The organism is Nocardia sp. CA-120079 (assembly GCF_050955745.1).
GTDB lineage: Bacteria > Actinomycetota > Actinomycetes > Mycobacteriales > Mycobacteriaceae > Nocardia.
Window position 1 is genome coordinate 4,113,733 of the sequence record NZ_CP192088.1, and the last position, 57,671, is coordinate 4,171,403.

The following is a 57,671-nucleotide window of genomic DNA, read 5'->3' on the forward strand; positions in this document are numbered from 1 at the left end:
GATGCCATATCACCCCTTGGATTCGCTGGATGCGTGGGTTCGTCGGCAGGGCCCGGTGCCGGTGGAGACCGTGTTGTGGGTGGGGGTGAAGATCGCGGGTGCGCTCGAGACCGCGCATCGGCTCGGGATCGTGCATCGGGACGTGAAGCCGGGCAATATTCTGCTGACCGATTACGGTGAGCCGGCGTTGACCGATTTCGGTATCGCGCGCATGTCGGGCGGATTCCGAACAGCGACGGGCATCCTGACCGGGTCTCCGGCGTTCACTGCCCCGGAGGTGCTCGGTGGTGAGGCCGCGACTCCGGCCGCGGATGTCTATGGGCTGGGTGCGACCTTGTTCTGTGCGCTGACCGGGCACGCCGCGTTCGAGCGTCGTAGCGGTGAGCAGGTGGTGGCGCAGTTTTTGCGGATCACCAGCCAGCCGGTGCCGGACCTGCGCGCGGGTGGCATTCCCGATGACGTTGCGGCGGTGGTGGAATCGGCGATGAACCGGGATCCACAGCAGCGGCCGTCGGCCACCGGAGTGGGCGAGGCCATCCGGCAGGTACAGCGGCGCCACGGATATCAGGTGGGCGAGATGGCGCTGCGGACACCGGAGGGCGGGCCGCGCGAGCACACGCCGCCGTCGCAGGCATGGGCTGCGCCGCAGCCAGCCGGGGGTCGCGCCAACACCGGCGAGCTGCCGCTGGAGTTGACCAGCTTCGTCGGCCGCCGCACCGAGGTGGCCGAGATCAAGAACCTGCTGTCGGCGTCGCGGCTGGTGACGTTGGCCGGAATCGGTGGTGTCGGCAAGACTCGCCTGGCGTTGCGGGCGGCTTCGAACGCGCGGCGCGATTTCCCCGATGGGGTGTGGGTGATCGAGCTGGGTGATGTGCGCGACCCGTCACTGCTGATCGGCGTCGTGGCGTCCACGCTGGGCCTGCGCGACGATTCGGGCCGACCGATGCAGCACGTCCTGGTCGAGTTCCTGTGCTCCCGGGAAACGTTGCTCGTTTTGGACAATGGCGAGCAGATTGTGGAGGCCCTGGCGGAGCTGGTCGAAACATTGTTGCTGGCGTGTCCGAGTCTGCGGATACTGGTCACCAGCCGCGAGCCGCTCGACATCGCCGGGGAAGCGGTCTTGCGCGTGCTGCCGCTGACCGTTCCGGGTACCAACGGTGAGCCGACGCTGCGGGGACTGCCGCAATACGACGCGTTGACGTTGTTCGCCGAACGCGCGGCGGCGGTCGTGCCAGGCTTCGAACTCACCGACGACAACAAGGCCGCCGTGGCCGGCATCTGTTCCCGGCTGGACGGGTTGCCGCTGGCGATCGAACTCGCCGCGGCGCGGATGCGCACCATGTCGCCCGAGCAGATCCTGGCGCGGCTCACCGACCGGTACGCGCTGCTGACCCGCGGCAGCCGCACCGCGCCGAAGCGGCAACAGACGCTGCGCTGGTGCATCGACTGGAGCTACCAATTGTGCACACCGGACGAGCAGCGGCTGTGGGCCCGATTGTCCCTATTCACCGGCGGCTTCGAACTCGACGCCGCCGAACAGGTGTGCGGTGTGGACCTGGAGCGGGAGAGTTTGCTGGATGCGTTGTCCTCCCTGGTGGACAAATCGATCGTGAACCGGGAGACGCTCGGTGACGTCGTGCGTTTCCGGATGCTCGAGACGATGCGCGACTACGGCCGGGAGGCGCTACAAGAGTCCGGTGAATATCGGGATCTGCGTCGACGACACCGCGACTGGTACCAGCGGTTGGCGCTGGATGCCGAGGCGGGCTGGATCAGCGACCGGCAGCCCTACTGGTTGACCCGGCTCGAACGCGAGCAACCCAACCTGGTGGATACGCTCGAGTTCTGCGTGTCCGAGGACAGTGCAGACTCGGCCGAGGCTGGGCTACGCACCGCCGCCGCGTTGGCCACTGTCTTCTGGAGCTCTCGGGGCCTGTGCGGGGAGGCCGGACGCTGGCTCGGGCGCGCCCTTGCCAACCCCGCCGCACGGTCGATACCCGACCGGGTCAGGGCGTTGCATGACAGTGTCAACGCAGCCGCGATGCAGCGGGACCTCGAGTCAGCAGCTGTCCTACTGGACGAAGGGCGCGCAGTCGCCGAACAGGATCCCACTCCCTTCAACCAGGCGCTGATCGCTGAGGCCGAGGGCACCGTGGCGCTGTATCGAAATGAACCGGCTCGCGCGATCTCCTGTTTCGAGCGTGCCGTCGAAGTGTTCAGCTCGAACCCGAGGGGATGTCTCCATATTGCCGGGCTGGTGCTGCTCGGTTGGGCACACGCTCTGCTGGGGGATAAACGGCGGGCGCTCGAGTATTACGACCAAATTCTTTCCATCACCGAAGGGTGCGGCGAATTATATTTTCGCTCGACCGCCCTGGGGGCGAAGGGAATTGTCGTATGGCAGCAGGGCGAGCGGTCCCACGCACACCAGTTGCTGCAGGAATCGCTGCGATTCACCCGGTCCGCGCGCAGCCCTCTCGTCATGGCTCTCGATCTCGAGGGGCTGGCCTGGATCGTCGCCGATGGTGATGGTGAGCGCGCGGCCGTACTGATGGGCGCTGTGGAAAATCTGTTGCGGTCCGCCTCTGGCTTTTCGATCTTTTTCCCGGAGCTGGCCAGATCTCACGACGAATGTGAGCGAACGGTGCGTCGTGCGCTCGGTGACCGAGGATTCGATGCGGCGTTCCGGCGCGGCCAGGTCATGGGAATGCACGCGGCGGTGGCCTACGCGCTGGGGGAGACGCCAACCGCCCCGCCCGCCGCTTCCGGTCCGCAATTGACCAAGCGTGAACATCAGGTCGCCGACCTTGTCGCCCAAGGCCTCACCAATAGGCAGATCGCCGCGAAACTGGTGATCTCGCAACGCACCGCGGATGGGCATGTCGAACATATCCTGAGCAAACTCGGATTCACCTCCCGCGCACAGATCGCTGCCTGGATCGTGGACCAAGGCAGGCAAGAGACTTCTTGACCGCACAGTCCAGCTGAATCCGCGCTGCGGTCGCGCCCCGACGACTCCTGCGGCTTGCTACCTCGTGGCGATTTCGGCGGCCTTACGCCGGGCATCGTCGGCGGCGTGCATTTCGTTCGCGTACAGCAGGCCGAAGGTGAAGCCGTTCTCGCCCGCTGCTGTGCCTGCGGTTGTCGCGGTGCGCCACAGGAATCGTGACGATACGATGCCGTCGTTGTAGTCGCCGAGCACTCTTTGAATCTTCTTGTAGTACTTGATGTTCGACTTCGTTTGCTTGCGCTTTCCCACGGGCTCGACTAGTTCGGCGGCGTAGCGGGCTCGTTTGGCGGCCTTGCGGGCGCGGTGCAATGACGCGTGTCGTTGGTCGCGCAGGGCGGTCGCGAGCCGGCGATCGGCTTTGCGTGCGGCCTTGCGAGCTCGTTTCACAGGTTCACGTCTGCGAAGTCGCCTGTCGAACGGCGGGTGCGATTGCCAGGCATGCAGGGTCGCCAGCAATTCGAGGTAGCGAGTCGAGTCCATGGCCTCGGTGAGTGCGTTGCGACTGGGCACCTGCCGAGACAGAATCGTCGCGTCGATGCGCGCGGCGACCGGGCCGAGGACGAGTTCGGGCGGCAGTTTGTGCACCTGGTCGGCCATACGGCGATGTTGCACGTGGCAGTCGCGCACATCGCCGAGTAGCCCTGCATACCACTTCAATTCGTCCTCGACACCACCGATGGCGGAGCGGTCGAAAAGCTTTTTGAACACGCGCAGGGTGCTGCGCAGGCGTCGCGTCGCGACACGGGTGTCGTGGATCGGTTCCTGGCCGCGGCGCAAAGCGACGTCACCGGCGAAGATCATGTCGATCTGCGCGGTCATGTATTCATAGATGGCGCGCTCCGCCGCAGTGTCGGTGATCGGCCTGGCCTGCGCGGGCAGCACGTGGGACAGCTTGGAGGGAAACTCCGACCTGCGTGCGCCCGCCTCGGCGAGACTGTCCACCAGCGCCTCGGGTACCGCGTCGATCCGCGGGCCGAGTTCGACCTCGATCTCGTGCCAGGCGACGGAACTTCCGTCAGGCGGTGTCGTATCGACGATGTCGTCGTCGACTTCGACTATCAATTCGCCGTCGGGCCCGAGGACACGGTGGCGATTGCGCAGCGTGTGAATCGTGGTGATCGCGTGCAGTGGTTTGCCCAGCGCCGCGCCGGTGACCAGCTCGACGAACTCGGGCGGCAGTTCCTCCGAGAGCGGAGCATGCAATTCGGTGCGACCGCTCGGATGGGGAACTTTCAACTGCCAACCGGATTCGTCGGCACCTTCCCGGCGGCGCAGGGTGAGATTGTGAGCGAGCAGATCTCGCTCGGAGGTATCGAAATAGGTGCTGGTCAATTCGACCGACGTCTTCTCGATACGACTGTCGGAGACGAGGTTGTCCAATGCCGGAAGAGAAAAGACCCCGTCGACCTCCCATTTGCTTTCACGTTCCAGTACTTCCTCCATAAATTGGGCGTTCCCGGCCTACCGCACCTGAAACAGTCGGCGTCGCCTTCATCGAGCTGGATCTCGTCGCGTATTCGGCCGGGCTCACCAGCGCTTACCCGCAGCGTCGGACCGTGGCTGAAGATCTCGCGGCGCATGTCGGGTTCGGCCGGCATCGCCTTCTGCTCGGGCTGCTCGTAGACCGTTACCGGTTCGCCATCGCCTGCGGTCACGAAGCCGAATACGGCCTGGGCCGGCGCCGCCCTTGTACCGACTGCCACTCTCCGTCGACACCCCTGCCCGTCGGAGACCGCGCCACTGTCCTCGACCGGAACCCGTCTTTCGGACAGACTTTCATGTGGCGACCGCCATCGCGCGGCGCCGTGTCCGGGCCTGCGTCGAACACCGATCGCCGATGACGGTCGGGGTCATATCGCGATCGGTGGAGCTGGGCGGCATCGCGGACGATTCGGCTTGCCGACCCACGAAATCAGTTGCGGCAGTTGATCTTCAGCGTGAAAATCCGGAAAAACATCGGTCGCGAAATCGGTGAGTCGGCGGAGTGCGGGTGCGATCCTGGCTCGGGGGCGAGAGTGCGCCCCGCGGTGCCGGACTTCATCGGAGGAGCAGTCATGACCCATTCATTACCGGAGCCGACGGGCCACGCGGCGACGACTTCCGCCCAGCCGCCGAAACCCGCTGCGGGGCAGCTGATTCGGCACCAGCAACCGAAGTCGAAGTTCAAGATTGTCGTCCGTGCCAAGAACACCGAGAAGGAGGCGCAGGCCGAGGCTCCGGCACAATCGCCGACAGCGGTAGTACAACAACCCGCCGCGGCATCCGCTTTCTCGCCTGCCGCCGAACGGCATCTGAAGTGGTTGCACGACAGCGGCCGAGCGGTACTTGCGGGTGGGCTCACGGATCTGTGGCGCTCCCATAAGGATTGGATGGATTACACGGGCACGCATGGTTGGCGGCATTACACCGAATTCGATGACCCTGACCACCAGTACATCTGGCGCTTCAGTGCGACGCCGTACGAGGAGAAGATATCGATCGGTGCCGATACGGCCATCTCGGAAATCATCAAGATCATCGGTGCGCACAGCGGCGGGAACGAGAAGAAGAGCCCGCACGTGCGAACTTCTTCGTTCTGCCGCAACATCGGCGCACTCATCGGTACCGCCGCATCTGCGGGCGGCGACAAGAATGTCCTGAACATCGTCAACAAGGCGCCGTATCTGCTCTGCATAGATATCGCGACCCTGCGCGACAAAGGCGTTTCCGCCATACCCGCACTCGACCGCGGCATCAGCCTTTACGAGACGGAGTATGTGCTCGTCGCGACACCGGGCGAAGAACACTTCCTGGCCTGTCACCCGGTGGATCTCGATCCGGTGCTGTTCCGCAATCCGTTCAAGGGATGCATCGACTCGACCGGAAAGTTCGTGGGCTGCACGGTTTTGGATGGAAGGCTCATCGGCGCGGATGTTCCGCTGACAATCAGGGCGACCGAATCGTTCGTCAAGACGGTCGTCGAGTCGCCGCTCGTCTTCGAGGACATCGTCACCGACTTCGCTGAAATCCCGCCCGCGGACCTCGAGAACATCCTGTGGTTTGCCGCTGCCGCTGCGGACGCGGCCAGCGAACAATTCGGCTCGGTCCAGATCAAGGACCCGCTCGGCGGACTTGCCAAGGCCGCGAAAATGATGACGACCTACAACGAAGATATCTACAAGCTGTACAAGAAGTCCTGATCGAACATCCGAATAGGTTGCGGGCCAGGCCATCAGAGCCACGAGCCCGCAACCTGCGGTACGCATCGCGATCCGGTGCGGTGGCCGGCGAATGTCGGTATTCCGCGTGTCGGTGTGCTGCCGAGGGCATACTGTGCGAGACAAAGCTGCACCGAGGAGAGACAAGACCCGAAGGGGCCCGTCGTGACCAGTGCGATCGTCGCACGTGTTACCGAAACCGCCGAACCGCACGCTGAACTACGCCAGACCGGCGCGGCGGTAGACGCATTGAAAATGCAACGCGCGCAGCTATCGGCCCGGCACAGGTAAGCAGACGCGTCCGCCGCGAGCAGGCCACGTCCGGCCGGGCACGCGACTGGCTCGACGGCATCACACCCAGAGCCGGGCAGAAACGCGCGACGCTCGGGGAAGCTGCGCCAGCTGTTCGCGAGCCTGGATTGCCCACTGCGCCAGCTGATATCGCTCGATTCATCACGGCGACCGCGGCGGCAACGAGTCCCGTCGGTCGCAGCCGTTTTCGCCGGCTGTTGCTTTTTGATGTCGGCGGCGACGAATTCCAGCCATTCTCAAGTCTTCTCAACTCGGAGGAACGGATGAACCCATGGACTGAGCGGCTCTCGGTCAACAGAGTCGCTGTGGTGTCCGCCTCGGTCCTGATTGCGGTGGCGGCGGTCGCATCCTTCGCGTTCGCACATCATCTGGCACGGTTGGCCGGAACGCCGTCGACCATCGCGTGGCTGTGGCCGATCGTGGTGGGCCTCACGGTCTTTCAGATCGCCTACTGCTTTGTGATGGTCGGAACGTTGCCGTATCGGACCGGAATCATCCGACTGTACTTCGGGGTTCTGCTGCTGAGTGGTGTCGCCGTCGGCGTCCTCGGAAACGCGTTCAACGCAACCGATCCCGGCGAGCTGTCGCTGTCCGCCAAAGCGGTCATGGGCGCGGTTCCGCCGCTGTGCCTGCTGCTGATGGTCCTCAACACCTCGGTCTTCTTGAGCACAACCAAACCCTGGTTGCACGGTGCGGACAACTTCCCCCGATGTGCCGCAGCTGAAACGCCCGTCGTCGACGCGGCCGGACGTCTCCTGTCGTAGCTCGTCCGCTCCTCGACTAGTTGCCTTGGGCAACTAATCTGATATGGTAGCCCCGAGCGACTATCGACGGGGTCCGCGGTGACGTCCACTCAGCGGGCAATCCGGTGCCGCGTGCACTAGCGCCACGAGAGAGTGAGGCCTGCCTTGTCGCAGAATCTGCAGGACGCCGACCAGCAGCACGCCGCGCCGGACCTGGACAAGCATGCCGAGCCCGGCGCCGCGATGACACACCGTCAAATCATGGAAACGCTGACCGGACTGCTGACCGGCATGTTCGTCGCGATCTTGTCCTCGACCATCGTGGCGAACGCGCTGCCGACGATCATCTCCGATCTGCATGCGGGCCAGACCGCCTACAGTTGGGTGATCACCGCGACCCTGCTCGCGATGACGGTGACCACGCCCATCTGGGGGAAGCTGTCGGATCTGGTCGACAAGAAACTTCTCGTGCAGATAAGCCTGGTCATCTTCGTCGTGGGCTCGATCATCGCGGGTCTGGCCGCCAATGTGGGAGAGCTGATCGCGGCGCGGACGATTCAGGGTGTCGGCGCAGGTGGTATGACGGCGCTGACCCAGACCATCATGGCGGTCATGATCTCGCCCCGCGAACGCGGTCGCTACGGCGGTTACATGAGCGGTCTGTTCGCGGTCGGCACCGTTGTGGGACCGCTGGTGGGTGGTGCCATCGTGGATACTTCCTGGCTGGGCTGGCGGTGGTGCTTCTTCATCGGCATCCCGGTCGCGGCGGTCGCATTGGTCGTACTCCAGAAGACGATGCACCTGCCGATGGTCAAACGGCAGACCTCGGTGGACTGGCTCGGAGCGCTGCTCATAGCCGCCGCCACCTCACTGCTGCTGATCTGGATCTCGTTCGCCGGCGACAAGTACGCCTGGCTGTCCTGGCAGACCGGCGTGATGATCAGCGGCGCAGTGGTTTTGGTCGCGCTGTTGCTGCTGACCGAGTCGAAGACGAGCGAGCCGATCATCCCGCTGTATCTGTTCGGCAATCGCACCATCGTGCTGGCCGTCGTGGGCTCCTTGGTGGCGGGTGTGGTCATGTACGCCGGCACCACCTTCCTCAGCCAGTACTTTCAACTCGCCCGGGATGCGTCACCGACCGAGGCGGGCCTGCTCACCCTGCCGATGATCTTCGGCCTCGCCATCGTGTCGATCGTGTCCGGGCGGCTGATCTCCCGGACCGGTCGGTGGAAGATCGTCCTGGTCATCGGCAGCGTGCTCATGGTGGTCGGTGTCACCTCGTTGGGCACCGCCCGCGCCGACACCCCTTACGGACTGCTGGCTGTCTACATGTTCTTCGTCGGTGCGGGAGTCGGCATGACCATGCAGAATTTGGTACTCGCCGTACAGAATCAAGTGCGCGTCCACGAGATCGGCGCGGCGAGTGCGACCGTCGCTTTCATGCGATCCCTCGGCGGCGCGATCGGTGTCGCCGCACTGGGTGCGGTCATGGCGAACAGCATCACCCACTACACCGAAACGGGTTTGGCCCGGCTCGGAATCCCCGGCAGCGGTGTTCATTCGGGTAGCAGCCTGCCGAGCTTGTCCGCGCTGTCGGCCCCGGTCCGCTCGGTAGTGGAAGACGCCTATGGACACGGCGTCGCCGACGCGTTCCTCTGCACCGCGCCGCTGGCCCTGCTCGCGCTGGTCGCTGTCCTGTTCATCCGAGAGGTCCCGCTCCGCAGCACAAATGCCCCGGACCCCATAGTCGAAGCGGCCGGACCGCGGACCGGGGTAAAGTCGGCCACTCCTGAGTAACCCGTATGCTTCACGCGGCGCTGTGGAGGTGGGTAAGACGGTGAACGACACGATCGACGAGATCGAGGAACAGCTCATTGTGGCGCTGCGACGCAGCCGCAGAACCTCGTTCGAGTCCGCGGAACGCGTCCATCCCGGTCTCGAACCCGCCGCGTACGCCTTCCTGATGCGGCTCGACGCCATCGGCCCCAGCCGTCCCAGCGACCTGGCCAGCTACTTCCGCATCGGAAAAGCCACTACCGGACGCCAACTTTCGGCACTCGAGGAACTCGGACTGATCGACCGGCAACCAGATCCGGACGACGGTCGCGCCCAACTGCTCGCACTGACCACGCTCGGCAAACAGCGGCTGGACGCGACCCGCGCCGCCCGCCGCCGAGTGCTGCACGAACGCCTGTCGAGCTGGCCCGAATCGGACCTGGCCACACTCGCCGAACTCCTGCACCGCCTCAATGCCGAATTCGGCGACTGAGACCGTCACTCTCTTCGGTGCGCACCACGGCGTGTCGCCGGGTGATGAGCCAACCGACAGCGCCCGCGACCGGGAGCATGATTCCGCCGTAGACCCCTGCGGGCACACTCAATTCGGTGCTGTCGAGCACGCTGACGGCGATGGTGATGGCGATGACGCTGTTGTGGATGCCGATCTCCATCGAGCAGGCTATCGCCTGGCGGATGCCGACGCCGAGCCATCTGGGGACGAAGTAGCCCACAGTCAAGCTGAGCAGGCAGAAGACAAAAGTGACCGCGCCGACGTCGAGGAGATATCCCGGCAGGTCGGCGGCACCGCTGATCACGCTTGCGGCTATGACGAGTACCAGGGTCAGCGCCGAGCCGATGCGCACCGGCCGGTTCATCCGGTCGGCGAAGTCGGTGGATACCCGTCGCACCAGCATGCCGACGATGACCGGGATCAGGATCATCGCGAACACTTGGATCACCTTGCCGAACTGCAGGCCCAGTCCGCTCGCACCGGCTTCGGGTTCGAAATAGTCGATCGCGAAGTTCGTGATCAGGGGTGCGGTGACCACCGCGATGATCGAATTGACGGCCGTGAGAGACACATTGAGTGCGACATCGCCGCCGAACAGGTGACTGAGCAGGTTGGCCGTGGTACCGCCCGGCGATGACGCGAGCAGCAGCATGCCGACGGCGAGGGTGGGCGGCAGATCGAAGAGCAGGACCAGACCGAACGCGATTGCCGGCAGCACGAGCAGCTGACACACCAGCGCGATAGCGACCGTCCTTGGTTGGCGCGCGACGCGGGTGAAATCGTCGACGCTGAGCGAAAGCCCCAGCCCGAACATGATCACGGCCAAAGCCAGTGGCAGAGCCAGTGATACAAGCGGTGAGTTCACCGGTGTTCCTTCGTCGCGTTTGGAGTGGACGCGGAAACGGTATCCGGCTGGGGCGGTGCGGTGCTCCGGTCCTTCCGTTCAGCGAGAAGGACCGGTCAGGTGATGATGCGCAAGGGGTGTTCCAGGAGTTCGGTCAACTGTTGGAGGAACCGCGCCGCGGTTGCGCCGTCGATCGCGCGGTGGTCGGCGGAGAGGGTGACGCGCAGGATGCTGCGGGTGACGACCTGGGAGTCGTCGAGGCGTAGTTCGTCTTTGGCCGCGCCCACGGCGAGGATGGCGGATTCCGGCGGGTTGATGACCGCGGTGAATTGTTCGATGCCGAACATGCCGAGGTTGGAGATGGTGAAGGTGCCGCCGCTCATTTCGTCGGCGCGGAGTTTGCGGTCGCGGGCGCGTTCGGCTTTGTCGCGGGTTTCGGTGGCGATTTCCGAGACGCTCTTGCGGTCGGCGTCGCGGACGACGGGAACGAGTAGCCCGGCCGGGGTGGCGACGGCGATGCCGAGGTGGATTCCGCGGTGCCGCAGGAGTTTGTCGTCGGCGATCGAGACGTTGACGGCAGGATCGGTGCGCAGTGCGGTGGCGACCGCTTTGACGAGTAGGTCGTTGACGCTGACCTTGGTCTTGCCTGCTTGCTCGAGGGTGCGATTGATCTCGACGCGGAAGGCCAGCAGGTCAGTGACGTCGATTGCGCTGGTCAAGTAGATGTGCGGGGCTTGCTGTTTGCTTTCGGTGAGGCGTTTGGCCGAAACCTGCTGGATGGTGCTGAGCGGGATCTCGTCGTAGTCGCCCGAGGCGGTCACCGATGCTACCGGCGGTGCGGCAGGAGTGGATTCGATAGTGCGGTAAGCGGATTCGACATCATTGCGAGTGACCCGTCCACCGGGGCCGGTGCCGGCCACGGTGGCGAGGTCGATGTCGAGTTCGCGGGCGATCTTGCGGGCCAGTGGTGAGGACTTCTTGTGAGTTCGGGTCTGTTTTGCCCCGGAAACAGTTCCAGCGGCGTCGATCGGATTATCTTGCGCACCTACGCTTCGCTGCGGGGCTACATGTTCCTTCGCCGTATTACTCGATGCCACACCGCTTTCGGCAGCAGAGTTCGATCCGGCAGAGCCGCCCGGCGTGGACCCGGTTCCGTCGCCGATCAGCGCGATCGTGTTGCCGATCGGGACCCGCGAGCCCGGCTCGAACAGAATCCGTTCGAGAATGCCGTCCTCGTAGGCCTCGAGTTCCATCAGCGCTTTGTCGGTTTCGATTTCGGCGAGGATATCGCCGCGGCTGACCTTGTCGCCGACCTGCTTGAGCCAGGCGACGACGACGCCTTCCTCCATGGTGTCGGACAGGCGGGGCATGATGATGTCGGGCATGTGAAATCCTCTCAGCGGCGTCGGCCCACGGCCGCGAGTGTTTCCGCGGCCGCGGTGTAAAGGGATTCGGCGGACGGCAGCGCGATCTGTTCGAGAGTTTTGGCGTAGGGCAGCGGCACTTCCGCGGCGGCGACTCGCCGGACCGGTGCATCGAGGTAGTCGAAGGCGCCATCGGAGATGGAGGCGGCGATCTCCGCGCCGATGCCGTAGGTGAGCCAGTCGTCTTCGGCGACCACCGCGCAGCCGGTCTTGCGTACCGAGCTGACAATGGTGTCGCGGTCCAGGGGGCGCAGGCTGCGCAGGTCGATGACCTCGGCCGAGATCCCTTCGGCGGCCAGGCGTTCGGCGACCTGGGTGGCGATCGTCGCCATGCGCGAGTAGCCGATCAGGGTGATATCGGTCCCTGGACGCGTAATCGCTGCCTTGCCGATCGCGACGGGCGGAAGATCCTCGGGCACTTCGCCTTTGGTGTTGTACAAAGCGAGGTTTTCCAGGAACAGCACCGGGTCGTCGTCCTCGATCGCGGCGCGCAGCAGTGCCCGAGCGTCGGCCGGGGTGCTGGGGGCGACGACCTTCAGGCCGGGCACGAACGCGTAGTACAGCTCGATGTTCTGCGAGTGGGTGGCGCCCAGTTGCTGGCCGCCGCCACCGGGAGTGCGGATGACCATCGGCACGCTGGTCTGTCCGCCGAACATGCCGTAGATCTTGGCGGCGTGGTTGACGATCTGGTCCAGTGCCAGCAGCGAGAAGTTGATCGTCATGAGTTCCACGACCGGGCGCAGGCCGAGCATCGCGGCGCCGATGGCCGCGCCGACGAATCCCTCTTCGGCAATCGGGGTATCGCGCACCCGTTTCTCGCCGAATTCGGCGAGCAATCCGGCGGTGATCTTGTAGGAGCCTTCGAAGATGCCGATCTCTTCCCCGATGAGCAGGACGTCGTCATCGCGACGCATCTCCTCGCGCAGGGTTTCGCGCAGCGCTTCGCGATAGGTCATGACAGGCACGGTGGTGTCCTCAGCGGTTGCGGGAAAGGTTTTCAGAACAGCGGATCGGCTGGCAGCCGTCGGGATTCACCGGCCACCGGGGTGGCATAGGTGTAGTCGAACAGGCTCGTCGGCTCCGGCTGTGGACTGGCGTCGGCGAAGGCCACGGCGGCGTCGACGCCCTCGCGCACCTCGGCTTCGATGGCGGCGACGGTGTCCTCGTCGAGGAAACCGGCGGCGATCAGCTCGCGCTGTAGCCGGGCGACCGGATCGGATTCGCGCGCGGTCGAAACCGCCTCGGCGCTACGGTATTTCGCCGGGTCGACCACCGAATGCCCCTTGAGCCGGTGGCTGACGGCTTCCAGCAAGGCTGGTTTGCCCTCCCGGCGAGCGGCTTCGACCAGTTCGGTGGCGATATCCCGCACCGCGAGTACATCGGTCCCATCGACTCGTTCGCCCCGCATCCGGTATGCGCCGGCCCGCTTGTAGAGGTCGGGTTCGGCAGAGGACTGTTCGACGGTGGTGCCCATGCCGGTCTGGTTGTTGATCACCAGGAACACCACGGGCAGATGCCACAGTGCCGCGATATTCAGCGATTCGTGGAATGCCCCGATATTGGTTGTGCCATCACCCATTTGGCAGACCACCACATCGTCGCCGCCCCGGTAGTCGATCGCCAGTGCGGCGCCGACGGCCAATGGCAATTGGCCGCCCACGATGCCGTATCCGCCGAGCAGTCGGGTCGCGGTGTCGAACATATGCATCGAGCCGCCCCACCCCTTGGAGGTGCCGGTGGATCGGCCGTACAGCTCGGCCATCACCCGGCCGGGTTCGATGCCTTTGGCGATCGCGTAGCCGTGTTCGCGGTAGTTGGTGAACAGGTAGTCGGTCGGGCGCATCGCCGCGGCGAGTCCGACGACGGTGGCTTCCTCGCCGAGGTTCAGATGGCAGTAGCCGCCGATCTTGGCCTGGGTATAGCCCTGCGCGGTGCGCTCCTCGAAGCGGCGCACGAACAGCATGTCGCGGAAGTAGCCACGCAGGGTGTCGGGATCGGTACCGGCGAACGCCTTGCGCGCCGCGGCCTTCGACGTGGTCTTACGGGGTGCGGTGGTCGTGGTCACGGTGGCTCCTCATCGTTTGCGTGGCGCGATGTGCACGGGCAGTCCGAGTCCGGCCAGCGCCGCCTCCATGCCGATCTCGCCGAGGGTCGGGTGGGCGTGGATGGTGCCTGCCAGCTCGTCGAGCGTCGCCTCGAGCGAAATCGCCAGCGCGCCTTCGGTGATCAGGTCGCTGGCCGAAGGCCCGATGATGTGCACCCCGAGGACTTCCTGATGCTGTTGCCCGGCAACAATTTTCACGAATCCTTCGGTCTCGCCGAAGGTTTTGGCTCGACCGAGGGCCGCGAACGGGAAGCGCGCGGTGATCACCTCGTGCCCGGCGGCGCGGGCGGCGGCCTCGGTGAGTCCGACGCTGGCGATCTCCGGATGAGTGAAGGTGGCCGCGGGGATCACCGTGTAATCGATATGCGCCTGATGTCCGGCGATCACGTCGGCGGCGGTGAGGCCTTGATGGGAAGCGACGTGGGCGAGCAGCGCCCGGCCGGTGACGTCGCCGATGGCGTAGACGTGGGCGGTACCGGTACGCAACTGCTCGTCGACGGTGATGAATCCGCGGTCGTCGGTGGCGATTGCGGCAATGTCCAAGCCGAGGTCGGCGGTGTTGGGACGCCGACCGACACCGACCAGCACCACATCGGCATCGAGCTCGCGCGCCCGCGGGCCGTCGACAGTCACACGCAGTGCCTGATTCGACTCTTGTGCAATGGATTTCACCGTCGACCCGGTGAGCACCGAAATGCCGCGCTTGCTGAAGGAGCGCCCCAGCGCGGTCCCGATATCGGTGTCCTCCGCGGGAACGAGGCGGTCCTGCATTTCGACGATCGTGACCTCGGCGCCGAAGGTGGCGAACAGGCTGGCCCATTCGGCGCCGACCGCGCTGCCGCCGATGATCACCAGCCGCTTCGGCACCTCGGTCAACCCGAATGCGCCGTCGGAGGTGATCACGCCGGGCAGGTCCGCGCCGGGAATCGGCAGCCGAGCGGGCATCGAGCCGGTCGCGATGATCACATCGCGCGCACTGACCTGCCGGATCGGCGCGGTCGGGGCGGCGGCGTAGCGCGGGCCCTGCGGACCGACGGGGGAGGGACCCACCTCGTGCACCTCGACGGTGGTGGGATCGATGAACCGGGCATGGCCCTCGATGACCGTCACTCCGTTTGCCGCCAGCAAACCCGCCACACCGTCGGTGAGTTCGGTGACGATGCCGTCCTTGCGCCGGCGCACAGCGGCGAAGTCGAAACGCACATTGTCGGCGTGCACACCGAAATCCGCTGCGGCGCTGACGGTCTGGAAAACCTCCGCGGATCGCAGCATGGCCTTGGTGGGAATGCAGCCCCAGTTCAGGCAGACCCCGCCTGGCCGTTCCTTCTCCACCAGGGCGACCGTCAAGCCGTGCTGGGCCGCGCGGATGGCGGCCACATAGCCGCCGGGGCCGCCACCGACCACCAAAAGATCGAAGTCCGGCACTCGTGGTGCTCCTCGTCTCGAACGATTTCGACTCGGCACGGGTATGGCGCGAGTCATCATCGACGAGTCTGGTCACCACCCAGCGCACAGACAATCACTCCGAAGCCCAGGAAATCGGTCTCGAAAATGGGCGCTGAGCCCAATTCCACGGGTTCCTACCGGTGCTCTGATTCGCCGAGTCGGAGCCCCGCGAGCGCGAGCGAGAGCTCCAGATAGGAGCGTTGTCCGTCGAGCGGACGACCGAGCAGGGTCGAGATGCGCTGCAACCGGTTGATCACGGTATTGCGGTGGCAATGCAGACGCGGCGCGGCATTGGCGGCCGAGCAGTTCTCCGCCAGCCACACCGCAAGGGTGTGCAGCAGCGAGTCACGCTCTTTGACCGGGAGGGCCAGCACCGGACCGAGGGTTCGGGTGACCAGCAGTTCGGTCAGATCGGGTGAGCGGACCAGCAGCGCTTCCGGATAGCGCTCGTCCAAGGCGACCAATCCCGTTGCGTCCCAGGGCATTGTCTGCATCGCGATGAGAGCGAGCGCGTGCGCGGTATCGACATCCGCGAGTCCCGCGACAGCAGGGGAGGCGCCGGCCAGTCCACGTATCTGGGGGCGAAGATGAGCCAGCACGCTGGCGCTGTCCTGACGGGCCAGCGATACCAGCCCGATCGTGGCATCCACGCGGTCATGCCATACCGACCGAATCCCCAACGCGCCCAATGCGGTTTCGGCGCCCGCTCGCAGCGGCCGTCCCTCGCCGCCACGGACCGCGACCACCAGATAGGCCCCCTGGGCGGGCAAGTTCAGCTCGCGCGCCACCCGTGCGGCGAAGGTCGCGTCGTGCGCGCGCCCGGCGAGCAGATCCTCGATCAGCGCATGCCTGCGGCGTTCGTCGTGGCGCACCTGTTCGAGTTCGGCATTGCGATACGACGTGACCAACGCCGAGGACAACCCGTCGATCACCGTCCACATCGCGGTCCCCGCCTCGCGGACCTCCCGCGCGTCGATCGCCTCGGCCTTGTCCAGCAACGCCTCCCACACGATCCCGCCGCCGAGACGGAACGTGCGCAACATCGCCTCCAACGGCACCGCTTGCGCAGCGCGATGCCGGCCGATCGCCGCGGCCACATTATCGTGTTCTGGATCGGTCGCCGCCCCGCCCAGCAGATCCAAGATCCGGGTCAGATATTGCCGGCACCCTTCCCGCAACTCCTTGCGCGGCACCGAGGTGTAATCCGTCCACTCCGGGTTATCGGTGAAAATCGCCGACAGCAACCGCCGGGTCAGCAGTGGAATCTCCGCCCGGCAGGCCGCGGCCAACTTCCGTGTACCCGCGGTGGCGACCGGATGCTGGGGTGTAGCCATAGCAGTCGACGCTACTCAGTGCCGTTGCGGCGTCGATATGCGACTTTCGCGGGCCGCACCCATAGACCTATCCGGTAACCAGGAATACGCTGAAGTTGGCCAAATGTTCTGCGTCCCGATCTATCCCACTCTGGGGCGTCGTATCTCGGACGTCCGGGCTTCGCTGATGCGTTTGGGTGTCGAGGCGAGCAAGGAGTGAGCTGTGAAAGGTGGAGCAAGAATTGCCATAGGGGTGGGCATTGGGTATGTGTTGGGGCGCACGCGAAAGATGCGATTCGCGCTGGCGCTGGCGGGTGCGGCCATGTCGAGACGGTCGTCGGGAATGCCTGCGGAACTGCTCGAGCGGGGGACGTCGTTGCTCAAATCGTCGCCGGAGCTGACCCAGATCACCGATACCGTCAAGGGTGAGTTGGTGGGCGCTGTGCGCTCCGCCGCGGTCACCGCGGCCAGCAGCCGCATCGACGCGCTCAACGCCCGGTTGCAGCAGCGTGCCATACCCGACGCGGAGCAGGACCGAGCCGAGTCGCAGGAGCCGGTTTCGGACGAGGACGAGGACGAACGGCCCGAAGGCGAGTTGGCCGAGGAAGAATCCGCTGAGGAAGAACCGGCCGAGGACGAAGGCGACGAGGACGAGTACGACGAGGACGACTCCGACCGAACCCGAGACGAGTACGACGAGGACTCCGCGCGGACCAGTGCGCGGCCGCGGGCACGCCGGACGCGTACAGCCACGCGTAGGACGGGCTCCCGGACCGCCGACCGTGCACCCGGGTCCGCCGAGCGTAAGGCACCCTCGGCCCGCCGACGCCGTAGTCGCGTCGATACCGACGAAGCCGACGAAGCGCCTGTGCGACGCACGAGGAGATGAGGCCCGATGGCGGCCAAGACACTGCGTGATGCGACGACCGGAGTCGGCAAGAAAGCCGCCGCCTCCGCGGGCCGGGCCACAAAAGCCGCGACCGGAGCCGGATCGACCATCCAGAGGAAGACCCGGAAAGCGGTCCCGACCAGCCCGCTGCAGCAATCGGTGCAGAATCTCACCTCGACCCTGGCCGAACGAGCGGCTTCCGGGCTCTCGGGAAAGGTATCGAAGGCCGCCGACCGGCTGAATCAATACGCTGAGGACGGTGGGGGAAATCTACTTTCGGCGATAACGGGAGTGGAAAAACTCAGCCAAGGCGCCTCACCGCTGCGAGCGACGATGAGTGCCGGCATGGAGAAGCTGAAGCACTCCGTCCGCGACAACTTCGAAACGGTCAAGGAGTCCGTGACCGGGGGCAAGGGCAAGGGTGGCGGCAAGAAGCGCAAACCGACCAATATCGTCGAGCAGCTCGACCTCGGCGTTCCGATCGACCTGGCCTACGACCAGTGGACCCAGTTCGCGGACTTTCCGAAGTTCACCAAGAAGATCGAGCAGGTCGAGCAGGAGTCCGACGAGAAACTCACCTGGACGGGCAAGGTGTTCTGGTCCAGGCGGACTTGGAAATCCACGATCCTCGAACAGGTGCCCTTCGAGCGAATAGTTTGGCGCTCCTCAGGCGCCAAGGGCTACATCGACGGCGCGGTGAGCTTCCACGAGATCACACCGGATCTCACCCGCATCCTCGTGGTGCTCGAGTACCAACCCAACGGCGTCTTCGAGAAGACAGCCAATCTGTGGCGCGCGGCCGGTCGCCGATGCCGCTTGGAACTGAAGCAATTCGAGCGGCACGTCATGACCGAAGCTGTGCTGCACCCCGACGACGTCGTGGGCTGGCACGGCGAGATCCACGACAGCAAGGTCGTCAAGGACGACGAGACCGCACGGCGCGAGGAACAGGAGAACGCCGAGGCCGAAACCGCGGACGACGAAGATCGAGACGCCGAGGCCGAAACTGCGGAAGACGAAGATCGAGACGAAGAGGAACGCAAAGACGAGTCCGACGAGTACGACGAGGCCGAGCAAGACGAGAACGCGCAGGACGAGGACGAGCAGACCGCGCCCGCGTCACCCCGCCGTCGATCGGGTTCGCAGCGCCGCACCACGGCGGCCCGCCGGTCGAGCGAGAGGAGAGCACGAACATGACCATCGAACCCGCAGGCGGTGGCGGTGGCGGAACCGGCACGATGGCGCGCCCGAATTCCTCCAGCCTTGCCGACGTTGTTGACACAATTCTGGACAAAGGACTGGTTATCGATGCGTTCGCGCGCGTGTCGTTGGTCGGCATCGAGCTGGTGACCGTCGACGCCCGAGTCGTGGTGGCCAGTGTCGACACTTATCTGCGCTTCGCCGAGGCCGTCAACCGGCTCGAAATTTCCACCAGTGAACCCAAGGGTTTGACCGATATCGTCGGCGACGTCACCGAAGGCGCGAGCAAACACAAGACGAAGGGTGCGCTCGAGGCGGCGGGCGAGAAAGTCCAAAGCTTCCTCGACGATGTCGGGGACAAGCGCCAAACAGCACCCCGGTCTTCGCGGCGCAGGGAGGAATGATGGCTACCGCCCACGCCGTATACGTCTACGGCATCGTGCCCGCCGATGTGGAGCCGCAACCGCATGCCAGTGGTATCGGCGACCCCCCGAGCGACGTCGCGGTTGTGCGGCACGGCGAGATTGCCGCGCTGGTCAGTGACATCGCCACCGATCACCCGCTCGGCGACCCCGATGACCTCGCCGCGCACGCCAAGCTGCTGGACGAGTCGGCGGCCGTGGTTCCGGTGCTGCCGCTGCGCTTCGGAGCGGTGATGACCGATGAGGAAGCGGTGGAGAACGAGTTGCTCGGCGAACACGAGGACGAGTTCCGCGCCGCGCTGGAGGAATTGGAGGGCCGTGCGCAGTTCGTGATCAAGGGACGCTACGTCGAGAATGCCGTGCTGCGTGAACTCGTCGACGAGAACGCCGAAGTCGCCCGACTACGCGAGGAGATCCACGACAAACCCGAAGACGCCACCCGCGATGCCCGGATCGCACTGGGCGAAATGATCAATCAGGCGATCGAAGCCAAACGCGCCGAGGACACCCGCAGGGTGATTTCCGAACTCGAGGATTTCGATCCGCTCGTCAACCAGCGGCAGCCCACCCATGAGGAGGACGCGGTCCACGTCGCGGTTCTGCTCGACAGCAGTCGGCAAGGCGATCTGGAGGATGTGTTGCGCCGGCTCGCCGCGGACTGGGACGACCGCGTCGAACTGACTCTGCTCGGACCGATGGCGGCCTATGACTTCGTGATGAAACAGGCACCCGAGAGCTGACCATGGGTCTGCTGTCATCGATCTTGTCGTTGCCCCTCGCTCCGGTGCGCGGCGTGATCTGGCTGGGCGAACTGATCCAGGACCAGGTTGAGCAGCAGCTACAGGATCCCGCGACAGTGCGACGCGAACTCGAGGAGATCGATGCGGCCGCGACAGCCGGTCGCCTGTCCGAAGAAGAGCGGAAACAAGCGCAGCGGGCCGTCCTCGATCGCAGGCTCCGGCCGCCAGGCGGCACGGCGGCGCCCAACCGGAAGGAGTGACTCGCGTGGCACGCATGACCACTCCCGAAAACCCCGAGGATGTCGACTCGGCGTCGAACGAACCGCCTCCCATCACCGCGGCGCAGGCCTCGGCCGCGGCAATCGAGATCCTCGTGGAACTGACCTCGAAGCACGTGGAGGGAGTCACCTCCATGGAGCCGATCGAGGACGGATGGCTGGTCGAGATGGAGGTGCTCGAGGATCGCCGTATCCCGTCATCGGGTGACATGCTCGCGCTCTATGAGCTCGAGCTCGATTTGGACGGAAATCTGCTGGCCTACCGCAGAACCAGGCGCTACTACCGCGGCAGTACCGATGTCGGTGGAAGAAATCGACGATGACGGTGGTCGGAGGCGAGTCGTCGGCACCGCAGCCCTACGGCGGCGGACATCAGTCGACGAATCTCGCCGACATCCTCGAACGGGTACTCGACAAGGGTTTGGTGATCGCGGGCGACATCCAGGTGAATCTGCTCGACATCGAACTGCTCACGATCAAGCTGCGGCTGGTCATCGCGTCCTTGGAGACGGCCAAGGCGGTGGGCATCGACTGGTGGGAGACCGACCCCTGGCTCAGCAGCAAGGCCCACACGCTCGAGCGGCAGGATCACGACCTCGAACTGGAGAACCGGGAACTTCGCGACCGGATCGCCGAACTGGAAGCCGCACGACAGGTCCCGCAATCTCTCGAAGGCCGCCGCGAGGCCAAGGAATCGAGGCGGCGTGACTGACGAGGTCGGCGTCTGGCTGTACGCGGTGACTCGCGCCACCGACGTTGCGGCGGGGCTTGGCTCGATCACCGGCGTCGCGGGCGAGCCGGTACGCGCGGTGGTCTCGGATGCGCTGGCGGCGTTCGTGGGATCGGTGCCGCTCGCGGTATTCGGGGAGCAGGCACTACGGCGGAACTTGGAGGATCTGGACTGGCTCGCGGCGACAGCCCGGGCGCACGACGCCGTGGTGTCAGCGGCGGTGCGACGCGGCCCGACCGTCCCGCTACGCCTGGCCACGGTCTTTCTCGACGACGAGCGGGTGCGCGACCTGCTCGATGCGCGGCGTGCGGACTTCACCGCAGCGCTGACCCTGGTGACCGGCCGCACCGAGTGGGGCGTGAAAGCCTATACCGACCGTGCCGCCCTCACCGCCGCGGTCGCCGATGCCAGGGCCGCGAGCACGGGGAGCGAAAAGGGCACGGGCACTGCCTATCTGGCCCGTCGCCGTGCGGAACTGTCCGCACAGGAGACTGTGGAACGCGACGCGGCAGAGCGGGCCGAGGCGGTACATGCGCGCCTGGTTCGCCAGTCCGCCGCGGGACGTCGTCAACCGGCGACGGACCCGGCGTTGAGCGGCCGCCGCGACTGGATGGTGCTCAATGGCACCTATCTGGTCGATGACGATCACGCCGGTGACTTCGCCGCGGCCGTGGACGAACTCGGTAAGCAATTGCCCGGTATCCGGCTCGAAATCACCGGTCCGTGGCCGCCGTATTCGTTCGCCGGCGTGGACCAGGAGCCGATATGAGACCCGCGGACCAGAGCGTCGACGGCGAGCGCCGGGTCGCGCTCGTCGATCTGTTGGACCGAGTGCTGGCCGACGGGGTCATCATCACCGGCGATATCAGGCTGGCCATCGCGGATGTAGACCTGGTCGCGATCTCGTTGCGAGCCCTCGTCTCATCCGTCAGTACGCTGTCTGCCTTCTCGGTCGAACCCGCGGCGGCGCACCCTGAACTGGAACCGCCCCGCGATGACTGAAGTCGGTGGCATCGCCCCGCGTATCGATACCAACCCCGAATCCGTCGAGCGCGGGCTCGTCACGCTCGTGCTCACACTGGTGGAATTGCTGCGGCAGCTGATGGAACGGCAGGCCCTGCGGCGCGTGGACGATGGCGAGCTGACCGAAACCCAGATCGAACGCATCGGCACCACCTTGATGCTGCTCGAACAACGCATGGAGGAACTGCGCGACCATTTCGGCCTCACCCCAGAAGATCTCAACATCGACCTGGGTCCCTTGGGAAAGCTTCTTCCCGACTAGCAGCGTGATGCAATAATCCTCGGCGACATCATCACCGCTCTGTTGGGGGAGCATGGGGACGAGAAGAGCTTTGCTGCAGGCGGGTTGGGTGCTGCCGCTGGCCGCGTGTGCGCCGCAGCTGTTGTGGGGCGATTCGGGGTCGATCCGAATCGGAGTGTCGTGGAGTGGCGCGGAGCTGGCTGCCTTCCGGAAAGTGTTGGAGCCGATGCCTTTCGCGCGATCGTTGGATGTGATTCCGATGGGCGACGAGGTCGGTACCGCGTTCAGCGCGGGCGGGAAGTCAGCGCCGGATATCGTGCTGCTGCCGCAGGCCGGTCAGGTTCGCGCACTCGTCGACGACGGTAAGCTTCGGCCGGTCCCCGATGTGCTGTGGACCGACGACCAAGGGGCACGGTATCCCGAGTTATGGCGACAGCTGTTGTACCACAACGGAAAACCGTACGGGGTGCCGTTCAAGGCCGCCGACAAGTCACTGGTCTGGTACGACCGGCAGACCGTCGACAACTACCACCTCGGCGACCCCGCCGATTGGACGATCGCGGATTGGGTCGACCGGATCGAGGTGCTGGCGGGCACGCCGATCCGGTTGCTGGCCCTCGCCGCGGCGGACGGCTGGGTACTGACCGATGTTTTCGAGAATGTGCTGCGCGCCGAATCTCCGCGCACCTACGACGATTTGACGACCGCCACGCAGGAGCGTGTCTGGGACCGGCCTGCCGTGCGCGCAACGTTCGGAAATCTCGCGCGACTGTGGGGCCGACGCCATGCCATCGCGGGCGGCGTCGCGGTGGCGTTGACCCGTCAGTTCCCGGATGCGATTCGAGAGGTGTTCGAGCACCGCCGCGCCGCTATGGTGATCGCGCCGGATTTCGCCGAACCCGTTGTCCGCGAGTGTCTTCGAGCATCGGGTCGACGGCCGGAGGAGGTGGTCGGTATCGCACCGTTCCCGGTCACCGGCCTCGGTGGTGACCGGCCACGGATTGTGGGCGGCGATGTCATGGTGGTGACCAGATACGCCGGCTCGCGCGCGGATGAGGTGGTGGCGGCGCTGGCCGCGCCGGAGGCGCCGCTGCCGTGGATTCAGGGCGACGGCGGCTTCATCGCCCCGAATACCCGGACCACCGTGCGCTATTCGACACTGCTGGAACCGATTGCACGTTCGCAGAGTCCCTGGAGCGCGTTCGATCTGTCCGATCAGCTGGGAGCGGTCGGCGGCCGTAATGGGTTGTGGCGCATACTGACCGAGTTTCTCATCGCGATCGGTGACGGTGCCGCCGAGCGGCCGGATGCCGCGATCGATCGCGCGATCGCCGCACTGGACGAATTCGAGCGGAGTCGCCGATGACGGGTGTTGCCGACTTCCGTGCCAACGGATTGCGCATCGAACTCGCGACTCGCCGGATGCGCGGCCCGCTGATACCGGGCGGGCGGCCGCATCGCTGGCTCGGTTGGGCGGGCCTGCTTGCGGTCGGGTTGATTGCGGCGTTGCTGGTGGCGCCCGCGGTGTGGACGGTGGCGATCGCGGTGCCCGCGCGTCCGCGAATCGTGTTCTCCTGCACGCTTGTCGCCTGTGGTGCCGTCGCCTGCACCCTGATCCGCAGGCGTGGATCGGCGAGTCGGGCGCGCCGGTCGGTGCTGGCGGTTTGTGCCGTGCTCATCGCGCTGGGGCTCTGGTTGCTGTCCGACGCCCTGGCCGGCGACGGACGATGGGCGTACCTGCTGACCATGCTGTGGGTCGTCTTCGGTTTGGTCCTGCTGCTCGTCGCCGTCGGCATCGCCTGGCTCTCACGCGATTCGCGCAGGTTGTGGGCACCGTTGATCGTGCCGTTCGGTATCTCGGCATTCGTCTCGGGTGTCGCATTCCGGATAATCTTCCAGCAGCTCGCCGCCCGGTTCGGCATCGAAAGCGTTGGCGGGTACCGGATCTGGTTCGCGCTGATGCTCGGTTCGGCGTTTCTATGGACCTGGCTGGGCTTCCTGACCGGTTTGTTGCGCGCCGATATCCGTGCCATCGAAGCGGATCCGGTGCGGTCGGGCTATCTGCACGGGCAGGGAAAGCGTTTCCCACTGCTGCGCCTGCTGGAGTTGGTGCGTCCGATCCTGCTCATCCTGGGATTGGTCGTCGCGGTGGCCGCGGCCAGGGTCTTCGATGTGGTGCTGATCGGGGTACCCGGTTCGATGCAGTACCAGCTCGACAGTGCGACCGTGCAGTGGTGGCGACTGGCCACCGATGATGATCTCGGCGCGGGTGTCGCCGCAGCATACGCGCTGCCGTTGGCGGTGCTGGTCGGCTTCGTGGCCTGGCTGCCGCGGACCAGCGTGCGCGGGCAGCGCGGTGCGCAGACCTACGCGGCGGTTTCACCGCCGGTGGACGCCACTCGCCGCATCGGTCCGGTGCGTGCGATCGGAATCGCCGCGGTGTCGCTGTTCGCGTTGGTGCCGATCCTGGTGCTCATCGCCGTTTGTCTGAACGGCCCCAAGGGATTCGGGCTTTCCGCGCTCACCGGTATGTGGGGCGATGAATCCTTCCGTGCGGCATGGCAGACGACCTTGCTGGTTGCCGGTTTGGCGACGATCGTGGTGGTGGCGGCCGCCCTTCCGGTGGCGCATCGACTGGCCGCGGGCCGTCAGGAGGGTGTGGTCTCGCGGATCGCGGTGGTGTCCCTGGTCGTCCTGTCGGTGCTGCCCGCGCAGAGCTATCTCGGTTCCCTCGATGCGTTCATCGACACGTTCAACTTGTCCGGCACCAGGATTCCGTTGATCTTCGTGCACGCTGCCGCGGGATTGCCGATCGCGATCCTGATTCTGCGCGGTGCGATGCTGGCCCCGCCGGACACCCCGGCGGATGCGGCGCTGCACGGTCTGGCCAGTCCGGGAACCGTGACGCGGCGGTTGCTGGCATCGGCGGGCCCAGCCGTGGTGGCGGTCGCGGTGCTGGAATTCATCCAGGTGTGGAACGACTTCTACATCGGTCTGATGATGAACGGCGCGGGTGCCAGCCCCTGGTCGCTGCTGCTGTGGGGCGAGGCACGGCAATTCAACGAGAACGCCGCGGAATTGGCGGCCGGGTCGCTGTTGTCGGCCGTGCTACCCGTGCTGCTGCTGCTTGCCACGTGGCGGCGCTGGCTGGTACCGGGACTGACCGGCGGGACTCTGTCGTGACGGCGCCACGCGGATTCGAGGCGCCGCAGCAGAGCACGCCGCGCTCGTCGATCTGGGAGGGTGTGCTCGGCACCGCGGAGGTCGTCGCGTGGGCGCTGGTCCTCGAACTCGGTCGCAATATCGTGGTCAACTCGCTCGGCGACAGCGATGTCGTCAAGGTGATCGGCGGGTTGCTGCGCGGGCTCGCCATCGTCGCCGTGCTGGGCGCCGGCGCGTATGTGGCCTACCGACGCGTAGACAGCTTTCGCGAAAGAGTGCGCACCGAAAGGGAACTCGCTCTGATCGCCGAACTCGTCGAACCCGGCGAGCCGGTACGCTTCATCGACGCCAGAAACTGTCCTGATCCGCCGCGGCAACTTTCCGAACTCGATCACGATCCCATCCTCGCCGCTTTGCGGGAACTGCCGGTTCAGGAATTCGAGACAGCCGCCCTGCTCGGGGTGCTGACTGCCGTTCTCGAGGCGCCGACCCGTTTGCCCCCGGATTCCGCACCCGACGGGCGCACCGCGACCTTGCTGCTGGCCGACCTCGAGGTACGCGGAGTCGTCGATTATCTCGGCGCCGACCGATATTGCCTGCGTAAGGCGCCGCGGCTGCCGCTCACCGCGGAGGTCGTCAGCGGACCACACTGGCGGGCGGCGTTGACCGCACTGTTGCATCACTACGCGGACCGGGCCAGCCGCTGGGCGATCGCGTTGGAAACGGTTCGTTTCGCCAAGGGGGCGCGACGCTGGTTCGAAGCGGAAGAAGAATATCTGCGCAAACTCTTCCCGAATCCGGGAACGCGGCTTCCGAGCGCGGCGGTACACGAACTCGCCAAAATCGCGGACGCCCTCGACGTCTGGTATGCCCGCAAGGGCCTACCCGAGAATGCCTACGGCGTAGCAGAGGCGCTGTGCGGATTCACCGATGCCGACGATTTCCCGCTGCGTAGTGAACTGGCCGCGCTCCGGGCGGGCAGGTTACGTCGACGACCGTCGAAATATCGGCCACGCGCCCTGTCCACGAGTCTGTCCGCGCGCTGGTCGCACTACACCGCGCTGCATCGACTCGAAACCGCGCCGCCGAGTCCGACCGTGCTGTCGGAGTCGGCCGAACAACTCGAAGCGGCCTGGTGGTTGCTCCCGCGCACGGATCTGGCCGCAGTCGTATGCGCGCTGATCAACCTGGCCGTCGTCCATTTACATCAGGGTCGGCTGGACGCCGCCCAGGATCGCCTGGAATTGGCCGAATCCTTGACCCGCGACGGCCGCGACCCCGATGGCCGGGCCCAGACGCGCGAGACACTCGGCGTGCTCTGGTGGACCCGCGGTGAACCCCGCCGGGCGCTTCGGCATTGGCAGCGCGCTCTCACCGCCTACCGCGAGCTCGAAGATGATCTCGGTACCGGCCGTTGCCTGCAGCACCTCGGATCGGCCGTCGTCCTCGCCCCTGAACACGGGGGTCTGCTGCTGGGTAACGACCCCGCGCTAACCCGTGCCGAAGTGCTCCGGCAGGCCGGCGGGTGGCTGGCCGCCGCCCACCGCCTGCACCCCGCCGCTCTGCACGCCGAACACTATGCCCGCCAGGCCGGTTCGACGCTGCACACCGTCGACCGCTGGCCGCTACCCGCCCCGGATCCGCAATAGCCGGGTTCACCGTGGAACTCGGCAGCCGGAGTAACTCCGGCAAGAGTTGCGACCGAACGATCACCCCGACACCTGGTTGCGGAACTCATAGTCTGGAATATTTGCGAAAAGGGACCTAGGGAACGATCAGACCCCTACCCCACATACCAAGTTAGTTGAATTCTTACATTGGGCGGCTTGGGTGGCGCATTCTGATCTTATAAATCGGTGCCCGCAGTTCATGACGTACCTCGGATCGGGAAAGACGCATCATGTCCACGTCATACGGACAACAGGCGCTGCGTCACGGACCCTATCCAGGCGCAGGCGAGCGTGCGCGGCATCCGTCAGCCGGTGGTGGCACCCTGTCCCAACGGATCGGCTACGGAAATTGGCGCGAGATCCCACTCGATCACGACACGCACGGGATGACAATCGGACGGTCGGAGGCCGCCGACATAACTGTGGCCGCAGACGCGACCGTGTCGCGTCTGCACGCCATAATCAAGCGGGTGAGCGACTGCTGGGTCGTCATCGATAATGGGCTGTCGACAAATGGGACATTCGTCAACGGCGAGCGCGTCGGCGGATATCGCAAACTCGAGTCCGGCGATACGATCCGGCTCGGGAAATCGGTATTCATCTTCACAGACGGCCACCCATCCGCGGATGAACGAACGATTGCCCAGACCGGTCTGCCGGCCCGGACCGCGTTGACCGACGCTCAGTATCTGATTCTCGAGGCGCTATGTCGCCCGTACGACGCTGAGACCGGCTTCACCTACCCCGCATCGAACTGGCAGATCGCGCACGATCTCTGTCTGAGCGTCGCCACGGTGAAGACCCACATGCGGGCGCTGTTCAAAATATTCGACGTCGAATCCTTCCCGCAGAACAAAAAACGCATGTTTCTGGTCGAGCGCGCACTCGACAGCGGCGTGATCGTCAATCACCACGGGCGATAGCTGGAATGTGCGGTGATACAGCTAGATCGGGCGGAAACCCGCTCCGATCCCACCGCGCGCATCGACGTCGTCCATGATGGCGGCAATATTCGCGCCGAGCTGCGGCCCCAGGCACGGCACTCTCAGGTATCCGTTCACCATGCCCACGAGCGTTGTGCCCACCACGACCGGGCCGCCGGAGTCACCGGGCAGGACGCATATCTGCGTCCAGGTCCAGGTGTTGGTCTGGTACACATCGCCATAGGCCAGTCCACAGGTCTGGCCCGTGGTATAGCCCTCCTTGCACGCGATATCCGGGAACTGCGCCGGACCGCCCAATCCGGTGATCGTCGTATTACCCACGCGGTTCACGGGTACGACCTTGGCCGGATCGAACATGATGACGGCGTAGTCCATATCGTTGTTCGCGTAGGCGAAGGTGCCCACCACGCCGGCGTCACGGTTGGCGTCGGCAACGACCGTGGTACCCGCATCACCGCAATGACCTGCGGTGAGCCCGACCAGCCGACCCGCGGCATCGTGCCCGATCGTGGTGAGCGTGCAGACACCCTGGTCGTTGACGACAATGCCGGAACCGCCGCCCAGTACCGACGGGCCTGTGGCATGCGCAGTGCCTACTTGCACCCCGGCCGACGCTGCGCATGCTGCGAGCACAGCCGCAGCTCTCGCGAGCTTCCTGAACATGTCCGATCCAATCGCTGAGCTGCAACTATCCGGTCATGCGAGGCAGATGCCCGTACCGAGGGGGAAGATCGGCGGTACGAAGCAGACCCACCACAGGAATGGGTTCCACCACAAAATGGCAGGCTCGACCTGCGGGGGGAGCTGTTCGGAGGCGGGTGCCACTTGGACAGGCGCAGGGGGAGCGGCCGGGGCGGGCGCGGCGGTAGCAACGCCTGATCCGAGAGCAAGCATCGGTGCGAGCGCTGCCGCTGCTACGGCTGCGCGAATTTTGGTGCTGTTCATGATGGTTTCCTTCAACTGAGCTTCAGGGACGCCCTCATCTGTCGAAGGCCTCCCGCAGATGAACACCACCAACTCTTCTCGTAGAGTGCGCGGAAGATCATCATCCCCCGGGTTGGAAACACTCACACCTCGCTGACGCCAGCCGTCAGCCCCGGGCCATCGGAGCACGTCATCGCGGATAAAGAAGTGTTAGGCACGCGCTGTTGATCCGGTGGCGCGATGATGTTCGGTATGGGTGCAACCACGTGGGTTACCCGAGTGCCGATATGAACACCGCGGCGCCGATCGCCAGGGTCGACAGAATCATCGAGGCCGCCCATCACGTTTACTCCGGTAACCGTGCCGCTACCGATCGCCTCGAAGAGGGTGCGCGACGGCTGCACGAACCACTGCGACTCGCATTGGCCGGTGCCGTCAAAGCCGGAAAGTCGACCCTGCTCAACGCACTGGTCGGCCAAGATATCGCCCCGACCGACGCCACCGAATGCACCCGCGTCGTGACCTGGTACCGGCACGGCGCAACGCCGACGGTCCTCGCCCGGCTCGCGGGCGGCCGGGCCGAGTATGTCCCGATACAGCGAGCCGAGGGTGGGCTGACGTTCGACCTTGGCAAGCTCATGGCCGCGCAGGTCGATCGAATCGACGTCGACTGGCCGGTGCCCCGCCTCGCACGGACCACGATCATCGACACCCCCGGAACCACGTCACTGTCGAGGGACGTGTCCGCGCGCACACTGCGGTTGCTGACTCCGGACACCGGCTCCGCCGGAGCCGATGCCGTCGTCTATTTGTTTCGCTCGCTCGACGATTCCGACCTCGCATTGATTCGTCAGATCGGCGAGCACGTCGGCGGCACTGCCGGTCCGCTCGGAATCGTCGGCGTCCTCTCGCGCGCAGACGAACTCGGTGCGGGCCGTCCGGACGCAATGCACTCCGCCCGCGCGGCGGCCAAAGACTTCACGCGCGAATTGGAAACGACGGGCCTGTGTCAGGCGGCCGTGCCGGTTGCGGGTTTGCTCGCGTTCACCGCGAAAACTCTTCGACAGAGCGAGTTCGTGGCACTACGCCAGCTTGCCACGGTCGCACCGGCCGACCTGGAATTGGCGATGCTCTCGGCCGACCGATTCCAGCGTGCCGACTATCTGCCGATTGATTCCGCGGCACGACAGCACCTCGTCAGACGTCTGGGGCTATTCGGAATCGGCATGGCACTGACTCGATTACGGTCCGGAACCAGCGATTCGGCGGCTCTGGTCGACGAATTGATCGCACGCAGCGGCATCGGCGAACTCGAGCGCGTCATCGACATCCAGTTCGGCCAGCGGGCGGACGAATTGAAGGCACATACCGCGCTGCTGATGCTGCGGCAGATATTCGCCGCCGACCCGGCCGCGCAGGCCGCACCGCTCGGCCGCGAAGTCGCGACACTGCTCGCGAATGTGCACGGCTTCGAAGAACTGCGACTCCTGAGTCGGCTCCGCTCGACCGAGACGGTGTTGTCCGAACAAGAACTCACCGATCTACAACGGGTGATCGGCGGTCACGGGACCGGACCGGCCGAACGCTTGGGAATCGAACCGTTCGCGGTCGCGGGCGTGGGCCAGGACGTCGCATTGGCGGAAATCAGACGATGGCGATCCCGCGCCGAACACCCGCTCGCGGATCAGTTCACCGCCAATGCCTGCATTGTGGCGGCCCGCAGCGCCGAAGGCGTGCTGAGCGAGTTACGGCGGGGTGTTCGATAGAACTGCTTATGAAACATGCCGGGTGGGATACGGGAGTTGGGTGGTGGTCGCGGCAGGTGAAGGCGTGTCGGTGACTTGCTCGGTTACCGTGGGCTGCGGTTCGGTCTTCGGCGCGCTGTGCGCAACGATTCCGATAATCGCGGCTGCGAGCGTAGCAATCGCCGCGGTGGCGAGAAGGGCTAGTTTACGACGTCGACTGCCGACCTTTTTGCCACCTCCGGTTGATTCCGGCGCCACCGGATTCGCGGATGCGACGGCCACCGGCGGTGTGCTCGCGACCGGCTCGGAGGACCGAGGCGGTTCCGGAGCTTGCGGCGGGGTAGCGGGAGTCGGTGCCGGCATCGCTTGCGGCGGCACCGGCGCCGATGGGGCGACACTGGGCGAAGAACGTGCCAGCAGAGCAGCGCCATTCGCCGAGGTGAGGCCGGGATCGGGTTCCGCGATGACCGGTACGTGCAACTCCGCGGACAACACCTCGGCAACGAGCGGGGTTGCCGACGCCCCACCGGCCAGCACTACCGCTTGCACATCGCCGGCATCGATGTCGTTGGTGCGCAGGGCTTCTCGGACAAGTCCGGCGGACTCGACAACCTGCTCTCTGATCAGATCCTCGAGCTCGGAGCGGACAAATCGCACGTCGTGACGCACGGGTCCCAGCTCCGCCTCGATCACCGCGGCGGTTTCGCTGGAAAGCGTCTCCTTGGCCTGCCTGCAGCGCAGCCGCAGTTCGTTCAGTGGCGCCAGCATGGCGGGGGCCGCGAGATCGATGTCTCCGAGTTCCCCGGCCAGGCCTCGGAGAACGTGCCGCACGATGGCGTCATCGATGTGCTTGCCACCGAATTCCGCGCTCCGGACCGTTCTGCCGATCTGTTCGGTGCCGCGGGCCGTCGAGACGCTGAGGCCGTTGCCGCCGAGGTCGTACACCACGACGGCGCCGTCCGGGGGCAGCCCACGCGTCGACTCGACCCGAGCGAGAATCGATCCGACCTCGTCCACGAGTGCCACATCGGCCATGTCCATCCGGTCGAGCGCCTCGCGCAGCGCCTGCACGCCCTGTGGCTGCCAGTAGCTGGGATATGCCGCCGCGATGGTGGGCGGCGCGGCGAACGCACCGGCCGAATACCGCGTCAGGTACTGGACGGCGCTGGCGACGAGTTTCTCCGGCCGATGGGCCGAACCGTCGGCCGCGACGAGATCGATCGGGTCGCCGACACGGTCCACGAACCCGGTGACCACCATTCCCACGTGCGCCGAACGGGTACCGCTGCCGATCGGAGACAGCGCCGGCGCCATGCCTTCGGTCATGATCAACGTCGCATGGTGCTGGGTCGTCTGGGGACGTCGGGCGCGCCGATCGGAACCTCCGGACGCCGCATCAGCTGCGGTGACGAAATCGGCCGTGCCGATCTTGATGCCAAGACTGCCGGACATGCACACCTCTCGATTGCTGGTCGCTGGGAATTTGCGCTTATTAATCTGCTGTACGGACGGATCGTCGGCCATATCCCCAAGTGGTGAACCGGACCCCGCACAGGGTGAGGTTCATTCACCCAAGGTGGAAACGGCTACGTTCGCTGCGACTGCACGGTTCGCAGCCGTGCGGCACCTTCGCGGACCCTGACCAGCGCGGTCAAATTCTGTTCGACCTCGGTGGCACGCTTTTCCCGCGCGACGCGCTCCATGCCCGCGGCGTCCTGTGCTGCCTGTATCGAACTCTGCAGTGACGCCAAGGCTTGCTCGGCCGATTCCTTGAAGTGATCGCGCAGCTCCCGCTGCATATTCCGGAGGCGGTCACGGGAGAGCTTGTGTACCTGGAAGGACACGTCGTCGACGTACTTTCGAAGCGTGAGCTGTGCGATGTTGCGGCGGCGTGCCAGTCGTCCGGCGCGGTCCTGCTGGTAGGCCTTCACGCCGATCACGACCCCGGCCCCGATCGTGATCGGGTTCATCATCGCCGCGCCGACCATGGTGGCGCCCATACCGATCATCATCGCGCCGCTATAGCCACTGCGCACCGCGGTCAGGCCCCGGTCCGCCAGCGAAACCTTCATATCGCGCAGCTCACCGATCTGCAGCCGTGGGTCGATCAGGTCGCCCTGGCAGATCGCCTCGAGCACCGGAAGATCGACGCCGTCGCCGTCCATCGCGAACGATGCCGCCACCCGCTCGGCCAGTGCCTGAGCGGACTGGTACGCCCAGACGAAATTGTCGCCGACCGCGGCGCTCACCTCTTCCTGCACCCACTCGGTCAACACCGGCCATTTCTTGTCCGGATCGCCGTCCGCGAGCTCGGACTCGATGTGCTTGTTGATGCTGCGCAGCCGTTCCCGAAGGTCGTGGTCGATTTCGGAATTGAGGTCCGCGACACCGTCGGTCAATACCTGCTGCCACGACCGCGCCGACTTCGCCTGCGCATCCGATATTTCCTTGCGCGCCTTCAACTCTTCGGCCATCCGCTGCTGGAACCCTGGATCCCGCAACGCATTCAGTTCCGCCTCGAGCGGCACGGTCAGATGGTGCGCGACAGACTCGATATCGCGCGCGACGCGGAGGCGCCGCTTGGTTTCGATATCGGCGAGACCCTCGGTGCGCAGGAACGCGAGCAGATCGGGATATCCGGATTCGGCATTGAGTTCCTTGTCGCGCAGGCGGACTGCGTGACCGCGCAACGTCGACGAAACCGGAATGATTCGGCAGCCGATCCCGGCATCGGCGAGGTGGCGGCGGTCGGCGTCCGCGATTCGGCGCCATTCGGGGTAGATGTCGACCTTGGTCAACGCGATGACGGCCGCGGGGCACAGCCCGATCACCTGCTGCACGAACCGAAATTCGGGTTCGGTGAACTCCTGGCTGGCGTCGGTGACGATGATGACGGCGTCCGCCAGCGCCACCTCGTTCAATACTCGCGGGACATGCCGCTGGCCGATGCCGCCGACCCCGGGGGTGTCGATGAGGGCCAGACCTTTCGGCAGCGTCGCGGTACCGATGCCGACATCCGCGGACACCACTTGGCCGCCGCGCGCGTGCGCGGACTTCGCCAGATCGGATTGCAACTCATCGAACGGCAGTGCGGCGGCGACGGGAGTTTCGGCGTGCGGCATCTCGACGACGAGCTGCGCGACCGGTTCGTCCGCGTGCCGGACGACGGTGACCACCGAGGTGGCTCGACGGTCACCGACTGCGCAGACCTGCTCGTTCAGCAGGGCATTGATCAGCTGGCTCTTGCCTTGCTGGCGCAATCCGACGACGGCGACTCGCATAGCAGCGTCGGCGGATCGGCGTCGCACGGATCGGAGGGTGCCGAGCAGGTCTTCCCGGTCCGCCGACTGTGCGAGTCGGATCAACCAATCGAACAGGGGTGGGACGGCTGCGGCCGATCCACCGGTCGGTGGTTGATCGGCTGGCATGCTCAGAACATGTCCATGGCGTCGGCGATGGTGTCACCGATATCGGCCAAGGGCCCCTCGGAAAACATGTCTTGCGTCCCGGCATCCATGCCGAGACCGTTGGAATCGGTGTTGTAGATGTCATCGGGCGGCAGGCCATTGTCCATGGACATATCGTCGATCGGTTGCTGATCCATGGGTTGCTGGTCGATGGGCTGTTGCTGGTCGGCAGGCGCCTGTTGGTCCCAGGGGACCTGTAGGTCGATCGGTTGCTGGTCGATGGGCTGCTGTTGGTCGGTGGGTGCCTGCTGGTCGGCAGGCGCCTGTTGGTCCCAGGGGACCTGTAGGTCGATCGGTTGCTGGTCGATCGGTTGTTGCTGGTCGACGGGTGCCTGCTGATCGACAGGCTGTTGCTGATCCACCGGTGGTTGCTGCTGATCCACCGGTTGCTGGTCAACCGGCAGCTCGAAGCCGGGAATTTCGATCGGCCCCGGCGTTTGTTCGAGGCCGGGAATCCCGCCCAGCTGATTCATGATGTCGTCGAATCCCTGGCTCAGCTGTGTCGTCGTATCCTGCGGATCCGTTGTGGCGCCACCGCAACCCGCGGCTCCGCCGAGCTGGTTCATGATGTCGTCGAATGGGTTTTCCTGTGACAATGTTCGTCCTCCATGGGTCTCTGTCGTCGAATTGTGGATGGGGCCAATCCACGTCTGGACTTCCCGGTATCAATGGCTCGTGATCTATGGTCCGGGCATACGACGGCAGGAAATAGACACCTGAGGGGGAGCAAACCCACACCCTTGGCGGCGGGCATTCGCCCCGAAGGTGAACGCTGTGGCCGCCTGCGACGTCAACCGCGTCCATTGTCGTAGAGACAGCGGGAAGACGACTCGCCTAGCGCGTAGGGGTGGTTGATTGCGTTTGTGTCGTGGAAGAAGGAGTCGCATTCGGGGTACCGTTGGCTGTGGCGGGGGCGCCGAGGCCGGTCTTGATGTAGGGATTCAGCAGGGTCTGCCACGCGGCCTTCATTCTGTTGTATTCGTCGGGACACGCGGCGGCGCGCTGATACGGCAGGAACCCCTTTTTCTCTGGCTCACCCGGTTTGTTCACGAGTACGTCGAGCACGTTGGGTTGGGAGCCGTAGGCCCAACACACCAGGTTGTAGGCGCGTACCTGGTTGAGTGAGTGTTCGTCGGCGAAGGAGCGCGCATCGAGACTTGCCGGATCGTCGGAGATATCCATCCAGAAGTCGGACGCCGCGGCTACGCTACCGGCACCGAGGCGACCGGGGATGGTCAATAGGACCAGCGTGCCGAGCTGGTCCGCTGAGTCCTCTTCGCGGCCGGTCGCGGGCAGTGAATACAGGTTGATCGCCATGTGTGCGGACTCATGGAAAGTGATCATGCGAGTTACGCCGTCGAAGTAAAGGTTGAAAATGTCGGTAGTTCCCATGTAATTCGAATTCGCAGGGTCCGCAGCCTGCATCTTCGCGTATCTATCGGCGACCGCGAACATCTCGTAACAGAGGGTCAACGACTGGTTCTTCGGGTCCCAGTACGCGTTGAACTCGCCACATTCCTTGGCGACGACGGGAATGTCCTTGGGTAGCTTGTACATCGCTCCAAGAGCATCGGTAAGTTCTTCGAGGACCTTGTTGTCTTGGATGGCCTGCTTGCCTTCTTTGGCAAGGTCCGAAGCCATCGCACGCTCGTACTTGGGCACGAACTTTCCGGTGTCCGCTACTTTGCTCGTAGTTGCGGCGCTCGTAGTTGCGGCGCTCGTCGTCCCCTGCGAGGCCGGCTTGCTGTCTTTATCCGATGAACATGCCGTGGTCGCCGCGGCCAGTATGGCCACCGCTCCGGCCCATCGACACCATTTGGGAATCATTGCAATACGCCTCTCCAAGTCGCAGGGCGCCCGCTACGCGATGATTGCTAAATGGTAGCAAGGTCGTGTGTTCGGTATGTTGGGTTTTCCTCGCATCGCTGAGGCGTTGTCTCGGGTCAGGGTGTTCACCGAGGTCATCGGTAACCCGTTTAGCCACTTACTCGCGATTTGCTCGATTTCTCGGTCGCGTCGAGAGGTGGAAGCCGCATTGCTGTCGAGTAACCAAATGACCGATTTGGCGTGCTCGCCGTGCCGATGCACGGTCAGTGCGGGGATTCAGTACAGATATATGGCCAGCGCCGCAGCCCAGAAGGCGAGCAGCCAGATATCGATGAACAGTCGCAGCCACCGCGGACCGGTGCGTACTTCCATGAAGTACTGGACGACGAGTCGCCCCTTGATGACTGCCATGGTCAACACGGCGACGGTGATCGTCGTGTCGGCGGTCGGCCGGGGGGTGTGGTCGGTGTGGCCCAGCAACCACGAGAGCAGGGTGATCACGCACAGGGTCGCCCAGACGTAGGTGATCCGTGCGGCGGCTGTCGGGTTCATCGCGTCACCTCATCACGTATACGAGAGCGAAGATGATGAGCCAGAGCAGGTCCACCATGTGCCAATAAACGGCTCCGGCCTCGACCAGCGATATCCGGCGGTGCGGGTTGCGGAGCTGGAGGTAGACGACGGCCAGGAATACGAGCCCGAGCCCGACGTGGAATACGTGGATGCCGGTGAGCATGTAGTAGTACATGAAAAAGTCGTTGTGCGGGAACGTCATTCCCCGTTCGACTTCGATGGTCCATTCGTATGCCTTGATCAGGATGAACAGCACCCCGCAGGCGCCGCCGGAGATGACCAGCTGCCGAGATCGGTCGAGATCGCCTGCGCGCGCGGCGATTACGGCTCGTGCGATGAGCCAGGAGCTGGTGATCAGCACCAGCGTGTTCACGAATCCGATGTTGAGGCTGAGGTGCTGCTGGGATTCCAGAAAGAGGTCGCGGTGCCGGTCGCGGTCGATGAGGAAGATGAGGAAATAGATTCCGAAGATGATCAGGTCGCCGAGCACGAAGATCCACATGTCGGTGTCGCCGGGCAGGTGTGTGCTGAGCCGTCGGTCGAGGTTGCCGACGTCGGACCCGTCGTCGGTGGTTCGGTCGGTATCGGTCATGGCGTGTGGTCCTGTTCGATATCGCGCCGGGTCAGTCCTGTACCTGTTCATCGGCAGGCTGATTTTTGATCGCCCGGTAGAGCAGGGCGATCATGGATATCTCCCATCCGACGAATATCGCGGTGCCCAGCCAGAAACTGATGGCGCCGTTCCACGCCAGGGTGCCCGATCGGAAAACCCATACCGGGGCGGCGAGGATTTCGGTGACGATCATCCAAATCGATATGTAGGCAAGCCATTTGGGGAAAATGCCGTTGTGGTCGAGGAAAATCGCCAGGGCCAGCACCATGCATTGGGTGGCGAAGCAGCCCAATGAGCCGACGAACGACAGCAGGCCGAGTTCGTACAGCATGGCGACGAGCTGCGGGTCGCGGTCGGGGCGGAAGGTGGCCGCGAGGAAGGCGAATGCGGCGAATAAGCACCCCGGAATCGCGCCGACGGCCAGCGCGGCGATATAGGCGTAGGCGAATACCGGGCTGACCGACATCCGCTTCATCTGGTAGGCGATCAGGCCGTTGGCCAGTCCGGTGAAACCGATGACCGCCATCAGCAGCGCGAAACCGATCCGTATGGTCAGCGAGTGGTCCTGGAAGAATTCGACGGTCTGCGCGGTGGTGATATCGGGTCGCGGTGGTGGCATCACCCGGGTGAGCGCGACGAAGATCAGCCCGAATACGTTGTAGAAGATCGGTATCGACCACCAGCAGATCCACAGGTCGGTCTTGCGGTTTCGGGTACTGCTCGTGGCGATGGCGGCCGGTGCTGTACTCGCGGTGGTCATCGCGCGGCCCCTTGTTCGTCGGCTTGACGCGCGACGGCAGCGCGGACGGCGAAGAACATCACGGCCAGGTAGAGGCCGAAGGCGACGATCCGCAGCCAGAACGACACCACACCGTTCCAGGCCAGCGGGCCGCTGCGGAAGATGACCGAGCACGCCGATGGCGTCATCGCGAGTGCGACGACCAGGCTGAAATGTGCCACCCAGCGCGGGAAGATCGGCCGAGGCTGGCGGTCGAGGTAGATGGCCAGCGCTAGACAGACTCCCTCGGCGACGAGCATGCCGACCGGTGCGGTGAATGTCAGCCAGGCCAGGTCGTTCAACAGTTGGACGAGCTGCGGGTCGCGTTCGGCGCGGAATGCCGCGACGAGCCAGAAGATATCGGCGATCGCGAACAGCGTCGCACCGGTGACCACCGCGGCCAGGTAGCTGTAGGCGAGTACCTGGCTCGGTGTTGCCATGCGCTTCATCTGGACGACGATCACCATGAAGAATGGGATCAGCATGATTCCGCAGAGGTTGTAGGTGATCATGCTGAATCGGATCATCGCGGTGTGCTGCCGGTAGAAATCGGCCACTTGGTCGGCGGTCAATTCCGGTGACATGGGCGGGAAGAACCCGGGAAACGCCAAGAACGCGATCAGCAGCACGGCCCCGAAACCCGGCAGGAGCCATAGTCCGATCCGCTGTGCTGTCACTGTGGTCGGGGCGGGGGCTCGTTCCGGTTCAGCGATTGTCTGCATAACGCCCTTGATTCGAAATGTCTTGCAACCTGGTCGATCCGAGCCGACACGGCGGTCCGGCCCGAATCTCCCGGCCGATCGTGCCTGAGGCTAGCCGATCGGATAACGTAATTCTCCAAATCCGGTAATATTACTTACGATAGTTGGTCAGCTCGGGGCGCTACGCTGCGTCAAGAGCATCATCAGGCCGACCTCTCTGCTCTGGGTGTCGATCATGTCGCGTGCCGCCTGTTTGACGACGCCGCTGGACAATTGGCGATCGGCCGCTCGGGCCATCCGAATGCCACCGGCATGGTGGCGCTGCATGAGTTGCAGGAACAGTGCTCCCGCGTCGGCACCGCGCGCCGCCGCCAGTGCGTCGAGTTCGGCCTGGGTCGCCATGCCGGGCATGAGGTCGCCGGTCGCGGCGGCGGTGCTGGTCGCATGCTGATGCTGGGTGAGGTTCGTTTCGCCGGCATGCATCCAGGCCATCGGGTGCGGATTGATCGTGACTACGCGCGCCAGCCGCAGCCAGCCCAGCAACATTCCGATCTCGGTGCGCTGGACGTCCGAAATCTGTTGGGCCAGCGCCCGTACCGTCGGATCGACTCCGGTGTCGAGTCGCTGCGTCATGACCAGTGCCTGGCTGTGATGCGCGACCATATCCTGTGCGAAGCCGATCTCGGTGCTGCTGAGGACGGGCGGTGCGGGCTGGTCATCGGCTATCAGCAGCGGTCGGATGGCCGCGCCGACCGCCAGCAATAGCACGGCCAGGCTGACCAGTGCGGCACTCTTGATCCAGGTCCGCCGGGTCATGAGCCCATGGTCGAATGCTGGTCGGCAGGCGGGGTGTAGACGCTGGAATCCAGTTGCAGCGCAAGGAATCCATTATCGGCACAGGTCGTCCACAATTGGTTGCCACGCCATTCGGGCGCCGAGAAGCACCAGTCCGAGGAGAGATCGCCGAAGGCGAGCATGCCGGTGCGTGGACCGGTAGCCTCGGACATATCGAACTGGCCCTGCAATATGGTCTGGACCACCGTCGGGGAAGCGAGCAGCGGTGGGCCGATGATCGAGGCGAGTGCGTGCGGGGAGTTCGTCAGCTCGGTGTTGTGTCCAGTGCGCGCGGGCGGGTTGTAGTAGGCGATCTCGCGGATGTCGAGCGGGTCGCGGACGTCGAATACGCGGATGCCGGAGGAAGTCCAACTGCAGGCAAGTGCGGTGGGATCGGCAGGCCGATCCGCGGCGCAGTAGTGCGCGTCGTAGGCGAACAGCGAGCCGCCCGCGGCGGAAGCCATTGCGATGTCCTCGTTCTGGGGCAGATCGATCTCGAGCTTGATGGTGTTGTGCAGGCGTGGATTCGTTGCGTCGGAGACGTCGAACAGCTTCACGCCGCCGGATCCGGCCTCATTGGTGGCGAAGACGTACGGTCTGCCGTCATATGTGACCGGGATATCGTGCTGGGTGGCCCAACCGTCGGTCCAGGCGATGTTGGCCAGTTGGCGCACTTGCGGATTCGGATCGCGGCGCTGGACAGCGCTGATGTCGAGGACCATGAGTCCGCCGAAGTTATTGGCGAGATACATGGTGTTGCCGTCGGGACTGAATCCGAAGCCGTGCATGGACAATCCGGGCAGGTTCTGCCAGATGACGCGCGGATCGGCCGGGTCGGTGAGATCGACCGCGCTGACCAGGCCCGGGGCGACGCCCGAGCTCCAGTAGGTGTTGCCGTCGGGGGAGAAGCCGCCCTCGTGCGCGGTGATCGGCAGTGGCATGTTCAAACTGGTCCCGGTGCCCGGGTTGAGCAGCCGGGGGTGCGCGCAATCGGAGATGTCGTAGACCGAAAGCAGACCCGCGCCGGTCAGAAACGGAGCGCCCGCGCCGACGAGCAGCTTGCGATTTTCGTTGACCTTCAAGCTTTCCCAGGTGCCGGCCAGCATTGCCGGTTCGTTCAACGTTTCGGTCAGCACCGGCGCGGCGGGATCGGAGACGTCGAGCACCTGCACACCTTGTTCGGCCCCCAGCAGGTTGCCCGGGAAGAAGGTGCCGACGTAGACGCAGTGGTCGAAGCTGACCGAGGAGATACCTCCGCCGCGCCCTGCGTAACTGCCGACCTGCGACATATTGCAGCGGTAGCCGAGGGCACTGCGGCCGTTGTTCCGGTCGGCTGCGGGTACGTCGCCCTGGTGTCCGGATTCCGGGTCGGAGCCGGGGCCGCATTCGGCGCGGGCGACGGCGATATCGGTGAGCCCGGAGATTTCTCGAACACTGCCGGTTAGGTCCGACTGCGGTTGGGCGGCAAGGGTTCCGGTCGGCAGCAGCAGTGCTGTGGCCGCGACCGTCACCAGGGAACGCCGAGCCAGGGGGAGCAACGATGATGTCATGGTGGCCCTCGGGACGGAGGGTTGCCTTTCGTGTCGGTCGTTCCGGTCGGCCGCGGGCTGGTGGTCCGTGGATCGGCGGCTGCGGAAATCCATCGAGATGCGACTGCCATGGTGGCGGCTGTGCGATCTCACAATCCGGACTGTGCTGTCCGGTTACTACTCGGTAGTGTGCGCGAGGCGCTATCCGGAGTCAAGACCCGTGCTGCTCATACCCCGGATTTCGCGGCTGATCGCTTACCCGAGCTGATCCAACAGCGCGCGAGTTGCTTTGATGGCCGGCCGGATCCGGTCGGCATGACCGACGCCGTTGCGCGCCTTGGTCAGTTGCGCAATCTCGAGACCGACCACGGTGCTGGGCGAATCGCGGAGAGGATTTCCAACAGCGGCAGCTCGCCGACGCCCGGTGCCAGCCGCTCCGTCCTCGATTCCGTGAGGTAGTCCGGGGTAGTCGGATGTCGCAGATCTGAACGTAGCCAATCAGATTCGGATGCGATTCCCCGTTCGAAGCGCCGGGCTAGTCGGGAGTCTCACCTGCGAGGTAGCGCTGCCAGACCGCATGATCCGTACGCTGGCCGCCGGGCGTATCCGCACCGTATCGGGTGATCTCCGCCGCGAGATCGAGCGGCATGGTCGGCGCGGTCATACCTCGCAACTCCTGTTCGATCGCGGCATCCGGCACCAACCAGCACACCTCGAATTCGATACTGTCGGGGTCGGCTCCGTACAGCGACTTGGTGACCGCATGATTCGATGCTCCGGTCAGGGCGTCCGCCGCCCGCAGTGCATCCTTGACCCGCCCCAACTCGCGCAGCGTGTCCACCTCCCAGGCCAGGTGGTAGAGCCCGACTCGTCCGGTGCGATGCGTCGCGGCCGGTTCGGCGGATCGGAACAAACCCAGGTCATGGTCGTTGGCCGAACCGGCCGCCTGCAGGAAGACCCCACCTGGAATTGCGCCGATCTGTCGGAAGCCGAGGACCTCGCGATAGAACGTGGCCGAGCGCTCCACATCGGACACGAAGAGAACGGCGTGGTTCAGGCGCTGAATAGGCACGAAAGTTGCTCCGTTTCCTCAGTGCTCGACCGATGCGAAGGTCCGCAGTTCGCGGACTACATCGGGACCGGTCGGCATGTACACGACTTCGCGGTACCCCGCCGCGGCCAGGTTAGCCACTGCCTCAGCGATTTCCGAGCGCTCGCCGACCATCGTGGCGACATCGATGTGCTCGAGCAACAGGCGATCGCGGTCGGAAAGGTGGGTGAAGTGACCCTCGAATGCCCGCGGCCTCCGTTCGTCTTCGGGTCTGTCGGATTCCAGCACTTCGCGCCACGCGCTACCACCGGGCATCGCGTCGACAGCCGCCGCACCACCGGCGGCATAGGCGACATGCCAGTCGACGACCCGACAGGGCCCGATCGCCTCGCGCACTCGACTCGATCCGCGGTCTTCGCCGATCTCGAGCACCGTGCCGGAGACGGTGATGGCGGTGGGCAGGGTGGGATGGACCGGTCCGATGACACCGTCGGCCACCGAGGTTGCCAGCTCGGCGCCGCGCGGGCCGAAAGCGCTCAGCCACAACGGCGTATCGATCGGGCGCGGCGCGGCCAGTCCGGTGGTATGCAGCATTCGGGCCGGTCGATCGTCGATGACAGCGGTCTCGCCCGCGAGCAGGGTGCGGACGGCCATGACGTATTCCGCCAAGGCGCGCAAGGTCATCGGGCGCTGGCCCATTGCCAGTCTGGCGGTGAATCCGGTACCGAAACACGCGCGGAATCGGCCGCTGGACAGGCGTGTTATGGTCGCGATCGCACTCGCCATCGCCATTTCCGAACGCTCGGTCGGAATCAGTACGGCGGTGCCGAGACCGATCCGGCTGGTCCGTTGCGCCGCCAGCGCCAGATGCACGAACGGGTCCTCCCACAGCGGCGCGGAACCGTAGATCCATACCCGGGCATAGCCGAGGGATTCCGCGAGTGCCGCCAGATCCGCGAACTCCGGACCCGGCGGCAATGCGCAGGATAGTTCGATCTCACTCATGCGGCGGCATTTCGAAACCTGCGACGATGACCGCGTTGCTGTCGGCGGCTGCCTGGCGCAGCGGCTTGGCCCGCCCGTAGCCTTCCGACTCGTACCAGGCGCGTGCTGCCTCCACCGATGCGAACTCCATCACGATGGTTCGATCACCGGGCCAGGAACCTTCGAGGACTTGCGGATCGCTATCGACGACCAGCGGCACCGCGCCGCTCTCCATCATCGACGGTGCCGCGGCGCGCTCGTAGGCGGCCAAACCCGCCGGATCCCGAATTGCTTCGGTCAGGATCACGTATCCCTTCGGCATCAGTTCATCCTTCGATCGTCTGTGATCAGTAGGCGGCGCTGCTGTGCGCCCCTCCGGGCCAAAGCTGCATAGACCGGCTGGCCCGCAACCTTCATATCAACGGAAGGATGGCGTATTCCTGGTCAACTTCCACTCAACGGAATTCCCCCAGCCAGCCCGGGGTGCGCGCGTCGATGTCCCGGCTCGGAATACGGCGTGGTAACTTGGTTACCGCCAATAACCGGGTTACTCGTAGGCTTCGACGACGCACGCAACTCGTGCAGCGCTCGCCCGGACCGCGACTCAGGTCGAGGCGTCGACATCATCGACGCGACCTGCCGCGTCCGATTCGTATGGGGCACAACTCCTTTACCGCATATACCCACGCGATCGGTGCGTGTGGGAGGACCGCAGAGAAAGCAGAATGATGTCAGGACAACGGCACTGGTTCGCATCGAAGCGGCCGGTGAACATGCTTCGGCATGTGATCTCCGCCGTGAGCGCACTGAGCGTGGCCGCCGCGGTCGCCTGCGCCGGGCCGGGAGCGGCCTCGGCCGACCCGGTGAACGATTTCTACGTTCCCCCGGCACAATTCGATATGGCGCGTGGAGCCGTTATCAAGACGGTCGATACCTCGGTGTACCTGGCGCAGCCGACCGACGACGGCAAGTGGCCGATCCCGGCGAAACAGGTCATGTACACCACGCGCACCGAGGACGACGTCCCGGTGGCGGTCACCGGCATCTTCATCGACACCGACCAGCCCTGGCGCGGGTCCGGCCCGCGGCCGACCATCATCATCGCCCCCGGCACCACGGGTCAGGGCGATCAGTGCGCGATGTCCCTGGCTTTCAGCACTGGGGTCTATGCCGGCGTCACGCCGCCGACGCTGTCCGCCAATCAGGAAGCGATCGCCGCGCTCGCGTGGAATTCCTTGGGGGCGCGTGTTTTCGTCACCGACTATGTCGGCATGGGCACACCCGGAATTCACACCTACGTCAACCGCATCGAGGAGGCGCACGCGGTCCTCGACGGCGCCCGCGCCGCGAATGCCCTCTCCGGCAGCGGAACCGATACCCCACTGGCGTTCTGGGGCTATTCGCAGGGCGGCGGCGCGACTGCCGCGGCCGCCGAGATGCAGTCCGGCTATGCCCCCGAATTGAACCTGAAGGGCACCTGGGCCGGCGCGCCGACAGCGGATCTTTCCGAGATATTGCGGCAGGTCGACGGAGTGCTCATCAGCGGGGTGACCGGATTCGCCATCAACGGCGTCCTCGCCCGCCATCCGGACCTGCAGCCGCAACTCGACGCGCGCACCACCCCCGGTGGCAAGGCTCTGCTGCGCGAGTTGTCCGACGAGTGCATCGCCGACGTCATTGTCCGGCACCCGTTCATGCGGTCGGCCGACCTCACTGTCGACCACCGCGTGTTGTCCGATCATCTGCGGGAGATCCCGGAGGTCGCAGGCATTCTCGACCGACTGCGCATCGGCTCACTGAAGCCGACCAGTCCGGTGTTCATCACCAGCGGCCGCAATGACGACACCGTCCCCTACGGCCAAGCCAGGCAACTGGCGACCGACTGGTGCGGCCACGGCGCGACCGTCACCTTCCGCACCAACGAACTGCCGCCCATCCTTCCCGGAGCCACCATCCCGAACCACTTCGGCCCGGAGCTGATCGACGGCTACGGAACCAACAACGCCATCGGCTATCTAATCGACCGGTTGAACGGACTACCCGTAACGGGATGCACCATCGACTGATCCGGCGCGCCGCGCAGCAGGCAGATTGATCCTGACCGAGGCTCAACGCACCTCACGCGGAATCGCCCTCGAAGATCTGGGCGGTATCCGCGAGAGGGTACGGCTACGCAAGCCCCAGCGGGTCACGCTGCACTCCTGGAGTTTCGCGCAACTGGGCACTACATCGCCTACAAAGCGAAACGCGCCGGGATCGCCGTGGCCCATGTGGACCCGCGATACACCTCCCCACAGTGCTCACGGTGTGGGCACACCTCGCGGAAGAACCGGCCCGACCAGGCCACCTTTGTTTGCACGTCGTGCGGTTTCGCTGAACACGCTGACGTGAACGCAGCCCGCAACATCGCCGCACGCGGTGTTGCGAGCTGGGCAGTGAGTCACGCTGCCGACGACGCAAGCCGAGCCCACGCCAGCCGGGCGCGGGTAAGAGCTGCAAGCTCGGCCCTTCAGGGCCGAGAAGTTGACGTGGTATGTGATGCACGATCTGCCGACTACTGCACACCAAGGCGGTCGTCGTCGGCGCGGTTCTTGGATTCGCCCCGGTGGCTCTCACTGTTTTGAACTCGTTGCGATGGTTGTGAAAACGCTCGCTCATTTCGCGACTCGAGGTCAGAAGAGAGCAGTCCAGCGTTGGTCTGAAAGTACTACCGCCCGCCGACATCGCACTGCCCGCGCAGTCGTTCACGGTCGCAGGACACGGCTGGTGCTATCGCGCGCCCGATAGCGGCGTCATGGGCCGGACGTCGTCTCAGGGTCCATGCTCGCGGCGTTGAGATTCTCGGCAGCGAAACGGGCGATCGTGCGGGCCTGGCGCGTAAGCGCTTCCGGGTGCGCAGTCCGCTGCGCCAGCGTGGCACGAATCCGATCCAATGACGCCGTGGCATCGCCGGTCGCTCGGCGGAGCACGGTGTAGCGACGGTCGAGTTCGCGGTAGGCGAGGTCGATGTCGTGGTAGCGGCGGCGCAGGTCGGCCATATGGTTGAGCAGGTCGGCCACCTCACGCGTGGTCAGGGTGAGGGTCGGGTGCTCCTCGCCGGAGAGGATCGCCTCGCCCGCGACCTCGGCGCAGCGCGCGTGCAGTACATCGAGAATGTCGGTCACAGATCACCTCCCACACTGCGCTCGAACCCGAGAGAAAGGTTGCAGGTCAACGCATCTGACGATGGTCGGACGCGAATCGACGCTGCCACTCGATTGATTGCTTTGATCGATACGCGACTCGGCTACGACTCGATCACGGGTACGGTACTGGAATCCTGCCGACCGAGGAATTCCGCCGCTAGTGTCATAGACATAAATGAGGAATTTCGCACGATACGCGCGGGTAACCAGCTGACGCTGTGTACTTGGGCGCAGTAGGAGTGCAAACTACGCCGGACCGGCAGTCGCAAACCGTCGCCCGACCGGGCCAGTGCTGTGGAGTGGAAGGAGTTGGCGCGTGTTCAGCCGCATCGCCATCGTGAACCGGGGAGAGGCCGCTATGCGCCTCATCCATGCCGTCCGAGATCTGGCCGCGGAGACCGGGCGACCGATCGAAACCGTCGCCTTGCACACCGATGTCGACCGGAACGCGACATTCGTGCGCGAGGCCGATATCGCCTATGACCTCGGTCCGGCGTCCGCGCGCCCGTATCTGGATCTGAAGGCGCTCGAGCTCGCTCTGGTGACGACCAAGGCCGACGCCGCCTGGGTCGGTTGGGGTTTCGTCGCCGAGGATCCGGCCTTCGCCGAGCTGTGCGAGCAGATCGGCGTCACCTTCATCGGCCCCAGTCCGGAGGCCATGCGCAAACTCGGTGACAAGATCGGTGCGAAGCTGATCGCGGAGGAAGTCGGTGTGCCGGTCGCGCCGTGGAGCCGCGGCGCTGTCGAGACCGTGGACGCCGCCATCGCGGCCGCAGCCGAGATCGGCTATCCGCTGATGCTGAAGGCGACCGCCGGTGGTGGCGGCCGGGGTATCCGGGTCATCACGAACGAGGCCGAGCTCGTCGATGCCTACGAGCGCACCCGTCAGGAAGCCGCGCGCGCGTTCGGCAGCGGCGTGGTCTTCCTGGAACGGCTGGTGACCGGCGCACGGCACGTCGAGGTCCAGGTGATCGCCGACGGCCAGGGCACCGCGTGGGCGCTCGGTGTCCGCGACTGCTCGGTACAGCGGCGCAATCAGAAGGTCATCGAGGAGTCGGCGTCGCCGGTGCTGCGCCCCGAGCAGGTGGCCGAACTCAAGGCGTCGGCCGAGCGGTTGGCGATCGCGGTCGAGTATCGCGGCGCCGCGACCGTCGAGTTCCTGTACCACCCTGGTGACGAGCTGTTCGCATTCCTCGAGGTCAATACCCGACTGCAGGTCGAACACCCGATCACCGAGTACACCACCGGATTCGACCTGGTTCGGGCGCAGCTGCTGGTCGCATCGGGCGGCAAGCTCGCGGGCGAACCTCCGGCCGAGCGCGGGCACGCGATCGAGGCCCGGCTCAATGCGGAGGATCCGGACCGCGACTTCGCGCCGGCTCCGGGCCGCATCGCCCGGCTGGATCTGCCCGCCGGGCCCGGCATTCGAGTCGACACCGGTGTCAGCGAGGGCGACACGATTCCCGCCGACTTCGACTCGATGATCGCCAAGATCATCGCCTACGGTCGAAACCGCGACGAAGCGCTGGGCCGGTTGCGCCGGGCCGTGGCGCAGACCCGGGTCGTCATCGAGGGCGGTGCGACGAACAAGAGCTTCGTGCTCGACCTGCTGAACCAGCCCGAGGTGATCGACGCCAGCGCTGACACCGGCTGGATCGACCGTGTTCGCGCCGAGGGGCGCCTGGTATCGCATCGCCACTCCGCGGTCGCGGTGGCCGTCGCCGCCATCGATGCCTATGAGGAGGACGAGCGCGTCGAGCGGCATAGGCTGCTGTCCACGGCGGCCGGCGGCCGTCCGCAGGTGCAGCACGAGAGCGGCCGGCCGCACGACCTCAAGCTGCGCGGCGTCGGCTACCGGGTGCGCGTGGCACGGATCGGTGCGCATCGGTTCCGCATCGGCATCGAGGCGGGCGGCGAAATGCGTGCCGCCGATGTCGATCTCGAACGTTTCGACCGGCACACCGGGCAGATCGTGGTCAACGGAACCCGGCACCGCGTGATCACCGGCACGCACGGGCCGATTCATCTGGTCGATGTGGACGGGGTGACGCATCGGATCAGTCGTGACGAGGGTGGCGTCGTCCGCTCGCCTGCTCCCGCGCTGGTCGTTGCCACGCCGCTGGCGGTCGGTGCCGAGGTCGAGGCGGGTGCGCCGGTGCTGGTACTCGAGAGCATGAAGATGGAAACGGTGCTGCGCGCGCCGTTCCGGGCTCGGTTGAAGGAATGCGCTGTTACCGTCGGCACCCAGGTCGAGACCGGCGCGCCGCTGCTGCGGCTGGAGCCGCTCGTCGAGGACGACGAGGCCGCGGACGCCGAAGAAGTCGCGTCGGTCGAACTGGACCTGCCCGACGAGCCCGCACTGGACCGCCCGCACGAGGGCATCGCCCGCAGCCTGCAGGACCTGCGCAGCTTGCTGCTCGGCTTCGACGTCGACCCGCACAACGAGCGCCGCGTGCTCGACCACTACCTCGCCGTGCGCCGGGCGGCCATCGCGGACAACCGCAGGCCCCTCGCCGACGAGATCGAACTCGTGCAGATGTTCTCCGACCTGTCCGAACTGAGCCACAACCGGTCCTGGGACGAGGACGGCGTCCAGGGCCACGTCCACAGCGCCCGGGAATACTTCCACACCTACCTGCAGAGTCTCGATGTCGAGCGGGCCGGGCTGCCGGAGTCGTACCAGACCAAGCTGGCCAAGGCGCTCGGGCATTACGGCGTCACCGAACTGGATCGTTCCCCGGAGCTCGAAGCCGCTGTCTTCCGGATCTTCCTCGCCCAGCAACGACCGTCCGACACCGTCACGGTCATCACCACCTTGTTGCGCGAGTGGCTGGGCGAGCCGGTGCCGGACCGGGCGCTGCGCGAGCCGGTCGGTCTGGCGCTGGAGCGGCTGGTGGCCGCGACGCAGGTGCGCTTCCCTGTGATCGCCGACCTCACCCGTGGTCTGGTGTACTCCTGGTTCGGCCAGCCGCTGTTGCGGCGCAACCGCGCCCGCGTCTACACCAATGTTCGTAAACAGCTGAGCCACCTCGACGCGCACCCGGAAACGCCAGATCGCGCCGAACGCATTTCCGAGATGGTGCGCAGCACCGAGCCGCTGGTGCGGCTGCTCGGTCAGCGGTTGGTGCGCGGTAGTGCCGACAACACCGCCATGCTCGAGGTGCTGACCCGTCGCTACTACGGCAACAAGGGTCTGGCCGGTGTGCACACCCGCGAGGCGGGCGGGTGCACCTTCGTGGTCGCCGAGCGTCGGGGCCTGAGCCTGGTTTCGGCGGCGGTGAGTTTCGACGCGCTCGACACCGTGCTGCGTGGTCTCACCGAACTGGCGACTGTGGCCGCGTCCATCGAAGTCGACATCTACCTGAGCTGGGAAAAGCAGCCGGAGGACTTCGACGCGATGGCGGCAGCACTGCAGGAAGTGCTCGGTACTCGGCCGTTGCCGAACCAGATCCACCGGATCACCGCCACCGTCGCGGGCAGCGGCGGTGCGGTGATGCACCACCACTTCACCTTCCGCCCGACCGCCACCGGCATGGCCGAGGAGCGGTTGATCCGCGGCCTGCATCCGTACATCGCGGAGCGGATGCAGATGAAGCGGCTGCGCAAGTTCGACCTGACCCGGCTCCCGTCCTCGGACGAGGAGATCTACCTGTTCCGGTGCATTGCGAAGGACAACGCGTCCGACGAGCGTCTCGTCGCATTCGCGCAGGTGCGTGACCTGGCCGCGCTGCGCGAGCATGACGGCAGGCTGCTGGCGCTGCCGACGGCCGAGAGCACCATCGCCACCTGCCTCGACTCGATCCGCCGGGCGCAGTCGCAGCGGCCGTCGGCCAAGCGGTTCCACACCAACCGCATCGTGATGTACATCTGGCCACCGGTCGAGATGACCCGCGCCGAGCTGGAGACGATCGTCGATCGGGTGGCGCCGACGACCGCGGGTGCCGGGCTGGAGGAGATCCTGCTCATCGCGCGGCACCAGGACCGGAAGTCCGGTGAGTTGATCAAGGTCGCCGTGCGCATCTCGTTCGACGCCACCGGCGGCACCGAGGTGACCATCGGTGAGCGGTCCGACGAGGTGGTCGAGCCGATCGACGAGTACCGGCAAAAGGTGCTGCGGGCCAGTAGCCGCAACACCGTGTACCCGTACGAACTGACTGGTCTGCTCGGTGAGTTCGCCGAGTACGACCTCGACGCCGATCACACGCTCGTCCCGGTCGACCGGCCCAAGGGACGCAACAAAGCCGCGATCGTCGCGGGTGTGGTCACCACGCCGACCGAGCAGTACCCGGACGGCATCACCAGGGTGGTGCTGCTCGGTGATCCGACGAAATCGCTCGGCGCGCTCTCGGAACCGGAGTGCCGTCGCGTGATCGCCGCGATGGACCTGGCCGAACAGATGCAGGTGCCGCTGGAGTGGTACGCGCTGTCCTCCGGTGCCCGGATCTCGATGCAGTCGGGCACCGAGAACATGGACTGGGTGGCGGCGGCGCTCAAGCGGATCGTCGAATTCACCCAGGACGGCGGCGAGATCAACATCGTGGTCTCGGGCATCAACGTCGGCGCGCAGCCGTACTGGAATGCCGAAGCCACCATGCTCATGCACACCAAGGGCATCCTGGTGATGACGCCGGACTCGGCGATGGTGCTCACCGGCAAGCAGGCGCTGGACTTCTCCGGTGGTGTGTCGGCCGAGGACAACTTCGGTATCGGCGGCTACGACCGGGTGATGGGCCCGAACGGGCAGGCGCAGTACTGGGCGCCGAACCTGCACGCCGCGCGGGACGTGCTGATGTCGCACTACGACCACACTTATGTGGCGCCCGGCGAGCAGTCGCCGCGGCGGTCGCAGACCAGCGACCCCGTCGATCGCGACGTCTCCGACTTCCCGCATGTCTTGGCGGGCAGCGACTTCAACACGGTCGGCGAGATCTTCTCCGCCACGGCGAACCCGGACCGCAAGAAGCCGTTCGACATCCGGACCGTGATGCGGGCGGTGGCCGATCAGGACCACCCGGTGCTGGAACGCTGGGCGGGGATGGCCGACGCCGAGACGGCCGTAGTGCAGGACGCGCGCCTCGGCGGTATTCCGGTTTGCCTGCTCGGCATCGAGTCCAGGGGAGTGCCGCGCCGCGGCTACCCCTCCACCGACGGACCGGACACCTACACGGCGGGCACGTTGTTCCCGCAGTCTTCGAAGAAGGCCGCGCGGGCGATCAACGGGGCCAGCGGCAATCGGCCACTGGTGGTGCTGGCGAACCTGTCGGGCTTCGACGGCTCGCCGGAATCGATGCGGAAGTTGCAGCTCGAGTACGGTGCCGAGATCGGCCGTGCGATCGTGAACTTCCAGGGCCCCATCGTGTTCTGCGTGATCTCGCGCTATCACGGCGGCGCGTTCGTGGTGTTCTCGAAGCTGCTCAATCCGAGTATGACCGTGCTCGCGCTGGAAGGCTCGTTCGCCTCGGTGCTCGGCGGCGCTCCGGCGGCCGCGGTGGTGTTCTCCGGTGAGGTCGACGCCCGTACCGCAGCCGATCAGCGCGTGCGGGATCTCGAGGCACGTGCCGCGAACGCGCTCGGTGCCGACCGTGCGGCTCTGACGGCGGAACGCGACGAGGTTCGGTCGTCGGTTCGCACGGAGAAACTCGGCGAGGTCGCGGCGGAATTCGACCGCGTGCACAACATCCAGCGCGCTGTCGAGGTCGGTTCGGTCGACGCCATCATCCGCGCCGCCGAACTGCGCCCCCGCATCATCGAAGCCATCGAGGCGGGGCTGACCGTCTGACCATCTGAGTGCTGGAACAGTCGGCCGACTCGGGAGCGATCTCGCTGCCGAGTCGGCCGACTGTCGTCGTCCATGTGCCGCATAGCGGAGTACATTGAGACTTGTCTCTGACAAGTGTCACTCGACGCCTCACAATGAAGTGAGGGCTGAGGAAGCACTTCTCACAACGGCGTGAGAGGTGAGGAAAATGAGCGACCGAAAGGTGGTTCTGTTCAAAAAGTGGCCGATGGCATCGGCATTCGCGGTCTTGCTGATCGCGGCGAGTGCCGTGCTCGGTCCGCATGCCGCGGCGCAATCGTGCGCCGCGGTGGATCTGGTGATGGCAAGGGGAACCCAGGAACCGGGGTACCTCGGAACCTTCGTCGGTGATCCGCTGTACGACGCGATGCGGCGGGCATTACCGATGAGCGTGCGTGCGTATTCGGTGAACTACCCCGCGAATCTGACGGATGTGAGCGCGGGTAGCGCCGATCTGGTCGCACATGTCGCACATCAAGCCGCGGCCTGCCCGGTCGAACGGTTCATACTTGCCGGCTACTCGTTGGGGGCGGGCGTGGTGCATGGCGCGCTCGGTACCGGTATCGTCGCCGGGCTGCCGGGGATCGTACAACTGCCCGGCGATCTCGTCGACCGCGTGGCAGTCGTTCTGCTCTTCGGTGACCCGCTGCGCTCGATCGGGTGGAGCGTTCCCGACCGGTATTCCGACCGCACCGCCGAATTCTGCGCGGCCGGTGACCCGGTCTGTGGCGGCGGAACCGACCCCGGGGCGCACGCCCGCTACGGCGATTTCATCGGTGCCGCAGTCGGATTCAGCGCAGCGCATTTGTAGCTCCTGTCGGACCCGACCGGGCGGTCCTATACTGGCCCCGACAGCCTGTTCCACCTCGATCAGAATCAGCCCGAGCCGATGACCGAACTCGTCTCGCGCGCGCAGGGCGTCCGGTTCGACGAGCTCGCTCTGGCGACGCGCAACCACGGCATGCAACTCGAGGGCATGCGGTACGACATCACGCCCGTCGGCATGCACTACCTGCTGATTCATTTCGACATCCCCGAGATCGACGCATCGGCGTGGCGACTGCGGGTTACCGGGAATATCGAGCGCGAATTGGAGCTGTCGCTCGACGACATCAGGTCGCGACCGGCAACGACGATTCCGGTCACCCTCGAATGCGCGGGTAACGGACGCACGGGGATGGACCCGCGCAATGTCAGCACACCGTGGGGTCTCGAGGCGATCGGCACGGCGGCATGGACGGGCACCGCGCTCGGTGGGATTCTCGACGACTGCGGTATCCGCGACGAGGCGGTCGAGGTCGTATTCACCGGGGCCGATCGCGGATTCCAGGACAATGTGGAGCACAACTATCAACGTTCCCTGAGCATCGGCGAATGCCGCAGACCCGAGATTCTGCTCGCCTACGAAATGAACGGCGCGCCGCTCCCGCCGCAGCACGGCTTTCCATTGCGACTGCTCGTGCCCGGCTGGTACGGCATGACGAGCGTCAAATGGTTGCGGAATATCGAAGTCGTGGACCGGCCCTTCACCGGGCTCCAACAGGCGGTGGCCTATCACTACCAACGCGACGTCGACGATCCGGGGGTACCGGTGTCGCGAATCAAGGTGCGCGCGTTGATGATTCCGCCTGGACTTCCCGATTTTCCGAGTCGGCGACGCACGGTCGACGCGGGTGCGGTCCTCCTCCGCGGTCGTGCGTGGTGCGGAACCTCGCCGGTGGTGCGAGTGGAAGTCGGCGTCGACGGTGTCTGGCGGGACGCCCAATTGGATAGCAGCGCCGCCGAATTCGCCTGGCGCAGTTGGAGTTACACCTGGGATGTGCGACCGGGCGAGTATCGACTGAGCTGCCGGGCCACGGACGCGGATGGGAATGTGCAACCGACCGAGCAATTCTGGAATCGCCAAGGCGTGGGAAACAACCTGATTCAGGAGTTCCCGGTCACTGTCCGTTGATCGGTGAACCAGCGCCGAATACGCGTAGCGGCGAATTCCGCCTTCTCGGTTGCCAATTCGGTGGAGGGGCTGACGAACGGTGCGACCGGCTTCGGCCCGGAAAGGAAGTCGGCGTCGACCTTGCCGACGAGTCCGTCGCCGAATTCGATGTAGCAGGAGCCCTGGCCGAGATATTTTCCGGGCGCGGGTGTTCCGCGCAGTTGCGCGCCGATATGCGCGGCGACCGTGCGCGCGGCGTTCTCTGCGAACACCCCTGCGCGCGGCACTGGCGCGTCCGCGCAGTCACCGATGGCGTAGACGCCCGGATACGGGGTGGCGAGGGTTCGCGGGTCGATGTGGATCCAACCATCGGCGCCGTCGACGGTCAGCCCGGATGCTTCGACGACGGGCGGGACGCAATGGGTCGGGATGCCGATGAACAGGTCGTAGGCGAGGCCGCCGGTGCGGGTCTGCGCGATATGGTTCTCCGGGTCGAGCGCATGGACCCGCCGCCCCGGAGAGTAGTCGATGCCACGTTGCGCGAGCGCGTCGACAAGCGCCGCGGAGGTGTCCGCGGAGACCGGGATCGGTGAGTCCATCGGCGTGAGCACGTGCATGCGGGTGCGGTCGCGGACGCCGCGACGGGTCAGCAGTTCGTGCAGCAGCATCGCGGCTTCGTAGGGTGCCGGCGGGCACTTGAACGGAACGCTCAACACCGAGATGAGAACGGTGCCACCGTCGAAATGGGCCAGCCGATCGCGCAGCCGGCAAGCTCCCTGGATCGAGTAATACTCGTTACCGTCCGCTACGAAACCCGGGGTAGCGGCCGGGTCGTAATCGGCGCCCAAAGCGACAACCAGAAAGTCCGGGTCGTAGCTGGTGCGGTCGGTGACGACGCGGCGGGTCTGCGGGTCGATCGAAGTGACCTGCTCCTGCCGGAACTCGACTCCCGACAGGACCAGGTCGCGATAGCTGACGCGCACGGATTCCGGGGTCCGATCGCGAAACAGGATCTCCAGCTTGGAGAAACCGAAGGTGAACCCGTCGTTGCGGTCGACCAGTATTACCCGAACCTCGCCGGGCAGTGACTCCGACAGGCAGGCCGCCAATTCCAGTCCGCCGAATCCGGCCCCCAGAACGAGCACCGTCGGCGTTCGAACATTCGCGGGTATGGACATAGCTGAACGCTTTCATCTCGGGAGATGGTGCTGGTATGGAATCGCGTGTTGTGGCGAGGGTCCCCGATAGTCCGTCGTTCACGAGCGTGTTGATCGCGTATCCATTGTGCGCGCCACGTCGGCCGGATGGAACCCGGCCTGCTCGCAGCTTGCACATGACCGACCGGGCGGGTAGTCCGGATACCAGGAGGTGTTCGATGTCGCCCTCCGCATCCGATCCCCTGACGCGGACACAGGAAGTCATCGTGTCGTCGGAGTCCATCCGACTGACGGGGATACTGGCCGTCCCAGAGAACTCCACCGGTCTGGTCGTCTTCGCGCACGGCAGCGGTAGCGGCCGACACAGTCCGCGAAATCGGCTGGTCGCCGACGTGCTGAATCGGGCCGGGCTCGCGACCATGCTCGTCGATCTGCTGACCGGGGCCGAGGAAGGGGACCGTGCGCGGGTCTTCGATATCGAGTTGCTCGCCGAGCGTCTCGTCGCGGTGACCCGTGGACTTCGCACACGGGCGGTTCTGGGTGGGCTTCCGACCGGATATTTCGGGGCGAGCACGGGTGCCGGTGCCGCATTGTGGGCGGCCACCGAACCCGGCGCCGAGATCGCGGCCATCGTCTCCCGTGGCGGCCGCCCCGACCTGGCCGGTCCGCGACTGGCGCACGTCCGGGCGCCGACGCTGCTCATCGTCGGCGGCAACGACCGCCACGTGCTCGAGCTCAATCGCGAGGCGCAGCTGCGGATGCCGTGTCCGAGCGAGATCGATGTCGTCCCCGGCGCGACGCACCTGTTCGAGGAGCCCGGTGCGCTCGAGCAGGTGGCGGATCTGGCCCGCGACTGGTTCCGCCGCCACCTCAGTGTTGTGCGGTCTTGAACACCAACGGTAGGTCGTCGGGCCGCGATGCGACCCGGGTGCCGAAGTCGCGACTGATGTGCTCGATCGTCTCGCACAGCCATCGAGCTTCGTTGCGCGTGGCCGATTCCAGGCGCATCCGCCGGATCCGCAGTGGAATCATTCGCGTTTCCAGCACGCCAGGATCGATGGACACCAGGTATAGCAACCGCAGCTCCGGGCGATAACGCTCATAGCCGTGGATGCCCTCGTAGTCATCGATGACATCACCGCACCCGTACAGAATCGGTTTGCCCCGGTAGATCTCGATCGGCCGCGGATGGTGTGCGGAATGCCCGTGCACGAGGTCGATTCCGGCATCGATCAACCGATGTGCGAACTGCCGTTCACTCACCGGCACCCCGTAACCCCAATTGGGGCCCCAATGTACGGAGACGATCGCGATATCGTCATCGCGCTTGTGCGCCAACACTTCTGCCGCCACCTCGTCGGCGGCGCGAATATTCGGCGTATCGCCGACCCACCACAGCCCCGGCCGATCGCGGCGAGCCGCCCAATGTTGCGGAACCCCACTCGATCCCGCACCGACCGAGACGATTACCACTCGTCGCCCGTCATCGAGTTCCGATATCGCCGGGGCCCGGGCATGGTCGAAATCCGCGCCTGCCCCCGCGCGTTGGATGCCTGCGGTATCGAGTGTCGCCACCGTGTCCGCGAGCCCGCGAATACCGAAATCGAGAATGTGATTATTGGCCAGCGCGCACACGACCGGCGCGATTGCGGTCAACACCGGCACATTGTCCGGGTTCATACGGTAATGGATGCCTTTGAGCGGTGCGAACGCGCCGTCGGCGGTGATCGCGGTTTCCAGATTGATCAGTCGTACCTGCGGGGCGAGCTGAGCAAGGATCGCCAGGACATCGCCCCATGGGTGGCCGAAATCCACGGGGCGGTCGAATTCACCGCTCGTCTGCTCCGCCAGTTCCGCATACGTCCGCGCATCCTCGACGCACCGTTCGCGCAGCGTCGGATCACCGGGGTGCGGGAGAATCTGATCCACACCGCGGCCCACCATGACGTCGCCGCCCAGCAGCACCGTCGCCATACCTCATTGTCGATCATGTCCGCGCGGGGCGTTGCGCTTCTTCGTAACGTGTTCACGTGCTCATCGAGGTCGACAGACTCTAGCCGCCCTGTCGAAGGCGGCCGCACTCTGATCGCACGCTCATCTCATCACTCGAGAGATCTATCCCGTGTGACTCGGCTCTGGCTGTGGCACCGCGTCGGTGACCCTGTTCGCGACCGTGGCACCGCGCCGACCTCGCCAGCTTCCGCAAAGTCCCGAAACCCAGGCCGCGACGACACCATAGCGGCTTGCTCGGTATCGCGGACAAACTCGCGGCGCTACGCGCGATCGAGTCGGCGACGCCGGTGACCAATACTTCCGGGTACCGGCGACACATCCGTCACCTGACGCTGCCTGCGACGTAGTCCGCTACCGGCACTCCGCCGGACGTCCGCCGGGCGCTGTGATCGAGGCTCATCGGCTCGAGGCCGACGAGTTCGCGGCGGCCTGGAGCAGTTCCAGCACCATCGGTGGTGCGTCGTCGTGTTCCAGTTCGGTCAGGATCTCCGAAATGTGTGGTGCAGCATCGGCAACGGTGCGGATGAGGCCTTGTTCAGCGCACAGCACCAACGCGGGTAGTGCGGTCTCCTGGGCGT

General features: G+C 65.4%; 50 protein-coding genes and 1 pseudogene (2 of these 51 only partly in view). 26 read left to right on the forward strand and 25 right to left on the reverse strand.

The genetic code is table 11. From position 1 onward, the window contains the following. Nucleotides 1–2,971, forward strand: partial view of a protein kinase domain-containing protein gene (locus ACQPYR_RS18645; RefSeq protein WP_433633882.1) — the 3' portion only. The gene continues 323 nt to the left of window position 1, outside the view; the window shows 2,971 of its 3,294 coding nt (coding positions 324–3,294); the start codon falls outside the window, past its left edge; it ends in the stop codon at nucleotides 2,969–2,971. Nucleotides 2,972–3,028: 57 nt separating this feature from the next. On the opposite strand, the gene ACQPYR_RS18650 is transcribed toward ACQPYR_RS18645, so the two are convergent. Next, the gene (locus ACQPYR_RS18650; protein ID WP_433633884.1) at nucleotides 3,029–4,453 is read right to left on the reverse strand and encodes a CHAD domain-containing protein; all 1,425 of its coding nucleotides are present in this window, start codon (nucleotides 4,451–4,453) and stop codon (nucleotides 3,029–3,031) included. 611 nt (nucleotides 4,454–5,064) lie between these two features. Between ACQPYR_RS18650 and ACQPYR_RS18655 the strand changes: the two genes are divergently transcribed. From ACQPYR_RS18655 to ACQPYR_RS18670, 4 genes are all read left to right on the forward strand, one after another. After that, nucleotides 5,065–6,189: a hypothetical protein gene (locus ACQPYR_RS18655; protein ID WP_433633886.1), complete on the forward strand. Its 1,125-nt coding sequence runs from the start codon at nucleotides 5,065–5,067 to the stop codon at nucleotides 6,187–6,189. Nucleotides 6,190–6,782: 593 nt separating this feature from the next. After that, nucleotides 6,783–7,283 (forward strand): hypothetical protein, encoded by a 501-nt coding sequence (locus ACQPYR_RS18660; RefSeq protein WP_433633888.1) that lies wholly within the window; start codon nucleotides 6,783–6,785, stop codon nucleotides 7,281–7,283. A gap of 144 nt (nucleotides 7,284–7,427) precedes the next feature. Continuing rightward, a complete protein-coding gene (locus tag ACQPYR_RS18665; protein ID WP_433633890.1) occupies nucleotides 7,428–9,059 on the forward strand; it encodes an MDR family MFS transporter in 1,632 nt (543 codons plus the stop codon). A gap of 40 nt (nucleotides 9,060–9,099) precedes the next feature. Further along, nucleotides 9,100–9,531: a MarR family winged helix-turn-helix transcriptional regulator gene (locus ACQPYR_RS18670; RefSeq protein WP_433633892.1), complete on the forward strand. Its 432-nt coding sequence runs from the start codon at nucleotides 9,100–9,102 to the stop codon at nucleotides 9,529–9,531. On the opposite strand, the gene ACQPYR_RS18675 is transcribed toward ACQPYR_RS18670, so the two are convergent. The 6 genes from ACQPYR_RS18675 to ACQPYR_RS18700 all read right to left on the reverse strand — a co-directional run bounded on the left by ACQPYR_RS18675 (nucleotide 9,509) and on the right by ACQPYR_RS18700 (nucleotide 16,704). Then, nucleotides 9,509–10,417, reverse strand: coding sequence for a bile acid:sodium symporter family protein (locus ACQPYR_RS18675; RefSeq protein ID WP_433633894.1), 909 nt, complete (start codon nucleotides 10,415–10,417; stop codon nucleotides 9,509–9,511). The two genes, ACQPYR_RS18670 and ACQPYR_RS18675, sit on opposite strands and share 23 nt — an antisense overlap. Nucleotides 10,418–10,512: 95 nt before the next feature. Further along, nucleotides 10,513–11,781: a dihydrolipoamide acetyltransferase family protein gene (locus tag ACQPYR_RS18680; protein WP_433633896.1), complete on the reverse strand. Its 1,269-nt coding sequence runs from the start codon at nucleotides 11,779–11,781 to the stop codon at nucleotides 10,513–10,515. Nucleotides 11,782–11,792: 11 nt separating this feature from the next. Beyond that, a complete protein-coding gene (locus tag ACQPYR_RS18685; RefSeq protein ID WP_433633898.1) occupies nucleotides 11,793–12,776 on the reverse strand; it encodes an alpha-ketoacid dehydrogenase subunit beta in 984 nt (327 codons plus the stop codon). A gap of 41 nt (nucleotides 12,777–12,817) precedes the next feature. Beyond that, nucleotides 12,818–13,885: a pyruvate dehydrogenase (acetyl-transferring) E1 component subunit alpha gene (gene pdhA / locus ACQPYR_RS18690; RefSeq protein WP_433633900.1), complete on the reverse strand. Its 1,068-nt coding sequence runs from the start codon at nucleotides 13,883–13,885 to the stop codon at nucleotides 12,818–12,820. A gap of 9 nt (nucleotides 13,886–13,894) precedes the next feature. Further along, complete coding sequence (gene lpdA, locus ACQPYR_RS18695; RefSeq protein ID WP_433633902.1) at nucleotides 13,895–15,349, reverse strand: dihydrolipoyl dehydrogenase; 1,455 nt, start codon at nucleotides 15,347–15,349, stop codon at nucleotides 13,895–13,897. 155 nt (nucleotides 15,350–15,504) lie between these two features. After that, nucleotides 15,505–16,704, reverse strand: a complete 1,200-nt coding sequence (locus tag ACQPYR_RS18700; RefSeq protein ID WP_433633904.1) for a PucR family transcriptional regulator — start codon at nucleotides 16,702–16,704, stop codon at nucleotides 15,505–15,507. A gap of 202 nt (nucleotides 16,705–16,906) precedes the next feature. Here ACQPYR_RS18700 and ACQPYR_RS18705 point away from each other — a divergent pair, with 202 nt between their 5' ends. The 14 genes from ACQPYR_RS18705 to ACQPYR_RS18770 all read left to right on the forward strand — a co-directional run bounded on the left by ACQPYR_RS18705 (nucleotide 16,907) and on the right by ACQPYR_RS18770 (nucleotide 27,961). Continuing rightward, nucleotides 16,907–17,572, forward strand: coding sequence for a hypothetical protein (locus ACQPYR_RS18705; RefSeq protein WP_433633906.1), 666 nt, complete (start codon nucleotides 16,907–16,909; stop codon nucleotides 17,570–17,572). A gap of 6 nt (nucleotides 17,573–17,578) precedes the next feature. Next, entirely contained in the window at nucleotides 17,579–18,769 is a 1,191-nt protein-coding gene (locus ACQPYR_RS18710; protein WP_433633908.1) for an SRPBCC family protein, read from the forward strand. After that, the gene (gvpJ, locus tag ACQPYR_RS18715) at nucleotides 18,766–19,176 is read left to right on the forward strand and encodes a gas vesicle protein GvpJ (RefSeq protein ID WP_433633910.1); all 411 of its coding nucleotides are present in this window, start codon (nucleotides 18,766–18,768) and stop codon (nucleotides 19,174–19,176) included. The genes ACQPYR_RS18710 and gvpJ overlap by 4 nt, the downstream gene beginning before the upstream one ends. Next, nucleotides 19,173–19,934, forward strand: a complete 762-nt coding sequence (locus ACQPYR_RS18720; RefSeq protein ID WP_433633912.1) for a GvpL/GvpF family gas vesicle protein — start codon at nucleotides 19,173–19,175, stop codon at nucleotides 19,932–19,934. Before gvpJ ends, ACQPYR_RS18720 begins: the two co-directional genes overlap by 4 nt. A 2-nt stretch (nucleotides 19,935–19,936) precedes the next feature. Next, nucleotides 19,937–20,194 (forward strand): gas vesicle protein GvpG, encoded by a 258-nt coding sequence (locus tag ACQPYR_RS18725; RefSeq protein WP_433633913.1) that lies wholly within the window; start codon nucleotides 19,937–19,939, stop codon nucleotides 20,192–20,194. A gap of 14 nt (nucleotides 20,195–20,208) precedes the next feature. Beyond that, entirely contained in the window at nucleotides 20,209–20,535 is a 327-nt protein-coding gene (gvpO, locus tag ACQPYR_RS18730; RefSeq protein ID WP_433635178.1) for a gas vesicle protein GvpO, read from the forward strand. Continuing rightward, nucleotides 20,532–20,924 (forward strand): gas vesicle protein, encoded by a 393-nt coding sequence (locus ACQPYR_RS18735; protein WP_433633915.1) that lies wholly within the window; start codon nucleotides 20,532–20,534, stop codon nucleotides 20,922–20,924. The genes gvpO and ACQPYR_RS18735 overlap by 4 nt, the downstream gene beginning before the upstream one ends. Further along, complete coding sequence (locus tag ACQPYR_RS18740) at nucleotides 20,917–21,711, forward strand: GvpL/GvpF family gas vesicle protein (protein ID WP_433633917.1); 795 nt, start codon at nucleotides 20,917–20,919, stop codon at nucleotides 21,709–21,711. The genes ACQPYR_RS18735 and ACQPYR_RS18740 overlap by 8 nt, the downstream gene beginning before the upstream one ends. Continuing rightward, nucleotides 21,708–21,944, forward strand: coding sequence for a gas vesicle protein (locus ACQPYR_RS18745; RefSeq protein ID WP_433633919.1), 237 nt, complete (start codon nucleotides 21,708–21,710; stop codon nucleotides 21,942–21,944). The genes ACQPYR_RS18740 and ACQPYR_RS18745 overlap by 4 nt, the downstream gene beginning before the upstream one ends. After that, a complete protein-coding gene (locus ACQPYR_RS18750) occupies nucleotides 21,937–22,227 on the forward strand; it encodes a gas vesicle protein K (RefSeq protein ID WP_433633921.1) in 291 nt (96 codons plus the stop codon). Before ACQPYR_RS18745 ends, ACQPYR_RS18750 begins: the two co-directional genes overlap by 8 nt. Nucleotides 22,228–22,279: 52 nt before the next feature. Further along, nucleotides 22,280–23,572 carry an ABC transporter substrate-binding protein gene (locus tag ACQPYR_RS18755; protein ID WP_433633923.1) on the forward strand — a complete coding sequence of 431 codons (1,293 nt, stop codon included), beginning with the start codon at nucleotides 22,280–22,282 and terminating at the stop codon, nucleotides 23,570–23,572. Further along, on the forward strand, nucleotides 23,569–25,389 hold the full coding sequence (locus ACQPYR_RS18760; RefSeq protein ID WP_433633925.1) for a hypothetical protein: 1,821 nt from the start codon (nucleotides 23,569–23,571) through the stop codon (nucleotides 25,387–25,389). The genes ACQPYR_RS18755 and ACQPYR_RS18760 overlap by 4 nt, the downstream gene beginning before the upstream one ends. Beyond that, on the forward strand, nucleotides 25,386–27,017 hold the full coding sequence (locus tag ACQPYR_RS18765; protein WP_433633927.1) for a tetratricopeptide repeat protein: 1,632 nt from the start codon (nucleotides 25,386–25,388) through the stop codon (nucleotides 27,015–27,017). The genes ACQPYR_RS18760 and ACQPYR_RS18765 overlap by 4 nt, the downstream gene beginning before the upstream one ends. A 251-nt stretch (nucleotides 27,018–27,268) precedes the next feature. Next, nucleotides 27,269–27,961 (forward strand): FHA domain-containing protein, encoded by a 693-nt coding sequence (locus ACQPYR_RS18770; protein WP_433633928.1) that lies wholly within the window; start codon nucleotides 27,269–27,271, stop codon nucleotides 27,959–27,961. A gap of 21 nt (nucleotides 27,962–27,982) precedes the next feature. On the opposite strand, the gene ACQPYR_RS18775 is transcribed toward ACQPYR_RS18770, so the two are convergent. Next, nucleotides 27,983–28,645: a S1 family peptidase gene (locus ACQPYR_RS18775; RefSeq protein ID WP_433633930.1), complete on the reverse strand. Its 663-nt coding sequence runs from the start codon at nucleotides 28,643–28,645 to the stop codon at nucleotides 27,983–27,985. A 548-nt stretch (nucleotides 28,646–29,193) separates the two neighbouring features. Here ACQPYR_RS18775 and ACQPYR_RS18780 point away from each other — a divergent pair. Beyond that, nucleotides 29,194–30,672, forward strand: coding sequence for a dynamin family protein (locus ACQPYR_RS18780; protein WP_433635179.1), 1,479 nt, complete (start codon nucleotides 29,194–29,196; stop codon nucleotides 30,670–30,672). 6 nt (nucleotides 30,673–30,678) lie between these two features. On the opposite strand, the gene ACQPYR_RS18785 is transcribed toward ACQPYR_RS18780, so the two are convergent. The 13 genes from ACQPYR_RS18785 to ACQPYR_RS18845 form a co-directional block, all read right to left on the reverse strand. Further along, on the reverse strand, nucleotides 30,679–32,103 hold the full coding sequence (locus ACQPYR_RS18785; RefSeq protein ID WP_433633932.1) for an Hsp70 family protein: 1,425 nt from the start codon (nucleotides 32,101–32,103) through the stop codon (nucleotides 30,679–30,681). 134 nt (nucleotides 32,104–32,237) lie between these two features. Then, nucleotides 32,238–34,079 carry a dynamin family protein gene (locus tag ACQPYR_RS18790; protein ID WP_433633934.1) on the reverse strand — a complete coding sequence of 614 codons (1,842 nt, stop codon included), beginning with the start codon at nucleotides 34,077–34,079 and terminating at the stop codon, nucleotides 32,238–32,240. A 2-nt stretch (nucleotides 34,080–34,081) separates the two neighbouring features. After that, a complete protein-coding gene (locus ACQPYR_RS18795; RefSeq protein WP_433633936.1) occupies nucleotides 34,082–34,714 on the reverse strand; it encodes a hypothetical protein in 633 nt (210 codons plus the stop codon). Nucleotides 34,715–34,952: 238 nt separating this feature from the next. Then, nucleotides 34,953–35,945 (reverse strand): DUF4344 domain-containing metallopeptidase, encoded by a 993-nt coding sequence (locus ACQPYR_RS18800; RefSeq protein ID WP_433633938.1) that lies wholly within the window; start codon nucleotides 35,943–35,945, stop codon nucleotides 34,953–34,955. A gap of 276 nt (nucleotides 35,946–36,221) precedes the next feature. Then, nucleotides 36,222–36,497, reverse strand: a complete 276-nt coding sequence (locus tag ACQPYR_RS18805; RefSeq protein WP_433633940.1) for a cytochrome C oxidase subunit IV family protein — start codon at nucleotides 36,495–36,497, stop codon at nucleotides 36,222–36,224. Nucleotides 36,498–36,501: 4 nt separating this feature from the next. Then, nucleotides 36,502–37,020 carry a cytochrome c oxidase subunit 3 gene (locus ACQPYR_RS18810; protein ID WP_433635180.1) on the reverse strand — a complete coding sequence of 173 codons (519 nt, stop codon included), beginning with the start codon at nucleotides 37,018–37,020 and terminating at the stop codon, nucleotides 36,502–36,504. Between the two features lie 121 nt (nucleotides 37,021–37,141). Continuing rightward, nucleotides 37,142–37,891, reverse strand: a complete 750-nt coding sequence (locus ACQPYR_RS18815) for a hypothetical protein (protein ID WP_433633942.1) — start codon at nucleotides 37,889–37,891, stop codon at nucleotides 37,142–37,144. Next, nucleotides 37,888–38,631, reverse strand: coding sequence for a hypothetical protein (locus ACQPYR_RS18820; protein ID WP_433633944.1), 744 nt, complete (start codon nucleotides 38,629–38,631; stop codon nucleotides 37,888–37,890). The genes ACQPYR_RS18815 and ACQPYR_RS18820 overlap by 4 nt, the downstream gene beginning before the upstream one ends. A gap of 147 nt (nucleotides 38,632–38,778) precedes the next feature. Next, nucleotides 38,779–39,426: a DUF305 domain-containing protein gene (locus tag ACQPYR_RS18825; RefSeq protein WP_433633946.1), complete on the reverse strand. Its 648-nt coding sequence runs from the start codon at nucleotides 39,424–39,426 to the stop codon at nucleotides 38,779–38,781. Then, on the reverse strand, nucleotides 39,423–40,994 hold the full coding sequence (locus ACQPYR_RS18830) for an LVIVD repeat-containing protein (RefSeq protein WP_433633948.1): 1,572 nt from the start codon (nucleotides 40,992–40,994) through the stop codon (nucleotides 39,423–39,425). The genes ACQPYR_RS18825 and ACQPYR_RS18830 overlap by 4 nt, the downstream gene beginning before the upstream one ends. Before the next feature lie 514 nt (nucleotides 40,995–41,508). After that, entirely contained in the window at nucleotides 41,509–42,045 is a 537-nt protein-coding gene (locus tag ACQPYR_RS18835) for a VOC family protein (protein ID WP_433633950.1), read from the reverse strand. A gap of 18 nt (nucleotides 42,046–42,063) precedes the next feature. Next, on the reverse strand, nucleotides 42,064–43,029 hold the full coding sequence (locus ACQPYR_RS18840) for an LLM class flavin-dependent oxidoreductase (protein ID WP_433633952.1): 966 nt from the start codon (nucleotides 43,027–43,029) through the stop codon (nucleotides 42,064–42,066). Further along, nucleotides 43,022–43,330 carry a DUF1330 domain-containing protein gene (locus tag ACQPYR_RS18845; RefSeq protein WP_433633954.1) on the reverse strand — a complete coding sequence of 103 codons (309 nt, stop codon included), beginning with the start codon at nucleotides 43,328–43,330 and terminating at the stop codon, nucleotides 43,022–43,024. Before ACQPYR_RS18845 ends, ACQPYR_RS18840 begins: the two co-directional genes overlap by 8 nt. A gap of 451 nt (nucleotides 43,331–43,781) precedes the next feature. Between ACQPYR_RS18845 and ACQPYR_RS18850 the strand changes: the two genes are divergently transcribed. Next, nucleotides 43,782–45,074: a lipase family protein gene (locus ACQPYR_RS18850; RefSeq protein ID WP_433635181.1), complete on the forward strand. Its 1,293-nt coding sequence runs from the start codon at nucleotides 43,782–43,784 to the stop codon at nucleotides 45,072–45,074. Nucleotides 45,075–45,278: 204 nt separating this feature from the next. Then, entirely contained in the window at nucleotides 45,279–45,632 is a 354-nt protein-coding gene (locus ACQPYR_RS18855) for a zinc ribbon domain-containing protein (protein WP_433635182.1), read from the forward strand. Between the two features lie 168 nt (nucleotides 45,633–45,800). On the opposite strand, the gene ACQPYR_RS18860 is transcribed toward ACQPYR_RS18855, so the two are convergent. Beyond that, the gene (locus tag ACQPYR_RS18860) at nucleotides 45,801–46,172 is read right to left on the reverse strand and encodes a hypothetical protein (protein ID WP_433633956.1); all 372 of its coding nucleotides are present in this window, start codon (nucleotides 46,170–46,172) and stop codon (nucleotides 45,801–45,803) included. Nucleotides 46,173–46,509: 337 nt separating this feature from the next. Here ACQPYR_RS18860 and ACQPYR_RS18865 point away from each other — a divergent pair, with 337 nt between their 5' ends. The 3 genes from ACQPYR_RS18865 to ACQPYR_RS18875 all read left to right on the forward strand — a co-directional run bounded on the left by ACQPYR_RS18865 (nucleotide 46,510) and on the right by ACQPYR_RS18875 (nucleotide 53,944). Further along, on the forward strand, nucleotides 46,510–51,972 hold the full coding sequence (locus tag ACQPYR_RS18865; protein WP_433633958.1) for a carboxyl transferase domain-containing protein: 5,463 nt from the start codon (nucleotides 46,510–46,512) through the stop codon (nucleotides 51,970–51,972). A gap of 187 nt (nucleotides 51,973–52,159) precedes the next feature. Continuing rightward, a complete protein-coding gene (locus ACQPYR_RS18870; protein ID WP_433633960.1) occupies nucleotides 52,160–52,801 on the forward strand; it encodes a cutinase family protein in 642 nt (213 codons plus the stop codon). 78 nt (nucleotides 52,802–52,879) lie between these two features. Continuing rightward, complete coding sequence (locus ACQPYR_RS18875) at nucleotides 52,880–53,944, forward strand: sulfite oxidase (protein WP_433633962.1); 1,065 nt, start codon at nucleotides 52,880–52,882, stop codon at nucleotides 53,942–53,944. Here ACQPYR_RS18875 and ACQPYR_RS18880 read toward each other — a convergent pair. After that, a complete protein-coding gene (locus ACQPYR_RS18880; RefSeq protein ID WP_433633964.1) occupies nucleotides 53,917–55,101 on the reverse strand; it encodes an NAD(P)/FAD-dependent oxidoreductase in 1,185 nt (394 codons plus the stop codon). The two genes, ACQPYR_RS18875 and ACQPYR_RS18880, sit on opposite strands and share 28 nt — an antisense overlap. A gap of 215 nt (nucleotides 55,102–55,316) precedes the next feature. On the opposite strand from ACQPYR_RS18880, the pseudogene ACQPYR_RS18885 reads away from it, so the two are divergent. Beyond that, nucleotides 55,317–55,970 (forward strand): annotated as a pseudogene (locus ACQPYR_RS18885) (dienelactone hydrolase family protein); the annotation flags it as partial. Here ACQPYR_RS18885 and ACQPYR_RS18890 read toward each other — a convergent pair. Further along, on the reverse strand, nucleotides 55,951–57,054 hold the full coding sequence (locus tag ACQPYR_RS18890; RefSeq protein WP_433633966.1) for a CapA family protein: 1,104 nt from the start codon (nucleotides 57,052–57,054) through the stop codon (nucleotides 55,951–55,953). The pseudogene ACQPYR_RS18885 and the gene ACQPYR_RS18890 sit on opposite strands and share 20 nt — an antisense overlap. 435 nt (nucleotides 57,055–57,489) lie before the next feature. Then, nucleotides 57,490–57,671, reverse strand: partial view of a protein kinase domain-containing protein gene (locus ACQPYR_RS18895; RefSeq protein WP_433633968.1) — the 3' portion only. 3,232 nt of this gene lie beyond the right edge of the window; 182 of the gene's 3,414 nt are visible here — the last part of the coding sequence; its start codon lies off the right edge, out of view — the gene reads right to left on this strand; the stop codon is at nucleotides 57,490–57,492.

Coding starts and splice junctions, on each gene's coding strand:
- ACQPYR_RS18650 (WP_433633884.1), bottom strand. CDS start 4,453: ATGGAGGAAGTACTGGAACGTGAAAGCAAATGGGAGGTCGACGGGGTC.
- ACQPYR_RS18655 (WP_433633886.1), top strand. CDS start 5,065: ATGACCCATTCATTACCGGAGCCGACGGGCCACGCGGCGACGACTTCC.
- ACQPYR_RS18660 (WP_433633888.1), top strand. CDS start 6,783: ATGAACCCATGGACTGAGCGGCTCTCGGTCAACAGAGTCGCTGTGGTG.
- ACQPYR_RS18680 (WP_433633896.1), bottom strand. CDS start 11,781: ATGCCCGACATCATCATGCCCCGCCTGTCCGACACCATGGAGGAAGGC.
- ACQPYR_RS18685 (WP_433633898.1), bottom strand. CDS start 12,776: ATGACCTATCGCGAAGCGCTGCGCGAAACCCTGCGCGAGGAGATGCGT.
- ACQPYR_RS18700 (WP_433633904.1), bottom strand. CDS start 16,704: ATGGCTACACCCCAGCATCCGGTCGCCACCGCGGGTACACGGAAGTTG.
- ACQPYR_RS18710 (WP_433633908.1), top strand. CDS start 17,579: ATGGCGGCCAAGACACTGCGTGATGCGACGACCGGAGTCGGCAAGAAA.
- gvpJ (WP_433633910.1), top strand. CDS start 18,766: ATGACCATCGAACCCGCAGGCGGTGGCGGTGGCGGAACCGGCACGATG.
- ACQPYR_RS18720 (WP_433633912.1), top strand. CDS start 19,173: ATGATGGCTACCGCCCACGCCGTATACGTCTACGGCATCGTGCCCGCC.
- ACQPYR_RS18725 (WP_433633913.1), top strand. CDS start 19,937: ATGGGTCTGCTGTCATCGATCTTGTCGTTGCCCCTCGCTCCGGTGCGC.
- gvpO (WP_433635178.1), top strand. CDS start 20,209: ATGACCACTCCCGAAAACCCCGAGGATGTCGACTCGGCGTCGAACGAA.
- ACQPYR_RS18735 (WP_433633915.1), top strand. CDS start 20,532: ATGACGGTGGTCGGAGGCGAGTCGTCGGCACCGCAGCCCTACGGCGGC.
- ACQPYR_RS18745 (WP_433633919.1), top strand. CDS start 21,708: ATGAGACCCGCGGACCAGAGCGTCGACGGCGAGCGCCGGGTCGCGCTC.
- ACQPYR_RS18750 (WP_433633921.1), top strand. CDS start 21,937: ATGACTGAAGTCGGTGGCATCGCCCCGCGTATCGATACCAACCCCGAA.
- ACQPYR_RS18755 (WP_433633923.1), top strand. CDS start 22,280: ATGGGGACGAGAAGAGCTTTGCTGCAGGCGGGTTGGGTGCTGCCGCTG.
- ACQPYR_RS18760 (WP_433633925.1), top strand. CDS start 23,569: ATGACGGGTGTTGCCGACTTCCGTGCCAACGGATTGCGCATCGAACTC.
- ACQPYR_RS18770 (WP_433633928.1), top strand. CDS start 27,269: ATGTCCACGTCATACGGACAACAGGCGCTGCGTCACGGACCCTATCCA.
- ACQPYR_RS18775 (WP_433633930.1), bottom strand. CDS start 28,645: ATGTTCAGGAAGCTCGCGAGAGCTGCGGCTGTGCTCGCAGCATGCGCA.
- ACQPYR_RS18780 (WP_433635179.1), top strand. CDS start 29,194: ATGAACACCGCGGCGCCGATCGCCAGGGTCGACAGAATCATCGAGGCC.
- ACQPYR_RS18785 (WP_433633932.1), bottom strand. CDS start 32,103: ATGTCCGGCAGTCTTGGCATCAAGATCGGCACGGCCGATTTCGTCACC.
- ACQPYR_RS18790 (WP_433633934.1), bottom strand. CDS start 34,079: ATGCCAGCCGATCAACCACCGACCGGTGGATCGGCCGCAGCCGTCCCA.
- ACQPYR_RS18800 (WP_433633938.1), bottom strand. CDS start 35,945: ATGATTCCCAAATGGTGTCGATGGGCCGGAGCGGTGGCCATACTGGCC.
- ACQPYR_RS18805 (WP_433633940.1), bottom strand. CDS start 36,497: ATGAACCCGACAGCCGCCGCACGGATCACCTACGTCTGGGCGACCCTG.
- ACQPYR_RS18810 (WP_433635180.1), bottom strand. CDS start 37,020: ATGTGGATCTTCGTGCTCGGCGACCTGATCATCTTCGGAATCTATTTC.
- ACQPYR_RS18815 (WP_433633942.1), bottom strand. CDS start 37,891: ATGACCACCGCGAGTACAGCACCGGCCGCCATCGCCACGAGCAGTACC.
- ACQPYR_RS18820 (WP_433633944.1), bottom strand. CDS start 38,631: ATGCAGACAATCGCTGAACCGGAACGAGCCCCCGCCCCGACCACAGTG.
- ACQPYR_RS18825 (WP_433633946.1), bottom strand. CDS start 39,426: ATGACCCGGCGGACCTGGATCAAGAGTGCCGCACTGGTCAGCCTGGCC.
- ACQPYR_RS18830 (WP_433633948.1), bottom strand. CDS start 40,994: ATGACATCATCGTTGCTCCCCCTGGCTCGGCGTTCCCTGGTGACGGTC.
- ACQPYR_RS18840 (WP_433633952.1), bottom strand. CDS start 43,029: ATGAGTGAGATCGAACTATCCTGCGCATTGCCGCCGGGTCCGGAGTTC.
- ACQPYR_RS18845 (WP_433633954.1), bottom strand. CDS start 43,330: ATGCCGAAGGGATACGTGATCCTGACCGAAGCAATTCGGGATCCGGCG.
- ACQPYR_RS18850 (WP_433635181.1), top strand. CDS start 43,782: ATGCTTCGGCATGTGATCTCCGCCGTGAGCGCACTGAGCGTGGCCGCC.
- ACQPYR_RS18870 (WP_433633960.1), top strand. CDS start 52,160: ATGAGCGACCGAAAGGTGGTTCTGTTCAAAAAGTGGCCGATGGCATCG.
- ACQPYR_RS18875 (WP_433633962.1), top strand. CDS start 52,880: ATGACCGAACTCGTCTCGCGCGCGCAGGGCGTCCGGTTCGACGAGCTC.
- ACQPYR_RS18880 (WP_433633964.1), bottom strand. CDS start 55,101: ATGTCCATACCCGCGAATGTTCGAACGCCGACGGTGCTCGTTCTGGGG.
- ACQPYR_RS18890 (WP_433633966.1), bottom strand. CDS start 57,054: ATGGCGACGGTGCTGCTGGGCGGCGACGTCATGGTGGGCCGCGGTGTG.